Source organism: Streptomyces sp. NPDC005728, assembly GCF_040630895.1.
Lineage (GTDB): Bacteria > Actinomycetota > Actinomycetes > Streptomycetales > Streptomycetaceae > Streptomyces.
The window spans coordinates 1-56,735 of record NZ_JBEXYL010000036.1 but is presented as its reverse complement, the minus strand read 5'-3'; the positions used below and the strand labels follow the sequence as shown (position 1 = coordinate 56,735).

At 71.8% G+C, this 56,735-nt stretch carries 51 protein-coding genes (1 of these 51 running past the window's edge); 21 read left to right on the top strand and 30 right to left on the bottom strand.

Features of this window, described 5'->3' with window-relative positions; genetic code table 11:
• A protein-coding gene (locus ABZ471_RS24175; RefSeq protein WP_359068875.1) for a SpoIIE family protein phosphatase crosses the window boundary here: on the top strand, window positions 1-735 show its final stretch. Its footprint begins 1,605 nt before the window's first position; only the last 735 of its 2,340 coding nucleotides appear in the window; its start codon lies beyond the left edge, outside the window; it ends in the stop codon at window positions 733-735.
• Here the strand turns inward: ABZ471_RS24175 and ABZ471_RS24170 are convergent, their stop codons facing one another.
• The 3 genes from ABZ471_RS24170 to ABZ471_RS24160 form a co-directional block, all read right to left on the bottom strand.
• On the bottom strand, window positions 736-1,170 hold the full coding sequence (locus ABZ471_RS24170) for a cupin domain-containing protein (protein WP_359068874.1): 435 nt from the start codon (window positions 1,168-1,170) through the stop codon (window positions 736-738).
• Between the two features lie 116 nt (window positions 1,171-1,286).
• Window positions 1,287-1,898 (bottom strand): DNA polymerase ligase N-terminal domain-containing protein, encoded by a 612-nt coding sequence (locus tag ABZ471_RS24165; protein ID WP_359068873.1) that lies wholly within the window; start codon window positions 1,896-1,898, stop codon window positions 1,287-1,289.
• Between the two features lie 59 nt (window positions 1,899-1,957).
• A complete protein-coding gene (locus ABZ471_RS24160; protein ID WP_359068872.1) occupies window positions 1,958-2,821 on the bottom strand; it encodes an oxidoreductase in 864 nt (287 codons plus the stop codon).
• Between the two features lie 157 nt (window positions 2,822-2,978).
• Here ABZ471_RS24160 and ABZ471_RS24155 point away from each other — a divergent pair, with 157 nt between their 5' ends.
• Window positions 2,979-3,857 carry a helix-turn-helix transcriptional regulator gene (locus ABZ471_RS24155; RefSeq protein WP_359068871.1) on the top strand — a complete coding sequence of 293 codons (879 nt, stop codon included), beginning with the start codon at window positions 2,979-2,981 and terminating at the stop codon, window positions 3,855-3,857.
• A gap of 102 nt (window positions 3,858-3,959) precedes the next feature.
• Window positions 3,960-5,024, top strand: a complete 1,065-nt coding sequence (locus tag ABZ471_RS24150) for a LacI family DNA-binding transcriptional regulator (protein ID WP_359068930.1) — start codon at window positions 3,960-3,962, stop codon at window positions 5,022-5,024.
• Here ABZ471_RS24150 and ABZ471_RS24145 read toward each other — a convergent pair.
• The 4 genes from ABZ471_RS24145 to ABZ471_RS24130 all read right to left on the bottom strand — a co-directional run bounded on the left by ABZ471_RS24145 (window position 4,987) and on the right by ABZ471_RS24130 (window position 9,717).
• Window positions 4,987-6,387, bottom strand: a complete 1,401-nt coding sequence (locus ABZ471_RS24145) for a glycoside hydrolase family 32 protein (protein WP_359068870.1) — start codon at window positions 6,385-6,387, stop codon at window positions 4,987-4,989. The two genes, ABZ471_RS24150 and ABZ471_RS24145, sit on opposite strands and share 38 nt — an antisense overlap.
• On the bottom strand, window positions 6,384-7,238 hold the full coding sequence (locus ABZ471_RS24140; RefSeq protein ID WP_359068869.1) for a carbohydrate ABC transporter permease: 855 nt from the start codon (window positions 7,236-7,238) through the stop codon (window positions 6,384-6,386). The genes ABZ471_RS24145 and ABZ471_RS24140 overlap by 4 nt, the downstream gene beginning before the upstream one ends.
• 14 nt (window positions 7,239-7,252) lie before the next feature.
• On the bottom strand, window positions 7,253-8,230 hold the full coding sequence (locus ABZ471_RS24135) for a sugar ABC transporter permease (protein ID WP_359068928.1): 978 nt from the start codon (window positions 8,228-8,230) through the stop codon (window positions 7,253-7,255).
• 77 nt (window positions 8,231-8,307) lie between these two features.
• Entirely contained in the window at window positions 8,308-9,717 is a 1,410-nt protein-coding gene (locus ABZ471_RS24130) for an extracellular solute-binding protein (protein ID WP_359068868.1), read from the bottom strand.
• 180 nt (window positions 9,718-9,897) lie between these two features.
• On the opposite strand from ABZ471_RS24130, the gene ABZ471_RS24125 reads away from it, so the two are divergent.
• Window positions 9,898-11,472, top strand: coding sequence for a glycoside hydrolase family 32 protein (locus ABZ471_RS24125; RefSeq protein ID WP_359068867.1), 1,575 nt, complete (start codon window positions 9,898-9,900; stop codon window positions 11,470-11,472).
• A 56-nt stretch (window positions 11,473-11,528) separates the two neighbouring features.
• The gene (locus ABZ471_RS24120; RefSeq protein ID WP_359068866.1) at window positions 11,529-12,503 is read left to right on the top strand and encodes a TauD/TfdA family dioxygenase; all 975 of its coding nucleotides are present in this window, start codon (window positions 11,529-11,531) and stop codon (window positions 12,501-12,503) included.
• A 1-nt stretch (window position 12,504) separates the two neighbouring features.
• Here ABZ471_RS24120 and ABZ471_RS24115 read toward each other — a convergent pair whose 3' ends face one another.
• Window positions 12,505-13,533 (bottom strand): LLM class flavin-dependent oxidoreductase, encoded by a 1,029-nt coding sequence (locus ABZ471_RS24115; RefSeq protein WP_359068865.1) that lies wholly within the window; start codon window positions 13,531-13,533, stop codon window positions 12,505-12,507.
• Between the two features lie 67 nt (window positions 13,534-13,600).
• Window positions 13,601-15,100, bottom strand: coding sequence for a metallophosphoesterase (locus ABZ471_RS24110; protein ID WP_359068864.1), 1,500 nt, complete (start codon window positions 15,098-15,100; stop codon window positions 13,601-13,603).
• 89 nt (window positions 15,101-15,189) lie between these two features.
• On the opposite strand from ABZ471_RS24110, the gene ABZ471_RS24105 reads away from it, so the two are divergent.
• Window positions 15,190-17,487, top strand: coding sequence for a zinc-dependent metalloprotease (locus tag ABZ471_RS24105; RefSeq protein ID WP_359068863.1), 2,298 nt, complete (start codon window positions 15,190-15,192; stop codon window positions 17,485-17,487).
• A 5-nt stretch (window positions 17,488-17,492) separates the two neighbouring features.
• Here ABZ471_RS24105 and ABZ471_RS24100 read toward each other — a convergent pair whose 3' ends face one another.
• A complete protein-coding gene (locus ABZ471_RS24100; protein ID WP_359068862.1) occupies window positions 17,493-17,885 on the bottom strand; it encodes a MerR family transcriptional regulator in 393 nt (130 codons plus the stop codon).
• A gap of 40 nt (window positions 17,886-17,925) precedes the next feature.
• Window positions 17,926-18,984 carry an NADP-dependent oxidoreductase gene (locus tag ABZ471_RS24095; RefSeq protein WP_359068861.1) on the bottom strand — a complete coding sequence of 353 codons (1,059 nt, stop codon included), beginning with the start codon at window positions 18,982-18,984 and terminating at the stop codon, window positions 17,926-17,928.
• 312 nt (window positions 18,985-19,296) lie between these two features.
• Between ABZ471_RS24095 and ABZ471_RS24090 the strand changes: the two genes are divergently transcribed.
• Window positions 19,297-21,690: a M4 family metallopeptidase gene (locus ABZ471_RS24090; protein ID WP_359068860.1), complete on the top strand. Its 2,394-nt coding sequence runs from the start codon at window positions 19,297-19,299 to the stop codon at window positions 21,688-21,690.
• Between the two features lie 59 nt (window positions 21,691-21,749).
• Here ABZ471_RS24090 and ABZ471_RS24085 read toward each other — a convergent pair whose 3' ends face one another.
• The 3 genes from ABZ471_RS24085 to ABZ471_RS24075 form a co-directional block, all read right to left on the bottom strand.
• Window positions 21,750-22,916, bottom strand: a complete 1,167-nt coding sequence (locus tag ABZ471_RS24085; protein ID WP_359068927.1) for a glycoside hydrolase family 64 protein — start codon at window positions 22,914-22,916, stop codon at window positions 21,750-21,752.
• 194 nt (window positions 22,917-23,110) lie between these two features.
• Entirely contained in the window at window positions 23,111-23,866 is a 756-nt protein-coding gene (locus ABZ471_RS24080; RefSeq protein WP_359068859.1) for a dienelactone hydrolase family protein, read from the bottom strand.
• Window positions 23,867-23,975: 109 nt separating this feature from the next.
• The gene (locus tag ABZ471_RS24075; protein ID WP_359068858.1) at window positions 23,976-24,596 is read right to left on the bottom strand and encodes an L-threonylcarbamoyladenylate synthase; all 621 of its coding nucleotides are present in this window, start codon (window positions 24,594-24,596) and stop codon (window positions 23,976-23,978) included.
• Window positions 24,597-24,909: 313 nt separating this feature from the next.
• Between ABZ471_RS24075 and ABZ471_RS24070 the strand changes: the two genes are divergently transcribed.
• The gene (locus ABZ471_RS24070) at window positions 24,910-26,448 is read left to right on the top strand and encodes a helix-turn-helix domain-containing protein (RefSeq protein ID WP_359068857.1); all 1,539 of its coding nucleotides are present in this window, start codon (window positions 24,910-24,912) and stop codon (window positions 26,446-26,448) included.
• A 117-nt stretch (window positions 26,449-26,565) separates the two neighbouring features.
• Here ABZ471_RS24070 and ABZ471_RS24065 read toward each other — a convergent pair whose 3' ends face one another.
• Window positions 26,566-27,798, bottom strand: coding sequence for a cytochrome P450 (locus tag ABZ471_RS24065; protein ID WP_359068856.1), 1,233 nt, complete (start codon window positions 27,796-27,798; stop codon window positions 26,566-26,568).
• Window positions 27,799-27,925: 127 nt separating this feature from the next.
• Window positions 27,926-29,176: a serine hydrolase domain-containing protein gene (locus ABZ471_RS24060; RefSeq protein WP_359068855.1), complete on the bottom strand. Its 1,251-nt coding sequence runs from the start codon at window positions 29,174-29,176 to the stop codon at window positions 27,926-27,928.
• A 235-nt stretch (window positions 29,177-29,411) separates the two neighbouring features.
• Between ABZ471_RS24060 and ABZ471_RS24055 the strand changes: the two genes are divergently transcribed.
• Complete coding sequence (locus tag ABZ471_RS24055; protein WP_359068854.1) at window positions 29,412-29,621, top strand: hypothetical protein; 210 nt, start codon at window positions 29,412-29,414, stop codon at window positions 29,619-29,621.
• Between the two features lie 4 nt (window positions 29,622-29,625).
• Here ABZ471_RS24055 and ABZ471_RS24050 read toward each other — a convergent pair whose 3' ends face one another.
• Entirely contained in the window at window positions 29,626-30,093 is a 468-nt protein-coding gene (locus tag ABZ471_RS24050) for a hypothetical protein (protein WP_359068853.1), read from the bottom strand.
• 342 nt (window positions 30,094-30,435) lie between these two features.
• On the opposite strand from ABZ471_RS24050, the gene ABZ471_RS24045 reads away from it, so the two are divergent.
• Both ABZ471_RS24045 and ABZ471_RS24040 read left to right on the top strand, forming a co-directional pair.
• Window positions 30,436-31,785, top strand: a complete 1,350-nt coding sequence (locus ABZ471_RS24045) for a transaminase (RefSeq protein WP_359068852.1) — start codon at window positions 30,436-30,438, stop codon at window positions 31,783-31,785.
• 38 nt (window positions 31,786-31,823) lie between these two features.
• Window positions 31,824-32,264 (top strand): Lrp/AsnC family transcriptional regulator, encoded by a 441-nt coding sequence (locus ABZ471_RS24040; RefSeq protein WP_359068851.1) that lies wholly within the window; start codon window positions 31,824-31,826, stop codon window positions 32,262-32,264.
• 33 nt (window positions 32,265-32,297) lie between these two features.
• On the opposite strand, the gene ABZ471_RS24035 is transcribed toward ABZ471_RS24040, so the two are convergent.
• Complete coding sequence (locus ABZ471_RS24035; RefSeq protein WP_359068850.1) at window positions 32,298-33,404, bottom strand: PP2C family protein-serine/threonine phosphatase; 1,107 nt, start codon at window positions 33,402-33,404, stop codon at window positions 32,298-32,300.
• 321 nt (window positions 33,405-33,725) lie between these two features.
• On the opposite strand from ABZ471_RS24035, the gene ABZ471_RS24030 reads away from it, so the two are divergent.
• Together ABZ471_RS24030 and ABZ471_RS24025 are read left to right on the top strand one after the other, a co-directional pair.
• Window positions 33,726-34,634, top strand: a complete 909-nt coding sequence (locus ABZ471_RS24030) for a GNAT family N-acetyltransferase (RefSeq protein WP_359068849.1) — start codon at window positions 33,726-33,728, stop codon at window positions 34,632-34,634.
• A 44-nt stretch (window positions 34,635-34,678) separates the two neighbouring features.
• Complete coding sequence (locus ABZ471_RS24025) at window positions 34,679-35,026, top strand: hypothetical protein (protein WP_359068848.1); 348 nt, start codon at window positions 34,679-34,681, stop codon at window positions 35,024-35,026.
• Between the two features lie 47 nt (window positions 35,027-35,073).
• Here ABZ471_RS24025 and ABZ471_RS24020 read toward each other — a convergent pair whose 3' ends face one another.
• From ABZ471_RS24020 to ABZ471_RS24005, 4 genes are all read right to left on the bottom strand, one after another.
• Window positions 35,074-35,964, bottom strand: coding sequence for a Gfo/Idh/MocA family oxidoreductase (locus ABZ471_RS24020; RefSeq protein WP_359068847.1), 891 nt, complete (start codon window positions 35,962-35,964; stop codon window positions 35,074-35,076).
• Between the two features lie 35 nt (window positions 35,965-35,999).
• Window positions 36,000-36,983 carry an ATP-grasp ribosomal peptide maturase gene (gene tgmB / locus ABZ471_RS24015; RefSeq protein ID WP_359068846.1) on the bottom strand — a complete coding sequence of 328 codons (984 nt, stop codon included), beginning with the start codon at window positions 36,981-36,983 and terminating at the stop codon, window positions 36,000-36,002.
• A gap of 17 nt (window positions 36,984-37,000) precedes the next feature.
• Entirely contained in the window at window positions 37,001-37,192 is a 192-nt protein-coding gene (gene tgmA, locus ABZ471_RS24010) for a putative ATP-grasp-modified RiPP (protein WP_359068845.1), read from the bottom strand.
• A gap of 150 nt (window positions 37,193-37,342) precedes the next feature.
• Window positions 37,343-38,179, bottom strand: coding sequence for a fructosamine kinase family protein (locus ABZ471_RS24005; RefSeq protein WP_359068925.1), 837 nt, complete (start codon window positions 38,177-38,179; stop codon window positions 37,343-37,345).
• A gap of 218 nt (window positions 38,180-38,397) precedes the next feature.
• On the opposite strand from ABZ471_RS24005, the gene ABZ471_RS24000 reads away from it, so the two are divergent.
• Both ABZ471_RS24000 and ABZ471_RS23995 read left to right on the top strand, forming a co-directional pair.
• Window positions 38,398-39,108: a tRNA-dependent cyclodipeptide synthase gene (locus tag ABZ471_RS24000; protein ID WP_359068844.1), complete on the top strand. Its 711-nt coding sequence runs from the start codon at window positions 38,398-38,400 to the stop codon at window positions 39,106-39,108.
• Window positions 39,105-40,313: a cytochrome P450 gene (locus ABZ471_RS23995; protein WP_359068843.1), complete on the top strand. Its 1,209-nt coding sequence runs from the start codon at window positions 39,105-39,107 to the stop codon at window positions 40,311-40,313. The genes ABZ471_RS24000 and ABZ471_RS23995 overlap by 4 nt, the downstream gene beginning before the upstream one ends.
• 76 nt (window positions 40,314-40,389) lie before the next feature.
• On the opposite strand, the gene ABZ471_RS23990 is transcribed toward ABZ471_RS23995, so the two are convergent.
• Both ABZ471_RS23990 and ABZ471_RS23985 read right to left on the bottom strand, forming a co-directional pair.
• Window positions 40,390-41,265, bottom strand: coding sequence for a hypothetical protein (locus ABZ471_RS23990; protein ID WP_359068842.1), 876 nt, complete (start codon window positions 41,263-41,265; stop codon window positions 40,390-40,392).
• 139 nt (window positions 41,266-41,404) lie between these two features.
• A complete protein-coding gene (locus tag ABZ471_RS23985; RefSeq protein WP_359068841.1) occupies window positions 41,405-42,403 on the bottom strand; it encodes a hypothetical protein in 999 nt (332 codons plus the stop codon).
• Window positions 42,404-42,671: 268 nt separating this feature from the next.
• Between ABZ471_RS23985 and ABZ471_RS23980 the strand changes: the two genes are divergently transcribed.
• From ABZ471_RS23980 to ABZ471_RS23970, 3 genes are all read left to right on the top strand, one after another.
• Window positions 42,672-44,075 carry a glycoside hydrolase family 43 protein gene (locus ABZ471_RS23980; protein ID WP_359068840.1) on the top strand — a complete coding sequence of 468 codons (1,404 nt, stop codon included), beginning with the start codon at window positions 42,672-42,674 and terminating at the stop codon, window positions 44,073-44,075.
• Between the two features lie 346 nt (window positions 44,076-44,421).
• Window positions 44,422-45,072: a hypothetical protein gene (locus ABZ471_RS23975; RefSeq protein WP_359068839.1), complete on the top strand. Its 651-nt coding sequence runs from the start codon at window positions 44,422-44,424 to the stop codon at window positions 45,070-45,072.
• 122 nt (window positions 45,073-45,194) lie between these two features.
• On the top strand, window positions 45,195-45,866 hold the full coding sequence (locus ABZ471_RS23970) for a class F sortase (protein ID WP_359068838.1): 672 nt from the start codon (window positions 45,195-45,197) through the stop codon (window positions 45,864-45,866).
• A gap of 21 nt (window positions 45,867-45,887) precedes the next feature.
• On the opposite strand, the gene ABZ471_RS23965 is transcribed toward ABZ471_RS23970, so the two are convergent.
• From ABZ471_RS23965 to ABZ471_RS23940, 6 genes are all read right to left on the bottom strand, one after another.
• On the bottom strand, window positions 45,888-47,075 hold the full coding sequence (locus ABZ471_RS23965) for a GDSL-type esterase/lipase family protein (protein ID WP_359068837.1): 1,188 nt from the start codon (window positions 47,073-47,075) through the stop codon (window positions 45,888-45,890).
• A gap of 128 nt (window positions 47,076-47,203) precedes the next feature.
• Window positions 47,204-47,773 carry a WHG domain-containing protein gene (locus tag ABZ471_RS23960; protein ID WP_359068836.1) on the bottom strand — a complete coding sequence of 190 codons (570 nt, stop codon included), beginning with the start codon at window positions 47,771-47,773 and terminating at the stop codon, window positions 47,204-47,206.
• A 98-nt stretch (window positions 47,774-47,871) separates the two neighbouring features.
• Window positions 47,872-48,879, bottom strand: coding sequence for a LacI family DNA-binding transcriptional regulator (locus tag ABZ471_RS23955; protein ID WP_359068835.1), 1,008 nt, complete (start codon window positions 48,877-48,879; stop codon window positions 47,872-47,874).
• 2 nt (window positions 48,880-48,881) lie between these two features.
• The gene (locus ABZ471_RS23950; protein ID WP_359068834.1) at window positions 48,882-50,174 is read right to left on the bottom strand and encodes a glycoside hydrolase family 27 protein; all 1,293 of its coding nucleotides are present in this window, start codon (window positions 50,172-50,174) and stop codon (window positions 48,882-48,884) included.
• A 12-nt stretch (window positions 50,175-50,186) separates the two neighbouring features.
• On the bottom strand, window positions 50,187-51,716 hold the full coding sequence (locus ABZ471_RS23945) for an alpha-L-arabinofuranosidase C-terminal domain-containing protein (protein WP_359068833.1): 1,530 nt from the start codon (window positions 51,714-51,716) through the stop codon (window positions 50,187-50,189).
• A 194-nt stretch (window positions 51,717-51,910) separates the two neighbouring features.
• A complete protein-coding gene (locus ABZ471_RS23940; protein ID WP_359068832.1) occupies window positions 51,911-52,261 on the bottom strand; it encodes a helix-turn-helix domain-containing protein in 351 nt (116 codons plus the stop codon).
• Window positions 52,262-52,333: 72 nt separating this feature from the next.
• Between ABZ471_RS23940 and ABZ471_RS23935 the strand changes: the two genes are divergently transcribed.
• The 3 genes from ABZ471_RS23935 (at window position 52,334) to ABZ471_RS23925 (ending at window position 56,591) form a co-directional block, all read left to right on the top strand.
• Window positions 52,334-53,221 carry an NAD(P)-binding domain-containing protein gene (locus ABZ471_RS23935; protein WP_359068831.1) on the top strand — a complete coding sequence of 296 codons (888 nt, stop codon included), beginning with the start codon at window positions 52,334-52,336 and terminating at the stop codon, window positions 53,219-53,221.
• A 326-nt stretch (window positions 53,222-53,547) separates the two neighbouring features.
• Window positions 53,548-54,501, top strand: coding sequence for a LysR family transcriptional regulator (locus tag ABZ471_RS23930; RefSeq protein ID WP_359068830.1), 954 nt, complete (start codon window positions 53,548-53,550; stop codon window positions 54,499-54,501).
• Between the two features lie 152 nt (window positions 54,502-54,653).
• A complete protein-coding gene (locus ABZ471_RS23925; protein ID WP_359068829.1) occupies window positions 54,654-56,591 on the top strand; it encodes a collagenase in 1,938 nt (645 codons plus the stop codon).
• Window positions 56,592-56,735: the final 144 nt, after the last annotated feature.

Genomic DNA, 56,735 nt, shown 5'->3' with positions numbered 1-56,735 from the left:
GTCTCCCGCCGCCTGTCCCTGGCGGCCGCCGGCCACCCGCCGCCGGCCGTCGTCCTGCCCGGCGGCACCCCCGAGTTCGTCCCCATGACCGCCGGACCGCCCCTCGGAGTCGGCGGGCTGCCCTTCGAGGCGACGGAACTCGACCTGCCCGAAGGCTCGGTCGTCGCCCTCTACACCGACGGACTGGTCGAGGACCGCGACCGGGACGTCGACCGCGCCACCGACGAACTGCGCCGCGCCCTCGGCGCGCCGGCCGGCTCCCTGGAGGCGCTCAGCGACAACGTCCTCAAGGCCGTCATGCCCGAACAGCCCACCGACGACGTCGCCCTCCTCATGGTCCGCACCCGCGCCCTCGGCGCCGAGCGCGTCGCCACCTGGGACGTACCGCCCGACCCGGCCGAAGTGGCCCACTTCCGGCAGGCGGCCACCGAGCGTCTGACCGCCTGGGGGTTGGAGGAGGCCGCGTTCGTCACCGAACTCGTCGTCAGCGAACTCGTCACCAACGCCATCCGCTACGGCGAACCGCCCATCCAGCTGCGCCTGATCCGCGACCGCGCGCTCATCTGCGAGGTCTCCGACGGCAGTTCCACCTCACCGCATCTGCGCCGGGCCCACGTCTACGACGAGGGCGGCCGCGGACTGCTGCTGGTGGCCCAGCTCACCCAGCGCTGGGGCAGCCGGCAGACGGGCAGCGGCAAGACCATCTGGGCGGAACAACCGTTGCCCGACGCCTGATCACTGGAACGGGCAGCCCGGGTTCGGCGCGTCCTCCGAGAACGGCGAGCCGTGCGGCAGCACGTACAGCACATCGAGGACGAGCGGTGTGTCGCCCAGGTTGCGGCCTACGTGGACGTGGTCGGTGCCGTACGGCTCCCGGATCGCCTCGCCCGTCCGGTACACGCCGTCCGAGCCGCAGGTGGAGTCGAAGTGGCTGAGGGTGCCCTGCTGCACGACGCCGTACACGGGACCGTCGTGGTAGTGCCAGCCGGTGCTCTGGCCGGGCGGGATCGTGATCTCCCGCAGCGTGTAGTCGGTGTCGCCGACGGTGGTCCGGGCGAGGATCCGGGCCGTCACGCCGGGCCCCGCCGGGGTCGCCCCGGCGGGGCCACAGGTCAGGATCGCGGCGGCGGTCACCACGGCGGTGACGGCGGTACGGAGTGCGGCGCGCATGCGGGAGCCTCCAGGGACGCGAGCGGGTACCGTCGCGAACATAGAGGCGGAGCGGGCGTGTTGGGGGCGGAATGCCGTGATCCGGATTCATGCGGGCCCGCGCTCGGGCACGGGCGTCACTGCCGGCCGTCGTCGGCGGCGACCTGGGCGAGGGTGCGTCCCGTGCGTACCGAGCGGGCCCGGCGGGGATCCGGGGTGCCGTGCCCCTCCGCCCGGGCGGGGCCCTTGCGGACCAGCAGCCAGGCCTCCTCCTCGTCCTGGCCGGCGCGGAAGCGGGTGAGGGCGAAGTCGCCGTGCAGCTTGGCTCCGTGCAGCCGGAAGGTCGCGTGCCCGCGCTCCAGGGACTCGGCGAAGCCCACCGGACGGCCCCGGCGGTCGTGGCTGAGCGGCTCGTACGTCCCGTGGTCCCAGACGATCACGGTGCCGCCGCCGTACTCGCCCTTCGGGATCACGCCCTCGAAGTCCTCGTACTCGAGCGGATGGTCCTCGGTGGGCACGGCCAGTCGCCTGTCCCCGGGATCCGTCGACGGACCCTTGGGGACGGACCAGGACTTCAGTACGTCGCCCACCTGGAGCCGGAAGTCGAAGTGCATCCGGCGGGCGTCATGGATCTGCACCACGAACCGGGGCCGCGCATCCGCCGTGGCCGCCGCCTTCCCCGACGGCTCACCGGTCCGCTCGGAGTCACGCCTGCCGCGGTAGGTCCGCAGCCGGTCCTCGGTCGCCACGTGCGGCTCCTTCCGTACGGCCGCCTGTCCAGACCCCCGAGTACCCCGGGACGGGCCGTTCAGCCTGCGATGCCGTCCAGCTCCGCGACCGCGTCCTCCGGCAGGACCAGAGAGGCCGCGGCGATGTTCTCGCGCAGGTGGTCCGGGGACGAGGTGCCCGGGATGAGCGCGATGTTCGGCGAGCGGCGCAGCAGCCAGGCCAGGGCGACCTGCTGCGGCGCGGCCTCCAGCCGCGCGGCGACCTTCGACAGCGTCTCGGACTGCAACGGCGTGAACCCGCCCAGCGGGAAGTACGGCACGAAGGCGATGTTCTCCGCGGCCGTGCGCTCGACCAGCGCGTCGTCCTGCCGGTTGGCCAGGTTGTACAGGTTCTGCACGGTGACCACGGGCGCGATCGCCTGCGCCTCCTCCAGCTGTGCGACCGACGCGGCGCTGAGCCCCAGATGCCGGACGAGCCCCTGCTGCCGCAGCTCCGCCAGAGCCCCGAACTGGTCGGCGATCGCGTCCTCGTTCGGGGTGTCCATGTCGCCGAGCCGCAGATTGACCACGTCCAGCGCCTCCACCCCCAGGTGCCGCAGGTTGTCGTGCACCTGCGCCTTCAGGTCCTCCGGGTGCCGGGACATGATCCAGCTGCCGTCGGTACCCCGCCGCGCGCCGACCTTGGTCACGATGTGCAGCTCGTCCCGGTAGGGGTGCAGGGCCTCCCGGATGATCTCGTTGACGACCACGGGGCCGTAGAAGTCGGCGGTGTCGATGTGCGTGATCCCCGCCTCCACCACCGCGCGGAGCACCGCCACCGCCCGCGCCCGGTCCTTCGGCGGACCGAAGACGTGCGGCCCGGCCAGCTGCATGGCGCCGTAGCCCGTGCGGGTCAGGGTCAGTCCGTCGGCCGGGGTGATGGTGCCGCCCAGCTGTGCAGTCATGTCGTACCTCTCGCCACATGCGGTGGCCGCCGGAACCTCCGGTGGCCGTGTCCTCGCTCTCCACGATGCGCCGTCCGCGCCCGCCGCGGCTAAGCCCCCGTGATCCTGGGAGTGACAGGACCAGTCACGGCCACGGGCACGGCCGTACGGTGGTGTCATGGACGGTACGAACGCGCTCGGCGAGTTCCTGCGCGCCCGCCGGGCACAGGTCCGGCCCGAGGACGTGGGGCTGCCCGGCTCGGGCCTGCGCCGGGTGCCGGGGCTGCGCCGCGAGGAGGTCGCGATGCTCTCCGGTATCAGCTCCGACTACTACCTGCGCCTGGAGCAGGGCCGTGACCGCAACCCGTCCGCCCAGGTCCTGCGCGCCATCGCCCAGGTGCTCGGGCTGGACGCCGACGCCACCTCCTACCTCCTCGGCCTGGCCCAGGACCGGCCCGCCGGCCCCCGGCCGGGCGCCTCCCGTACCCGGGCGGTGCCCGGCCGGGAACAGGTGGCGTCCAGCCTCCTGCAGCTCATCGACGGCTGGCCCCGCAACCCCGCCTACATCCAGAACCGGTACACCGACTGCCTCGCCGCCAACACCCTCGCGACGGCGCTCACCCCGAACTACGCGCCCGGCGTCAACCTCCTGCGGGCCGTCTTCCTCGACCTTGCCGAGCACGCCCTGCGCCGGGACTGGGACGACCTCACGGAGGAGGGCGTGGCCGCGCTGCGGGCCAACGCCGGGCCCGATACCGACGACCCGCGGCTGCGTGACCTGGTCGGCGAGCTGTCCCTGCGCAGCGAACGCTTCCGGATGCTCTGGGCCCGGCACGACGTACGGCCGCGGCGCGGCCGGATCAGCCACCTGACCCACCCGCAGGTCGGCGACCTGGACCTGCAGTCGAACAAACTCTCCGTGGACGGCACCGACGGACTCACCCTCGTCGTCTTCCACGCCGAGCCCGGCAGCCGCAACGCCGAACTCCTCGACATCCTCGGCAGCCTCGCCGCACCCCGGCCGGGCAGCCGCCCGGAACGCGTCGAGGAGCAGTAGCCCGGAGCCCGTCGAGGTCTCTGTGCCGTGTGCTCCGCCCGGCGTCACGGCTAGTGTGACCAGTGATCAACCGAACGGGTGGGGATGAGGGCAGCGGACGGCATGGACGGCGGCACGGACAGGAACACCGGGGTCGGCGGACGGCCCACGTCACGGGACGTCGCCCGGCTCGCCGGCGTGTCGCACACTGCGGTCTCCTTCGTGTTCAACGGCCGCGCAGAGGGCAACCTCTCACCCGCCACCCAGGAACGCATCCGGCAGGCCGCCACCCGGCTCGGCTACCGGCCCGACCCCGTCGCCCGCGGCCTGCGCCGCCGCCGTACGGCCGTGATCGGGCTGGTCACCGACGAGATCGCCTCGTCCCCGTTCGCCGGCCGGCTGCTGCGCGGCGCGATGGAGACCGCCTGGGACAGCGACCACCTCGTGCTGACCGTCGACTCCGGCGGCGACCCGGCCAAGGAGGACGCGGCGGTCGCCGAACTCCTCGACCGGCGCGTCGACGGCATCATCTACGCCGCGATGTCCCTGCGCCGGGTCCGCGTCCCCGAAGGCCTGCACCGCACCCACTCGGTGCTGGCCAACTGCCTGCCCGAGGACGACTCGCTGCCCTGCGTCATCCCCGCAGAGCGGGCCGGCGGGCGTACCGCGGCCCGGCTGCTGCTGAAGGCCGGCCACCACCGGGTCGCGCTGGTCGGCGGCCAGGACGACATCGCCTCCGTCGAGCGGCTGCGCGGCTTCCGGGACGCCCTGCGCGCCGAGGGGATCACCGTGCCCAAGGAGTGGGTCGTGCGCACCGGCGGCGAGATCACCAGCGGCCACGAGGGCGCGATCCGGCTGCTGGAGGGTGCTGAGCCGCACTGCCGGCCCACCGGGATCTTCTGCTACAACGACCGGGTCGCGGCGGGTGTCCTGCACGCCGCGACCCGGCTCGGCATCTCGGTCCCCGATGAGCTGTCGGTGGTCGGCTACGACGACCAGGAGCACATGGCCGCCTTCCTCACCCCGGCCCTCACCACGGTCGCGCTGCCGCACCGGGCGATGGGCGAGGCGGCGGCCCGGCTGCTGCTGGAGGCCATCGACACCGGTCGTACCCCGCCCCCCACCGCCCGCCGACTGGCCTGCCCCGTGGTCAGCCGCGCCTCGGTGGGACCTGCTCCCACGCCCTGACCTCGGCCTCTCCGTCGACCACCAGTTCGGCCACGTCGCCCGGGCGGCGATACACCCGCTCGGTCACCGTCGCCCGGTCCTCGACGAACAGTTCGAGGAGCGATCCGTCCACGAGAACACGGACCGTGAGGCGCGGGCCGGGCGGGACGTCCACCGTGATCGGAGCGGAGCCTTCCGTGCCCTCCCGGGGCCAGCCGCTGCGGTCCAGGACCACTGTGCCCGCCCCGGGGTCCAGCCGGACGGTGAGCGCGCGGTCCGCCGCCCGCAGCAGGGTGACGGTCGTGCCGCCGTGTGCGGTGACGGTCAGGTCGTACGACACCGGGAGCGGCGACCGGCGCGGCCCGGTCGCGAACGGCCGGTCCGCGCGCAGGAGTTCCAGCTCGGGAGCCGGGACGACGCGCAGCGATCCGTCCGGGTGGACCTCGACGACTCTGGGTGCGGTGAGCACACCCGCCCAACCGGCCGCCCGCACCGCCGAGTTGTCCCGCGCCTCCCACGACCAGCCCCACATCAGGGCGCGATCGGACTCCTGGAGGACCGCGGGGGCGTAGAAGTCCCGGCCGTGGTCGAGCAGTCCGCCGGTGCGCGCATCGAGCCACAACCCGCCGTCCTCACCCGCCTCCAGACGACCCGTCAGATATCCGGTGGTGCAGGGAGTCCCGTCCCACAGGGACACCACCAGGACATGATCGCCGCCGCGGGTCTCGTACAGTTGCGGGCACTCCCAGCCGACCGCCTTGTCGCCGAACGCGTCCGCGGTTACCGGGTCGCGGCCGTCCAGCAGCACCCCGGCGAAGCGCCAGTCGGTCAGTTCGTCGCAGTCGTAGAGCAGGACGGACGGGGTGCCGTCGGCGTGCCCCGCACCGACGAGGGCCCAGCGGCGGCCGGCGTGCCGGAAGACGAAGGGGTCACGAAACATCACCACGTCGTGTCCGGTGGGCGGCCCCGCCACCACGGGCCGAGGCAGAGGCCGCCAGCGCAGCAGCCGGTCGTCGCCCGGGTCCGCCGCCCGGGCCAGGCAGATCGTGCCGAGACCCGTGTGGGTGTGGTCCACGCCGGTGTAGACGGCGGTGGGCGTGCCCGCGTCGTCCACCACGCACCCCGACCAGCAGCCGGCCTCGTCCGGGCCGCCGGGTGTCGGGGTGAGGGCGATCGGGTGGTGCTCCCAGTGGACCAGGTCGGCGCTGGAGACGTGGCCCCAGTGGACGTTCGTGTGCACCGGCGCGGCCGGGTTGTGCTGGTAGAAGAGGTGGTACCGGCCGCGCCGACGGAAGGGGCCGTTGGGGTCGTTGATCCAGTTGGCGGGCGGGCGGACCCTGAAGCGCGGGGCGTGCGGGTCCGGGGCGGGAGCGGCGAGGCTCAACGGTTGACTCCTGCGGAGGTGATGCCCTCGCGGAGAGGGCGCTGGCCGGCGAGGAACACGGCGACGGCGGGGATCATCGAGAGGACGACACCGGCGAGGACCACCGAGATGGAGCCGGTGCCGAGATTGCCCTGGAGGGAGACCAGACCGAGCGGCAGCGTGTAGTTCTGTCCGGAGGTCTCCAGGATCAGCGGGCGGAAGAACTCGTTCCAGTGGTAGTTGAAGGCCAGTACGCCGACGATCGCCAGGCCCGGAGTGGCCAGAGGGGCGTACACGGACCGGAAGATCCGCCAGGGCCCCGCGCCGTCCAGCATCGCCGCCTCGCCGAGGTCCTTCGGCATGCCGAGGAAGTACTGGCGCATCAGGAACGTGCCGAACGCGGTCGGGAACGCCGGGACGATCAGACCGAGCAGCGTGTCCGTCAGACCCATCGACTTGAGCACGAGGAACACCGGAACGATCGTGACCTGGAGCGGGACCATCATGGTCGCCAGGACCAGACCGAACAGCGACTTCTTGAACCGGAAGTCGAGACGGGCGAACGCGTAACCCGCAAGGCCCGCGGTGATCATCTGGCCGACCGCGATCAAGGCGGTCACCAGAGTCGAGTTGAGCGCGAGAAGCCATACGTCGATCTGGTCGAACACCCCGTGATAGGCGGCCGTGCTCGGATGGGTCGGGATGATCCGTGGCGGCAGGTCGAAGGAGTCCGCCGGGGTGCGCAGCGAGGTGGAGACGGTCCAGATGACCGGGCCGAGGGTCAGCAGGGCGCAGACGGCCAGCCCGGAGATCCGCGCCCACGACCCGAGCGAGTGCCGGGCGCGGCCGAGGGACAGAGTTGCTTGGCTCAAGGGACTCACCCGGCTCACTGGTAGTGGACGAAACGCCGGCTGAGCCGGAACTGGACGGCGGTGACCGCCATGATCAGCACGAACAGCAGCACGCCCACCGCGGACGCCTCGCCGAAGCGCAACTGCTCGAAGGCCTTCTCGTAGATGACCATCACCACGGTGCGGGTGGAGTCACCGGGACCGCCGTCGGTGAGCACGTACGGCTGCTCGAAGACCTGGAGCGCGTTGATGATGCCGACCACCGAGGCCACCAGCAGGGTCGGCGACAGCAGCGGCAGCGTGATGGACAGGTGCTTGCGCAGACCGGTCGCGCCGTCGAGGGCGGCGGCCTCGTGGATCTCCTTCGGGATGTTGTTCAGCCCGCCCACGAACAGCAGGAACGAGAAACCGAACTGCTGCCACACGTACACCATGATCACCGTGGCCATCGCGCCGTGCTCGGACGTCAGCCAGGGCACGGGGGCGATCCCGAACAGCCCGATCAGCCAGTTGATCACGCCGAAGTCCTGGTTGAACAGGTACTTCATCACGACCGATATGGACGCGGCCGACAGCACCAACGGGAAGAAGAACGCCGAGCGGAACACCGAGCGCAGCCAGCCGGGCATCCGCCCGTTCAGAGTGAGTGCGAGCGCAAGGGCGATCAGGAGTTGCGCGGCGACCGCGAGGACCATGAAGACGAGCGTGTTGCGGAAGGACACCAACACGGTCGAATCGGTGAACACCTCTCGATAGTTGTCCGTTCCGGCGAAACCAGGCGAGTCGATCACGTTCCAGTGGAAGAGGCTCAGAACGACCGAGCCGATGATCGGTACGACTGTGAAGACCACGATGCCGACCACCGTGGGTGCCAGGAACAGCGCGGCCAGCAGCCGCGTCCCCCGCTCGCGTGCCGAGGGTCCTACCGTCACCGAGGGCGGGGTGGCGCGCCGTGGCCGTACCGCGGACGTCCGGGTGTTCGCCGTGTCCTCCGTGTCCTTCGTGTTCGTCATGCCCGTCGTGTTCTTCGTGCCTGCCGTGTTCGTCGTGCCTGTCGTGTCCGTCGTCTTGCTGGTGTCGGTCGTGTCGGTCATACGTCACGCTCCATGGCCTTCTCCAGATCGCCCTGCATCCGGCGCAGCGCCGGCCCGACCGAGCGCGGGCTCGCCAGGGCCGTCCCGGTGTGCTTGAGCAGCACCTGCGTGACCTCGGCGACCTGCGGCGGGGCCGGAATGGGCCCGGTGTCGGGGAACTCGTCGACGGTGTCGTAGAAGACCCGCCAGTGCGCCGGGCCGGTCTCCCGGTAGCGGTCCCCGGTCAGCATCGAGCGGCGGGCCGGGGTCGTCTGGTTCGTCGTGAACAGCCGGGTCAGGGTGTCCCTGCGGGCCGAGTACTTGATGAACTCCCAGGCCGCGTCCTGCTTCTTCGAGGTGCGCAGCAGCGCGTAGCCCGCCGCACCGAACTGGTGGCGCTGGGTGCGCCAACGGGGGAAGTACTGCACGTCGAAACCGTGGTCCCGCATGCCCGCCTGATGCAGACCGCCCGCCCAGAACCCACCGGCGGGCGTGACCCCGACCCGGCCGGTGGAGAACACCCCGATGAGGTTCTGGCCGTTGCCGCCCTCGGGGCGGGTGCACAGGCCCTCCCGGATCAGGCCGGCGAGGTAGTCGTAGGCCTCCGCAACACGGTCGGCGGTGGCCTGCGGGGTCGTCCAGCGGAATCCGCCGCCGCGCCCCTGCCGCTGTGCCGCCGGATAGAAGGAGTCCCACAGCCAGGAGCCGCCCGGCGCCTTGGACTCGGCCAGCAGGTTGGTGCCGTTCGCGAACAGCCAGGGCACCACGCCGCCCCACAGCCGGTTGGTCCAGAAGTACGGCGTGAAGTGGGAGTCGCTGGCCTTCTTCATACGGCGCAGCAGCGCGGTGAAGTCGTCGCGGGTCCAGTCGTCCGCCGGGAAGCCGGCGTCGGCCCGCTCCAGCACCTGCGTGTTGAGGTACATGTCGGCCGCGTTGAACTCGATGGGCAGCTGGTACAGGCTGCCCTCGTACATCATCGACTCCACCAGCGAGGGATGGACGTCGGCGAAGTACTCCCCGAGTTCTGCCGCGTCCCGCTTCACCCAGCGGTCCAGCGGTACACCGAGCCGCCGGGCGAACAACTGGACGCCCTCGGTGGCCACATAGACCAGGTCGGGCGCGGTGCCCGCCGCGATCTGCGTGAGGATCTTCGCGAAGAAGTCCGACCAGTCGACGGCCTGGACCGGGTCGACCCGGACCTTGATGTCGGGATGCAGCCTCCGGAAGCCCTCGACGAGGGCGCGGACCCCCTCGGGGGAGAACGCGGAACCCAGGGTCGCGACGACGAGCGAGCCGTCGTCACGGCCCGGGATGTCGGCCCCGGTGAGCCGGTCCCAGCTCGCGGCGGTACCGGCCAGCGCGGCGGTTCCCGCGCCGTAGGCCCCGTACCGCAGCAGTGCGCGGCGGGAGAGGTGCGAGTCGGTCATCAACGTGCCTAACTCGTGTTAGTAGAGGTGTGATGCCCCAGATGATGAGAACCGGGTCACATCACTGTCAAGGTGTGCGCATGCTTGACCTTTAACGAGTTAGGTCTACAGTCCTGGTTCCACGTGAGTCGCCGTCCTGAGACGCGGCGACGGCGTTCGTCACGAGAAGGACGTGGTGTGATGCGTGGGTTGACCAGGAGAGCGCTGATCGCCGGAGCCGGGTCGGGGGCGACCGTGGCGGTGCTGCCCGCGGCGCCCGCCGCGGCGAGAGCGAAGCCGGATGCGGGGGAGACGAAGCACCAGTCGGCCCGCGCCTGCGTCAGTTACCGCGCCGGCTACCACTTCACGGTCCCCGACCAGTGGAAGAACGACCCGCAGCGCCCGGTCTGGATCGACGGGGAGTACCACTACTACTACCTCTACAACGCCGACTACCTGACCGGCGGCGAGGTGGGCACCGCCTGGCGCCTGGCCACCAGCACCGACCTGGTCTCCTTCGCCGACCGGGGCATTGCCGTACCGAAGGACACCACCGTCAACGGCGACGTGTGGTCGGGCTCGGCCGTGGTGGACACGGGCAACACGGCGGGCTTCGGCGCGGGTGCCGTGATCGCGGTCGTCACGATGTCACCCGGCGGCGGCACCGACCACCAGGAGCAGTTCCTGTACTACTCCACCGACGGCGGCCGCACCTTCACCCACCACGGCACCGACCCGGTCCTGCCCAACCCGGGCGTGGCCGACTTCCGCGATCCCAAAGTGATCCGCGACGAGGATCGCGACCGCTGGGTGATGGCCCTGGCCGAGCGGAACAAGATCGGCTTCTATCACTCGGCGGACCTCAGGTCGTGGTCGTACGCGGGCGGTTTCGTCAAGGACGGCATCGGTGTCCTGGAGTGCCCCGACCTGTTCCGCCTCACTGCCGACGACGGCACCGGGAAGTGGGTGCTGGGCGCGAGCGCCGACGGCACCGGCTCCGGGCTGCCCCCCACCTACGCCTACTGGACCGGTTCCTTCGACGGCAGCGCGTTCACCGCCGACGCGGCCGATCCGCAGTGGCTCGACCACGGCTGGGACTGGTACGGGGCGGTCACCTTCGAGAAGCGGGATGCGGCGGGAGCCGTCGACCCCGGCGCGCGCTACGCCCTTGGCTGGCTGAACAACTGGGCCTACGCCCAGACCACCCCGACCATCGACGCCGACGGCTTCAACGGCACCGACTCCGTCGTCCGCGAGGTCACGCTCGAGAAGGACACCTCGGGCGGCTACTACCTCGCCTCCCAGCCGGTCGCCGCGCTCGACTCGTACGTCTCCCGCACGCTGGATCTCGGCGACCTCCCCGTCGACGGCATCCGCACCCTCGACCACAGGGGTGTCTCCTACGAGCTGACGACGGAGATCACCTGGTCCCGACTCACCGGCGCCGGAGTCCAGGTGCGCCGGTCGCCGGACGGCGGGCGGCACATCGACGCCGGCGTCTACGGCGACTACGCCTTCCTCAACCGGCGCGGCACCGGCAACCCCGACACCAGTGGCAACCGGCAGGAGAGCCGCACCCCCTTCGACCCGTCGGCCGGCCGGGTGAGGCTGCGCATCCTGGTGGACCGCACCTCCGTCGAGATGTTCGTGGACGACGGCCGGTACGTGCACTCCTCGGAGGTCTTCCCGTACCTCGTGGACGACCGGCTGGCACTGTTCACGATCGACGGCCCCGCCGTCTTCGGGAATACGGTCATACGGGAGTTCGCGGTCTGAGGGCCAGGGGTGTCACGATCTTCGTGGAGCCGGTTCGGACGACCATCGGAGCGCACATGACGACGCACAGGGCCACGGCGGAGCAGACGGAGCGGATCAAGGGTGTCGAGGTGAGCCCGGTGGCCGGGCACATCGGCGCCGAGATCACCGGCGTCGACCTCGCCGGCCCGCTCGACGACGCCGTGGTCGCCCTGATCAGGGAGGCGGTGCTGCGCTGGAAGGTGGTGTTCTTCCGCGGTCAGGAGCTCGACCACGCCGGGCATGTCGCCTTCGCCCGCCGTTTCGGTGAGCCGGTGGTCCTCGGCCGCCGCGGCAGTGCCTCACCGGCCGGCTTCCCCGAGGTGGAGACCACCGCCGACCGGCTGGAGCTGGGCGGACGCTTCGGCATGGAGCACGAGGAGTGGCTGCAGCGCCGCCGGCACACCCTGCTGCGCGGCTGGCACTGCGACCACGGCGCCCGCATCGACCCGCCGGCCGCGACCATCCTGCGCGCCGACACCGTACCGCCGTACGGCGGGGACACCACCTGGGCCAACCTGGCCGCCGCCTACGCCGGGCTGTCCGCGCCGGTGCGGGCGTTCGTGGACGGGTTGCGCGCCGAGCACCGGCTCGGTGTCGGCTACCAGCCGCGGCCCGGCGACGACGCCTACCTCCGCCATCTGCTGGACCATCAGGTCGCCTCGGTGCACCCGTTGGTGCGCGTGCACCCGGAGACGGGCGAGCGGGTGCTGTTCGTCAACGGCTACTACCTGGAACAGATCACCGACCTGTCCCGTCCCGAGAGCGCGGCGGTTCTGGAGATGCTGCTGGAGCAGGCGGTCCGCCCCGAGTACACGGTCCGTTTCCGCTGGGAGCCCGGCAGCGTCGCCTTCTGGGACAACCGGGCCACCATCCACCTGGCCCCCGGCGACAACGCCCACCTGGGATTTCCGCGGATCATGCACCGGGTGATGCTCACCGGGGACGTACCGGTGGGGGTGGACGGCAGGCCGTCCGAGCCCGTCATCGGCACGGAGGCCGGGCGCTGGTGAGTCAGGCCGCCGGCCGCCACCCCAGGGCCGGGCCCAGCTTCGTCGCCAGGTCGGTCAGGATCTGCACGTAGTCCTCGTGCTCGAAGCTGAACGGCAGCGCGAACGCCACCTCGTCGACCTCACGGAACGCGGCGTGCGCCCGCAGCCGCCCGGCGAGTTCCTCGGACGTGCCGACCAGGTCCGGGGCGAAGAGGAGCCGCGCCGGGCCCTGCGGTGCGGTCGTCCGGGGGAGGCGCTTCGCCGCGTACTCCTCGTACTTGGCCCGCTGCTCGGGGCTCGAGGAGTCGGTGGGTATCACCACCAGGCCCTGGGAGACGCGGGCCGCTTCCCCGTCGGGGTGGTGGGCGCGGAACGCGCGGATCTGGGACCGCTGGATCTCGGCGAAGTCCACCGGCCCGTCCGGATCCTCGGCCTTGACCACGCTGCTGGTCAGGAGGTTCATGCCGTGTTCGCCCGCCCAGCGCGCCGAGCCGAGACTGCCGCCGCCGTACCACAGCCGACGCCCGAGCCCGGGGGAGTGCGGCTGGACCACGTCGGAGAACACTTCGAAGCCCTCCACCCCGCTGAAATCGGTGGCCGGCTTGCCGCGCACGAAGTCCAGCAGCCGCCGCACCCGCTCGTAGCCGAAGTCCTCGGTGTCCGCGGTGTCCGGGTACAGGGCCTCCTTGACCTGCTCGTAGTGCATCGGCGGGCCCACGCTGACGCCCGGGTTCAGGCGGCCGCCGGACAGGATGTCCACGGTCGCCAGGTCCTCGGCGAGGCGCAGCGGGTTCTCCCAGCCCAGCGGGATCACCGCGGTGCCCAGCTCGATACGGCGGGTGCGCTGCGAGGCCGCCGCCAGCACCGCGACCGGGGACGAAATGCCGTACTGGAGGTGGCGGTGGCGGACCCAGGCGCTGTCGAAGCCCAGCCGCTCACCCAGCTCGATGATCTCCAGGGTGGACTCGTGACCCCGGCCCGGATCGGCCGCGTCGAACAGCCCGATGGTGAGGAAGCCCAGCTTGCGCAGCGGGCGGGGAGTGGACGGCACGGGCTCCTCCAGCGGTCGTACGTCAGCTCTGCCCCGATTCTCGCAGGAGAGTGTGACAACCGTGTGATCACTTCAGCGGGATGGTGACCTCGTCCTCGAGCGGCGGTGCCAGTTCCTGGGCGCGGTTGCCGGTCGCCGCGTGGCAGCGCAGCCGTACCGCCTCCGGGGTGACGTCCAGGCGCAGGAAGCACTTGAAGAACGGTGGGCTGTAGGTGGCCGAACCGGGCGAGAACAGCTGGGTGTACAGCTTGCGCACGGGCAGCCGGAACCGGGAGGTCCGGTCGGGGCGCCCGCCGGTTCCCAGCAGGCTCGCGACCAGACGGGTGCGCCGGGTCACCCGGGCCTCGGGGCCGGGCGCGCGGCCCGGCTCGATGCCGAGCCGTTCGGCGACGACGGCCGTCGCCTCGGACTCGCTGAGGGTGAAGAAGCGGCGCAGGCGTAGCCGGCGGCCGTACAGGCGGCTGTAGAAGGCCAGCGAGTCGCCGCGCAGCGGATAGCAGCGGAAGTCCCGCTCGGTGACGTTCGCGACCGACACCCGCGGGATGGTGTGCGTGGCGTGCATGAAGGCCCCGCCGCCTGCGACCACGTACTGGATGGTGCGGCCGTCCACGTCGACCGGGTAGCGCTGGTAGTTGTGGATGTCGCCTCCGATCGCGGCCACGTAGTGGTGCTCCGGGTCGCGGACGATGTCGTCGACCGTGCCGCCGCCCTCGATGGCGCAGGGGTGGTGCTCGCCGTCCACGTACAGCGGCGAGCCGGTGATCAGGATCTTCCGCTGCGGCCCCCGGGAGACCTCCCGCAGCCACGCGCCCTGTTCGGCGTCGATCGTGCCCAGCAGTCCGGTGTCGATGCCGACGATGCGCACCGGTCCGGCGTCGATCGCCCAGTACGGTCCCGGCTGCACGCCCTGTTGCTCCGGCGCCGACCGCAACTTCCGTGCGTCGGCGAGGCGTTGTCCGTCCGCCGCGCGCGGCCGGTGCCACAACAGACTCCGCCACCAGGCCCGGGTGAGCGGGCGGGGTGCGGGCTCGGGGGCCGGGGGCGGGGCGTCGGCACAGAAGACGCGCATGAACGCACCGAGATCCTCGTACCAGTCGTGGTTGCCCGGTATCGCGTATATCGGCGCCCGGTAGTCCTGGTACGGCCGGAAGAACTTGGAGTCGTAGTCGTCCGCGCTGCCGACCGGATAGATCACATCGCTCGCGATCACCGCGAAGTCCGTGTCCTGACCCACTTTCAGCAAGCCGGGCACCACGGCGTACTGGCAGTCGTCGCCCTCGCCGGTGTCCCCGATGACGAGGAAGGAGAACCGATCCGGCACGTCCCGCCGGATCACCTTGTCCGCGGGTGCGCCCGCCTCGGCCTGCCGGGCCACCAGGCGGCTGCGGGTACGGCCCGTCGGGTCGCCGAACCACGACGCCAGTACCCCGTTGCGGGCGGCCCACAGGGTACGCGGGCTCAGCCACGACAGTTTCTCGACGTGCGCGGGCATGAGCTGCTGGTAGGCGCCGCGTTCGGACGGGCCCCAGCCGGCGCCCTGTGCGGTATCGCGTGAGGAGTCAGACACGCGGTGCACGGTAACAACGTGCCGGTCACGTTCCGCAGGGCGGGGCCTGACACGATGCCTCCCGGACCCGCACCGACCGAGAGGCGCGCATGACCGGCGACGACACCTCCGCCCACGACTTCCTCGACCTCGTACCGGTCCGCGAAAGCGGCCCGGAGCGGCTCCTGTTGGGCATCCGCCGCTTCGACGAGCCGTTCCTGCTCACCGTCTCCCTCTCCCAGGGCGTCGGCTCCAGCGAGCTGTGGCTGGACCGGGGCCGGGCGGGCAAGGCCCGGTTGGCGGAGTTCCGCCGGGCGGGCGGCCGGGTGCTGCTCGTCGTCCGCAACAAGCACTTTCTGACCAGCGGCGGGGCGGCCGCCGTGCGGGCGGGTCAGGAGTCCTTCGCCGTGTCCGTGGTGTGGAGCGGGCCGGTGCTGCGGGAGGAGGGGGGTGCGGTCGTCGTGGACGCCAGCGGGCTCGCCCTGTACGACCACGACCGGGTCGCCGAGCACCTGGAGGACGAGGGGCAGGGCGAGTACGCCCTCGACGCCGCCACGAGTCTGCCCCTCGTCGCCGACAGCCGCACCGGACCGGACGCCACCCGTCTGTCCGCACTCCTCACTTTCCGGGGGCCCGGCAGGGGCGCGGCGCTCAGGGCGGTCACCGCCGACCCGAGCGCGGTGACCGTCGTCCAGCAGTTGATCCTCCTGCGCCTGCCCGAGTCCCCGCTGCCCGCACGGCGTTACCATCCGGCCTCCGGCGGCTACGGCATCGGGTACGCCGACCACGGCCTGGCCGGCCGCGCGGACACCCAGGTCAAGGTCCAGCCCCGGTTCCGTGCCGAGCCCGGGGGCGCGCCCGTCGTCTTCCGCGTCGACCCCGCCGTCCCCGAGCCGTTCCGCACGGCGGTCGTCGAGGGCGGCAACTGGTGGCGGGAGGCCTTCGCCCGGATCGGGCTGCCCGACGCCTACCGGGTCGAGGTCGCCGGCGACGACTTCGACCCGCACGACCCGGCTGTCAACGGTGTGGTGTGGGTGCACCGTTCGGGCCGCGGCTGGTCCCTGGGGCAGGGTACGACCGACCCGCGCACCGGCGAGATCCTGCAGGGCCGGGTACGGCTCGGCTCGCAGCGCCTCGACCAGGTCCGGGCGCTCGCCGAGGCGCTGCTCGCGCCCTACGGCCGCCCCGACGAGGCCGAACGCCTCGCTGTCGTCGAGGAGTTGGTGCTCGCCCGGCTCCGGCTGCTCGCCGCGCACGAGATCGGCCATGCCCTGGGGTTCATGCACAACTTCGCCAGCACCCGGCATCCGGCACCGTCCGTGATGGACTACCCGCACGCCCGGGTCACCGTGACCGGCACCGGCGACCTGGATCTCTCGGACGCCTACCCGACCGGCCTCGGCCCCTGGGACCACTTCCTCGTCGCCCACGCCTACGGTCACTTCGTCGACGAGGAGCGCGAGTTGGCCGCCCTGCGGCGCGAGGCAGTGGATGCGGGACTGGTGTACGTCAGCGACGAGGACGCCGTCGGCACCTGCGCCGCCCACCCCGACGGAGTCCCGTGGGTGACCGGGGGAGACGCGCTCCAGGCTCTGGAGGCGGTGCTGCGGGTACGCCGGATCGCGCTGCGGGGCTTCTCGCGCGGGGTGGTGCCGCCCGGCCGGCAGACGGGCGAACTGGAGGAACGGGCGGTGCTGCTGCACCTGCTGCACCGCCACGAGGTCACCGCCGTCGCCCGCCTCGTCGGCGGAGTCCGCTACGGCTACGCGCAGGCCGGGGACGACGTCCCGGGCGGCGAGCCGGTGGCTGCGGCCACCCAGCACACGGCCCTGACCCGCCTGACCGCGCTGCTCCGGACCGACGAACTAGGCCTGCCCGCTGCCGTGTTGGACGTCCTCGCCCCGCCCGCGATCCGGTACGACCGCACCGACCAGTACTTCGACACCCGCACCGGACGGCTCCCCGACCCCTTCGAGGCCGTACGGACCGCTGCCACGCTGGTCACGGCCGAACTCCTCGACCCCGCCCGGCTCGGCCGCGTCGCCTGGCAGCACGCCGTCGACCCGGGCATGCCGGGCGTCAGGGACGTGATCGACGCCCTGCTGGCCACCACATGGCAGAGCGGCGAGCAGCGCGGGGACGGGCAGGTGCCGGGCTGGGAGAGCGTGCGGCACGCAGCCGACTGGACCGTCCTGAACCACCTGCTCACCGTTCTCGACACCCCCGGCCTGCACGCCCCGGTCAGGGCCACCCTCCGGGCCGCCCTGTACGAACTGGCCAACGCCCTGACGGTGCAGAGCGGCGAACAGCGGGCCGAAGCAGCCGAGTTGATCCGTTCCTACCTGGCCGACCCGCGCACCGTACGGCTCGACCCGCTGCCCCGGGTGCCGCCCGGCGCGCCGAACTGAGACCGTCAGGCGGCGCCCTGCTCCGGGGCCTCGGTGGGCGCCGCCAGCCACGGCATCCGACGGACGAGGACCTCCCGCATCCTGGTGAGGGCGGTGATCCTCTCCTCCAGCTCGGCCACCCGGCGCGCACCCACGCCATAGGCGTCCGCGCACGCCGGCGAGTAGGCGAAGACCTCCGGCAGATCGGTGTCCAGGTAGCGCACGAACGACTTCACGTCCTCGACGGTGAACCCGGAGGCCAGCAGGTCGCGGACGTTGCGGACCCGGGTCTCCGCGGCCGGACCGTAGACGCGGTACCCCGCCGAGGTCCGGGCGGACTCCAGCAGCCCCTGCTCCTCGTAGTAGCGCAGGGCGCGGGTCGTCGTGCCCGTCCGTGCCGCCAGTTCACCGATCAGCATCGTCGATCCCCCTCCGAACTCCCGGTCAGGCTACCGTCGTTCATCCGGCAGCACCGGCGAGGCGGACGACGGTCTTCCCGGTGTATCGACCGCCGACCAGGTCCAGGAGCGCCCGGGGCGCGCTCGGCAGTCCGTCGACCACCGTCTCGTCGTAGACGAGGGATCCCTCGCGCAGCCAGCCGCGGAACTGCGCACCGAACTCCGGGGCCAGGTCGAGGTGATCGAACAGGGTGAAGCCGCGGATGGTCAGGCGCTTGCCGAGCACGCTCAGCAGATCGCCGGGACCGTCGTCGGGACGGCCGGCGCGCTGCCGGTTGAGCGCTCCGCACACCGCGATGCGGCCGTGCACGTTCATGACCTCGATCGCGGCCCGCAACTGCTCACCGCCCACGTTGTCGAAGTAGACGTCGATGCCGTCCGGCGCCGCAGCGTGCAACCGGTCCACAACGGGGCCGTCGTGGTAGTCGAAGGCGGCGTCGAACCCGAGGACGCCGGTCAGATGGGCCACCTTCTCCGGCGACCCGGCGCTGCCGATCACCCGCGCCGCCCCCTTCAGCCGCGCGATCTGCCCGGCGAGGCCCCCGGTGGCCCCTGCCGCGCTGGAGACGAACACGGTGTCCCCGGGCTGGAGCCCGGCCGCCTCCATGAGCCCGACGTAGGCGACCAGACCGAATCCCAGGTGCATGGACGGGCTCGGGTAGGCCCTCTCGTCCACGCGGCGGAACGTCTCCGCGCCGGCCACCGCGTACTCCCGCCAGCCCAGCCGGTGCGTCACCAGGTCGCCCTCGGCCAACGTGGGGTCCGCCGAGGCGACCACCTCGCCCACGGCGTCGCCGTACATCACCTCGCCCACCTCGTAGCGGGGCATCGGCAGGTGGGAACCGCCCGACATCAACAGGAGCATGCCGGGGTCGAGCGACATGAAAAGGTTGCGCACGAGCACCTGGCCCGGCGCGGGGGCGGCCACGGCCGTGGTGACGGTCCGGAAGTGGGCGGGCGTGGGGAACCCATCGGGCCGTGCGGCGAGTCGGGTCTCCAGACCCGTGCGGGGGAGGACGGGGAAGGCAGGCGTCAATGCGCTCGTCGTGAAGGAGTTCATGCGGGGGACGCTAGACATTGACCCCTACGTGAAGGTCAACTCCCCGCGTCAGCCGGCACGTCGAGCGCCGGGCCTTCGAAGAGGCGGTGGGGAACATCCGGATCTGCCCCGTCCGCACAGGGAAAACCCTCGATTGCCCCCGACGTGGCTGACATGCGCGGGTCAAAGCTGAAATCCTCCCCCCACGCACGGATCCTCCATGGTGTGTTCACGGATCACGGTCCCCGCACAGCTCAGCTCGTCCCGGACAGCACACCGGCTGCCCGGTCTGTCACCGGCCGCGACCCGGCGGCCGCAGCAGGAGGAGTACGAGTGAGACGTCTTCCCCACAGACGGGCCACGGTCGGAGCCGCACTGGTCTCCACCGCCGCCTTCCTCGCCGTCGGCATTCAGTCGGTCCCGGCGACCGCCAAGCCCGCAGGCCCGCACCCCAGCCCCCTCCGCACCGGAGGCCTGGAGGCCAAGCTCACCCCCGCACAGCACTCCGCGCTGGTCAAGAGCGCCCGGCAGAAGACCGCCACGACCGCCCGCACCATCGGGCTCGGCGCGCAGGAGAAGCTGGTCGTCAAGGATGTCGTCAAGGACAACGACGGCACCCTGCACACCCGTTACGAGCGCACCTACGCCGGCCTCCCCGTGCTCGGCGGCGACCTGGTCGTGCACACCCCGCCCGCCTCCCTGGCCGCGGGCACGGTGAGCACGACCTTCAACAACAAGCAGCGGATCAAGGTCACTTCGACCACCGCGACCTACACCAAGTCCGCCGCCGAGACCAAGGCCCTCAAGGCCGCCAAGGCCCTTGACGCGAAGAAGCCCGTCACCGACAGCGCCCGCAAGGTGATCTGGGCCGGCAACGGCACCCCGAAGCTCGCCTGGGAGACGGTGGTCGGCGGCCTCCAGGACGACGGCACGCCCAGCCAGCTCCACGTCATCACCGACGCCACCACCGGCAAGGAGCTGTACCGCTACCAGGCGATCAAGACGGGCACCGGCAACACCCAGTACAGCGGCACGGTCAGCCTCAGCACCACGCTGTCCGGTTCGACGTACCAGCTGTACGACACCACGCGCGGTGGCCACAAGACGTACAACCTCAACCGGAGCACTTCCGGCACCGGCACCCTGTTCACCGACTCGGACGACGTCTGGGGCGACGGGACGGGATCCAACACCCAGACCGCCGGCGCCGACGCGGCCTACGGCGCGCAGGAGACCTGGGACTTCTACAAGAACACCTTCGGCCGCAGCGGCATCAAGAACGACGGTGTCGCCGCCTACAGCCGGGTCCACTACAGCAGCGGCTACGTCAACGCCTTCTGGGACGACGACTGCTTCTGCATGACCTACGGCGACGGCTCGGGCAACACCCACGCCCTGACCTCGCTGGACGTCGCAGGTCACGAGATGAGCCACGGTGTCACCTCCAACACCGCCGGACTCGAATACAGCGGTGAGTCGGGCGGGCTGAACGAGGCCACCTCCGACATCTTCGGCACGGGCGTGGAGTTCTACGCCAACAACTCCAACGACGTCGGCGACTACCTCATCGGCGAGAAGATCGACATCAACGGCGACGGCTCGCCGCTGCGGTACATGGACAAGCCGAGCAAGGACGGCGGATCCGCCGACAGCTGGTACTCCGGCGTCGGCAACCTGGACGTGCACTACTCCTCGGGCCCCGCGAACCACATGTTCTACCTGCTCTCCGAGGGCAGCGGCACCAAGGTCATCAACGGTGTCACCTACAACAGCACCACCTCGGACGGCGTCGCGGTCACCGGCATCGGCCGGGCCGCCGCCCTGCAGATCTGGTACAAGGCGCTGACGTCGTACATGACGTCGAGCACCAACTACGCCGGCGCCCGCACCGCGGCCCTCAACGCGGCGGCCGCGCTGTACGGCACCAACTCCACCCAGTACGCCGGGGTGGGCAACGCGTTCGCGGGCATCAACGTCGGAGGCCACATCAATCCGCCCAGCAGCGGAGTGACGGTCACCAACCCGGGCAGCCAGACCGCCACCGTCGGCACCGCGGTCAGCCTGCAGATCCAGGCGAGCAGCACCAACAGCGGTGCGCTCACCTACAGCGCCTCCGGTCTGCCCGCCGGCCTGTCGATCAACGGCTCGACCGGTCTGATCTCCGGCACGCCCACCACCGCGGGCAGCTCCAGCACCACGGTCACGGTGACCGACTCCACCGGCGCCACCGGCACCGCGACCTTCAGCTGGACGGTCAACCCCACCGGGGGCGGCTGCTCGGCGACCCAGCTGCTGAGCAACCCGGGCTTCGAGTCGGGCAGCACCGGCTGGACGGCGACCAGCGGAGTCATCGGCACCGACAGCGGTGAGGCGGCCCACAGCGGCTCCTACAAGGCCTGGCTCGACGGCTACGGCTCCTCGCACACCGACACCCTGTCCCAGTCGGTGACGATCCCCGCGGGCTGCAAGGCGACCCTGACCTTCTACCTGCACATCGACACCGACGAGACCACCAGCAGCACCCAGTACGACAAGCTGACGGTGACCGCCGGTTCGAAGACCCTGGCGACGTACTCGAACCTCAACAAGGCCTCCGGCTACAGCCAGAAGTCCTTCGACCTGTCCTCGCTGGCGGGCTCGACGGTCACGCTGAAGTTCAACGGAGTCGAGGACTCCTCGCTGCAGACCAGCTTCGTCGTGGACGACACCGCCCTGACGACCGGCTGAGTTCCCTCACGTCACGGTCCCGCACGCCGGAAGCCGTCCGGGTGCGGGACCGCGGCATGTCAGCTCAGCGGATCCAGTGTCAGGTACGCCTGCTGCGGGCCGCCGTCGTGGACCAGCGACTCCTGGTTGCCGACGTCGTCGAAGGCGAACGCGTACGCCTTCCCGTCGGCCATCTGCGCGTGGATCTTGCGCGCGTAGTGGTTGGTCACCGCGTCCTGGTAGAAGTTCGCCGCCGAGGAGTCCGGCTGGTTGGGGTTGACCAGCAGTGTCGAGCGGTTGAAACCGGCGCACAGGGTGCGCGAGATGGGCCCGCGGACGGTGTCGTTGGGGGCGTCGAGCAGCTTGTGACAGCCGAAGATGCTGGACGCGTCCGGCTTCTGGAAGCTGGTGACGACCGCGCCGGCGGAGTTGGTGAAGTTCATGACGTTCCCCGAGACCCGCCCGAAGTACCTGGTGTTCGGCTGGTCGGCGAACGGCGTGACCGTCAGGGTCGAGGTCGCGTACTTCTGCCAGACCCGGTTGACGTAGTCGTCCATCACGTTCGCCGGCAGGGCCCCGGTCTCCACGCCGTACAGCGGGGAGAGGGCGCGCAGCACGGTGCCGTCGGGCCGTGTCTGGATCAGGTTGCCCCAGCCGCCCGGCTGTCCGCGCAGCGCGTTGAAGAAGCCGGTGTAGCCACCGGACTTCAGGTGCCCGGTGCTGCTCACACTGCCGTCGGCCCGCTGCACGCCGACCGCGTACGGCGCCGAGAACATGTCCACCTGGGTGCTGTTGAGCCACAGCCCGGAGTCGTTCAGCGTGTACTCCGACCAGTTGAACAGGATGTTCCGGTTGGGGTCGGAGGGGTTCTGCACGGCCGGCTGCACCAGGCCGCCGGTGGTCAGCCTGAAGTCGAGCTTCTGGCCGTAGGAGAAGTAGATCCGGCCGGAGAACTTCGGTATCCGGATCGTCGCCGACTGGCCGGGGGCCGGTCCGGCGATCGCCGCGTCCGGCGCGGGAGTCGGCGGGTTGCCGCCCGCCGGCCAGGCGTGGAAGGCGCCGTTCGCGTCGGCCCAGCCCTGCCGTCCCGAGGACAGCTGGGTGCCGAGGTCGTAGACGTACACCGGGCCGGAGCGGCCCGAGTTGTTGGTGATCTTCAGCGGGACGGTGTCCGGGACGGCGGCATCGGCGCGGTCCGGGGCGGCCAGCGCGAGCAGGCCGCCGACCAGGGCCGCCGTGGCCGCCAGGGGCAGCGCGGGGCGCGTGAAGCGGGTGAGCACTCTCCACCTCCGTGTGGGGGTCGGGGTCGTACGGGCATTGGTCCGTACCTGTTTGAGAGCGCTCTCAGCGTTGCGGTCGGGCGGGTGCATGTCAATGAAGCGGACCGGATCCGGATGACGCCCACCCTGCGGCGGACGTCCGGACCGCGCGTCCGTGGGCGTCAGAAGGCGCGCTTGAGCAGGTCGAACAGCGCGGCCCAGTGGCGCTCGTCGGCGTCCCGGCCGTAGGCGGGGGTGTCCGCCTGCGTGTAGCCGTGGTGTGCGCCCGGGTAGACCTCGCAGGTGTGCCGGACCCCGGCGGCCGTCAGCGCCTCTTCCAGGTGCCGCATCTGCTCCTCGGGCAGCGACGGGTCCTGGTCCGCGTGCCCGAAGTACAGCTCGGCGGTGATGTGCCCGGCGCCCCGGTGCGGACTGTCGGGAGCGTCGGTGGCGAGCCGTCCGCCGTGGAAGCCGGCCGCGGCCACCACCCGGTCCGCGTGGGTGGCCGCCGTCCGCAGGGCCAGCCGGGCGCCCATGCAGTAGCCGGCCAGCGCCACCGGGCCGTCGCCGGCCAGGGGGCTGTCGGCGAGCAGGCCCAGGTAGGCGTCCGCGTCACGCCGCGTCTGCTCCGGGGTGAGAGAGGCCACGACGGGACCGAGCCGCTCCCAGATGGTCGGGTCGGCCGAGGGGTCGATGAACTCCGGCAGGTCCAGGACCGGAGCGCGGCCGAGCCGGTAGAACACGTTCGGCACCAGGACCGTGTAGCCGGCGCCGGCGAGCCGGTCGGCCATCGCCCGCAGCTGCGGGCGCAGCCCGTAGGCGTCCTGGTAGAGGAGGACCCCGGGATGCGGCTGCCCGTCAGCGGGGTGGGCGAGGTAGGCGTCGGCGACGCCGTCCTCGGTCGGGATGTCGACGGCTGTTCCCTGAACGGCGGTCATGCTGCGGAGCCTCCTGAGGAATCGGCGGCGGGACACGTGCGCCCTCGGTGCCGCGTACACGCTTCATGCTGCCATGCAAGATCCACACGGAGGCACCCCAGTGCCGCCCTCACTCGAACCGTGAGGTGTCCCCGGCGCCCCGCCGCACGATCTCCGCCTCGCCGCTGGAGAAGTCCACGACCGTGGTCGGCTCGGTGCCGCACTCCCCGGAGTCCACCACCGCGTCCACCGTGTGGTCGAGCCGGTCCTTGATCTCCCAGCCCTGGGTCAGGGGCTCCTCCTCGTCCGGCAGCAGCAGCGTGCTGGACAGCAGCGGTTCACCCAGTTCGGCCAGCAGGGCCTGGGTGACCACATGGTCCGGGATGCGCACGCCCACGGTCTTCTTCTTGGGGTGCTGCAGCATGCGCGGCACTTCGCGGGTGGCCGGGAGGATGAAGGTGTAGCTGCCGGGAGTGGACGCCTTCACGGCCCGGAACACGTCGTTGTCGACGCGGACGAACTGGCCGAGCTGCGCGAAGTCCCGGCACATCAGCGTGAAGTGGTGCCGGTCGTCCAGATGGCGGATCGATCGGATCCGGTCGATGCCGTCCCGGCTGCCCAGGCGGCAGCCCAGTGCGTAACAGGAGTCGGTCGGGTATGCGATGAGCGCCCCCGACCGCACCGCGTCGGCGATCTGGCCGATGCTGCGCGGCTGCGGGTTCTCGGAGTGCACGTCGAAGTACTTCGCCACCCGCCGAGCTTATGCCGTCCCCGGACACTCCGCGCGCAGACCGGGCGTGCCCGCCGCCGTGCCGTGGCAGGACCCGGCCGGCCGGCGCACCGACGAACCGTCGCCCTGCGTTCCGGACACGGGGGTGTCCACGGCGTGTGCCGGGGCACCGGCCCGGTGTCCTCCTGCCGCTCGTGCCCTCGCCGGTCGTGCACTCTCCTCCGGTCCGCCGGCGAAGACGCGCCCACCGCCGACAGGGACGGACCTGGGCCCGCCTGGGGTAACGTCCACGTACGAAAACCGAGGTCAACCCGACGACGAGGAGACGGACGACGTGGCCGGCGGAGCCGACGAGGGTCCCCACGCCCAGCAGCCGCACGACACCGACACCGCCTGGGCGGAGCAGCTGCTCGACCATCTGCGGCCCGCGGGCCGTGCACCGCGCCGGGTCGTCACCTGGCTCGGGAAGGCAGTCGGGGCGACGGTCTCCCTCCAGGACGCGCACGGCTTCCTCCTCGCCGGTGAACGGCTGCCGCTCGACGGCGGCGTGCTCGCCGACGTGGTCGCCGGCCGGCTCTCCTCGGCCGCTGTGGAAGACGGCGCACGCCATGTCCGCATGGTCGGGATACGCCACCCGGAACAGGGCCCGGCGGCCGGAGCGGTGCTGGCCGTGGCCCGCCCGGAGCCCTTCGACCGGCGCGCCGCCGAGATCGTGAACCGGACCGCGTGCGTGCTCGAACTGCTCCTGAGGGAAAAGGCGCTGACGGACGCCGGGCGCCGGCTGCGGCGGGCCACCGCCGACCTGCGGCTGGCCATTCTGCAGCTGCTGATGGTGGAGGACACCGTCTCCGCCCGCCGGGTCGCGGCCGGCCTGTGGCCGGGCCTGCTCGAGGCGGACACCGCCCGCGTGTACGTCGTGGAGGTCGTCCCCGCCGAGCGTGACGAACTCGCCGACGCGTGCGCGGACGTCACCGAAGGCCAGGCACTCGTCGTGCGCTGCCCCGCGATGGACGGACACGTGATCGTCGTCGGTCCCGGACCGGCCGCGGGAGAGCGACTGCGCTCCCTTCTCGACGGCCGGCCGGACGCCTTCCTCGGCGGCAGCCTGCGCCAGCGCCTCGCCCGCACCGCCACCGCCTACGGTCAGGCCATCAGCGCCCTCGCCGTCGCCCGCTACCGCCCGGACCAGACGGCCGTCTACGCCGAACGCACCCACCCCGAACGGCTCATGGACCCCGCCGCCCTGCGCGCCTGGTCGGCCGGCGTGCTCCGCCCCCTCGACACGCTGCCTCACCACATCCGAGCCGAACTGCTCGCCACCACCCGGCTGGGCCTGGAGTTCACCGCCGTCAACGCGGCCAAGGTGCTCGGCGTCAGCCGCAACACCGTGCGCGCCCGCATGGATCGCGTCGAGTCGCTGATCGGCAGCGACTTCTCCGACCTCCGCACCCGCGCCGCCGCCCACCTCGCGCTCAACACCGAGGCGGTGCAGGGCCCGTACGACGCCGACGGCACGGCCCACCAGCCGGCCCCCGTCCGGCTCGGCGACCTGCTCGCCTCGGCCGCGCTGCGGTCCTGGGCCGAGGAACTGCTCGGCCGCCTGGACGCGGACGGCCGCGACGTGCGCGGCACCCTGCGCGCCTGGATCGCCGCCGACGCGAACGCCGAACGCACGGCCCGCGACCTCGGCGTGCACGCCCAGACCGTGCGCGACCACGTCCGGACCGCCGAACCGGTCCTGGAACGCCAGCTGCTGGCCATGGGCAGCGATCTGTACGAGGTCGTCCTCGCTCATCTGGCCACCGGCGCCCTCGCCGCTCCCGCCCTCGGCGGGGCGAACCAGGGCCAACCGGACCCACCTGTGCACAAGTGAGTCCTCGCCGCGCCCCAAGGGGCACCGGCGCGATACCCACCGCCGTGCCTCGCACGTAAGTTCAGCAGGTGCGGGGCACGACCGGCACGGGGGACCGGTCGGTGCCCCGTACGTCTCTCAGGCACCCAGCCGGACCGGCACCTCCTGCCAGCCGTGGGCGATGAACGACGGCACGTGCCGCAGCTCGTCGGGGCCGACCGCCAGCCGCAGGCCCGGGAAACGGGCGAACAGCGCGGGCAGTGCCGTCAGCGCCTCCATGCGGGCCAGCGGGGCGCCGATGCAGCGGTGTACTCCGATCCCGAACGCCAGATGGTCGTCGGTGCCGCGCGCCGCGTCGAACCCTGCCGCGTACGGCCCGTAGCGCGCCGGGTCCAGGCCGGCGGCCGCGTACGTCGTGATGATCGCGTCCCCGGCCGGGATCGTCACCTCCCCGACCTTCAGGTCCGCCACCGCGAACCTGAGCGGCAGCGCGGCGATCGACGGATGCACCCGCAGCGTCTCCTCCACCACGGCCTCCCAGCCGACCTCCCCGGAGCGCACGGCCGCCAGCTGCGCCGGGTGTGTCAGCAGGGCCACGACCGCGTTGCCGATGAGATTCACGGTGGTCTCGAACCCGGCACCGACCACCAGGAGCAGCGTGTGCAGCAGCTCCTCGTCGGAGAGCCGGTCGCCCTCCTCGTCCCGGACCCGGATCAGCTCCGTGGTGAGATCGTCGCCCGGTTCCTTGCGCCGGTACGCGAGCAGCGACCCGAGCACCGTGCCGATCCGCTCCTGCACGGACGCCGCGTGCTCCGGGCTCGGGTCGGAGGTGTCGAAGATGTCGGTGATGAGCCGTGCCGCGTCCGCGCGGAACTCGTCGGGCACACCGAGCAGTTCGCAGATCAGGCGCATCGGCAGCGGATGGGCGAACCCGGCCCGCAGGTCGACCGCGCGGCCGTCGGCCCCCTCGGCCGCCAGCGTGTCCAGCAGGTCGGCGGTGATGGCAGCCACGCGCGGGCGCAGCGCCTCGGTGCGCCGGTGCGTGAAGCTCGGCGCCACCAGCTTGCGCAGCCTGGTGTGGTCGGGACCGTAGGTGGACAGCATGTTGACCACGCCGACCCAGGTCACGATCCAGCTCCAGGCGGGATGCTCACCGGTCTGCGGCCACAGCCGCCAGTGCCGGCGCGCGTCCTTGCTCACCAGCGGATCGAGGATCAGGTCCTTGAGGACGTCGTACCCCGTGGGCGCCCAGGCGGGAATGCCGCCGGGCAGTTCCACGGGAACGACCGGGCCGAGGGCGCGCAGCCGGGCGCTCTCGGCACCGATGTCGGTGCCGAACGGGTCGAGCGGGATGCGGTCGGTGACGGTCACGACGGCTCTCCTGGCTGTTCGGCTCTCGCGAGGCAGTCACCGTCCAGTAGACACCGTCGCCGACCGGGAGCGAACGGCGCATCCACGACGCGTGGCCGGAAACCGACGTGGCGCCCGGACCGGGACCTCACCTGGCCGCGGGTTCGGCCGGCAGGTTGAAGACGTGGTCCGGAGAGATGATCTGCGTGATCTCCTGGCCGAACAGGGTGCTCGGTTCCTCGTCGTCGTGGTTGATGTCGGTGTTGAGCAGCACCACCATGGTCGCCTGCGCCGACGGGAGGTAGACGGTCAGGGACTCGTAGCCCGGCAGGGAGCCGTTGTGGCCGATCCAGCCCTGCACGTCGAAGATGCCCAGCCCGTACCCGGCGCCCGGGATCGGCGTCGCCGGTGTGATGAGCCGCTGCTTCTGCATGGCCGGACCGATCATCCGCCGGCCGTCCGGGAATTGGCCGGTCGCCACCGTGCGTGCCCACACCCGCAGATCGTCCTGCTTCGAGATCATCGCGCCGGCCGCCCACCCCCAGGACGGGTTCCAGTCGGCCGTGTCCCCGACCTTGCCGTCGGCCGTCTGGTCCGTGTAGCCCTGCGCGTGCGGTGCCGGGAACTCCGCGCCGGTCGGGAACAGTGTGCTCTGCATGCCGGCGGGGGCGAGGATGTGCTGGTGGATGTAGTCACCGAGCTGCTGTCCGCTCTCCTTCTCGACGACCAGGCCGAGCAGGATGAGGTTGGTGTTGCAGTAGGAGAACTTCTGTCCCGGCTGGAAGAGCACCGGATGCTTGAAGGAGTAGTCGAGCAACTGCTGGGGTGTGAAGCTGCGTTGCGGGTCGGACGTGAGCGCCTTGTAGAAGTCGTCGTCCTCGGAGTAGTTGAACAGCCCGCTGCGCATGCCGGCGAGCTGCCGCAGCGTGATCGTGTCCCCGTTCGGCACACCGTCGACGTACTTGCCGATCGGATCGTCCAGGCCGACCTTGCCCTGGTCCGCCAGCTGCAGCAGCGCCGTCACGGTGAAGGTCTTGGTCTCGCTGCCGATCCGCATGTACAGGTTCGGTGTCATCCGCAGGCCGTTGCCCTTGTCGGCGATACCGAACGAGCTGACGTAACTGCCCCGGTCGGGCGTCCAGATGCCGACCGTCACGCCGGGGACGTTCGCCTCGCGCATCACGTTCTGCACCGCGGTGTCGAGTTGGCGGGCCACGTCCGGGGTGAGGGCGCGGACGTCCGGTGCCGAGGGGGAGGGGCTGGGTGATCCGGCGGCGAACACGGCGGGCGCGGAGGCCGGCGCCGCTCCTGCCGGAGTACCGGCGAGCGGCACCATCAGCGTCCCTGTCGCGACGGCGACGACGGCCCCCCTGCGCAGGCGTGCGGACGAGTGCGGCATGGGCTGACTCCAAGCACGTGAGTGCCGAAACGTGCGGTGGGCGGGACGTCGGAGCCCTGTTTCCCCAATATAGGAGCGCTCACTGCGCTGCGCCTGTCGACCAAGGGCGCCCCGCGGCCCGCCGCGGGATGCTTGTCGGACGGGCGGAACGCCCCGTTCGAGGGGTCTGCTCACCCGACCCGGTGAGTGGGCGGGCCGGAGCGTACCGGTGGCGTGCCTCGGGCGTTGCCCCGGCATGAACGTCACCGAGCGCGCGAACGGGACGGACCGCAGGGAGCGGACCCAGGGCAGAGCCCTGGCGGACCGGACCCGTGAGCCGATCTACGCCCAACTCGTCGCGGAGTGGCGGGACCAGGGACGTACCGTGCCCGCCGAACCGGAAGTGCTCTGGCTCACCCTCGCCGGCCTGACGCTGTGCACCCGGGCCCGGCCCGAACGCTCCTGATCCGCTACCGCCCGCACAGCGGCGCGAGGACCGCGAGCGTGCCGTTGGCCTCCCGCAGCGCCGCCTCCAGGGTGCCTGGCGTGTGCAGCGTGCCGGTGCCGTCCGGAGGGATCAGCCACTCCAGGAAACGCGCCGACCGGTACGGCGGCGGTACGGCGACCCAGGACCTCTTGGTCGCGTACCGCAGCCCGGCGCCGACCCAGCCGCCGTAGGGGTCCGGCGGCAGGAAGAACCCGACCCGCCCCGCGGCGGTGTCCACCAGGGTCGGCCCCGGCACGGGCAGGGAGGGCCGCCACAGCAGGTCCAGGGTGAGCAGGCCGAGCCGGTCGGGAACGCTCAGGACGTCCCAGAAGCGGCCCGCCTCCAGCAGCGCGATGCCCTCGCCGTGGTCCCACTCCCATTTGCACGCGCGCGGATCGGCCGCCGCCGCGGCGAGCCACTCCACGCCCCGCATCCACATCGTGTTCGTCATGCACTGCTCCGGGTGATCGTCGCTCGTCCGACATGGGCGCAGGGAACGGCCGTGACCGGACGCTCGGTGCGCCTGCACGCCAATCCGGCATATGCATGCTCGTAGATATTTCTACCTGGCGGAAGGGGTGGCGCGGCCTGGCGATTGAGATGGCACGTTCGAACTCCGAGCGCCGGTTCGTCATGCAGGGGAGGGGGATGCGTCACTCCCGGCGGCACCGTGCGCTCAGCTCACGCTTGATTCAAGTGCGGCCACAATCGATTCAAGCTTCATGTCTTGATGGCGGTGCGTTTTCCGTCGTACGGTCAGGCTGTTCCGTCACCGTATCCCGCGAGGTACTCCATGGACCGCACGCGCCTGCACGCCCTCCTGGCCCGCGAGAGTGCCGAGGCCGAACGCCGTAACCCGCGTTCCAGGGCGGCCTACGCGCGGGCCGACCACCTCTTCGGCCGGGTGCCGATGACCTGGATGAACAAGACCGCCGGGGCCTTTCCCCGGTACCTGGCCGAGGCGCGCGGCGCCCGGGTCACCGACGTGGACGGACACGAGTACATCGACTTCTGCCTCGGGGACACGGGCGCGATGGCCGGTCACTCGCCCGCCGCCGTGACGGAGGCCGTGCACCGCCGGTACGCCGAGCTGGGCGGGGCCACCGCCATGCTGCCCACCGAGGACGCCGAGTGGGTCGGTGCGGAGCTGACCCGCCGCTTCGGTCCGGCCCGCTGGAGCCTCTCGCTGACCGCGACCGACGCCAACCGCTGGGCGATCCGGCTCGCCCGGGCGGTCACGGGGCGACCGAAGATCCTGGTGAACAGCTACTGCTACCACGGCAGCGTCGACGAGTCGCTGATCGTCGTCGGCCCGGACGGCCGGGGCACCGCCCGCCCCGGCAACGTCGGGGCCCCCTGCGACGTCACCCTGACCAGCAGGGTCGCCGAGTTCAACGACCTCGCCGGGCTGGAGCGCGAGCTGGCCCACGGGGACGTCGCCGCCGTCCTCATGGAGCCCGCGCTCACCAACATCGGCATCGTCCTGCCCGAACCCGGCTACCTCGCCGGCGTACGGGAGCTGACCAGGCGGTACGGCACCCTGCTGATCAACGACGAGACGCACACCTTCTCCGCGGGCCCCGGCGGCTGCACGGCCGCCTGGGAACTCGACCCCGACCTGCTCACCATCGGCAAGGCGATCGGCGGAGGCATCCCGGCCGGCGCCTACGGCCTCTCCGCGGATCTCGCCGAGCGGCTGCTGGGCCGCGCCGACCTGGACCTCGTCGACATGGGCGGCGTCGGCGGCACCCTGGCCGGCAACGCGCTGTCCGTCGCCGCGACCCGGGCCACCCTGGAACACGTGCTCACCGACGAAGCCTTCGCCCGGATGACGAAGCTCTCCGCGCGCTTCGAGGAAGGCGTCCGGGCCGGTATCGAGGCCCACCACCTGCCCTGGTCCGTCAGCCGGCTCGGCGCCCGCACCGAGTACCGCTTCACCTCGCCGGCGCCCCGCACCGGCACCGAGTCCGCGGCCGCCGCCGACGAGGAGCTGGAGGACTTCCTGCACCTCTACCTCGCCAACCGGGGCATCCTGCTGACCCCGTTCCACAACATGGCGCTCATGTGTCCCGACACCACGGAGCAGGACGTGGACACGCACACCGAGGTATTCGCCGCGGCCCTGGCCGAACTGACCGGCTGAGCCGGGACCTTCCCCCCAAGCGACACGCAAGGAGAGTCGTGGACGAGATCGACCGGGCCATTCTGCGGGAGCTGCAGACCGACGGCCGAATCGCCTACTCCGACCTCGGCCCGAAGGTCGGCCTGTCCGCCTCGGCGGCCCGCCAGCGCCTGCAACGTCTGCTGGACTCCCGGGCCGTCCAGGTCGTCGGCGTCACCGATCCGATGGCCATGGGCGGGCAAGCCATGGCCCTGCTCGGCATCGGCGTGGACGGCGACCCGCGCACCGTCGCCGACGCCCTCGCCGAACGCCCCGAGGTGGTCTACTCGGTGCTCACCTCCGGCGGGTTCGACCTGTTCGCCGAGGTGGTCGCACCGGGCCCCAAGGACCTGCTGGACTTCGTCAACGATGTGGTGCGGCCCATCGAGGGCGTGCGCGAGATCCGGTCCTTCCCGTACTTCGGGATCCACACCCATCGCTTCCTGTGGGACGTGGGCTGACCTGCGCGGCTCCAGGGGCACGGGACGCCGGGGTCAGGTGACCGGCGGCTCGGGCGCCAGGACCAGCAGCGTGGCGTCGTCGCGGACGTCGTAGCGGCGTTGCCCCAGATCGGCCCAGACGGCGCCCGCCAGCTCGCCGTACCCGGTGTCCGCGAGGTGGGTCAGCCGCTCGGGCAGCGGGTAGAAGGCGCCGGAGGCGTTCCGGGCCTCCCAGACGCCGTCCGAGGCCAGCAGCAGGCGGTCACCCGCTCCGAGCGGCACGGTGACCTCCTTGGGGGGATCGGCGCCGATCGGCCCGAGGCCCAGGGGAGCGGCCTCCGCGACGGTGACCTCCCGGGCCTGCCCGTCGTGCAGCAGCACCGGTGCCGGATGCCCGCAGGCGACCACCCGTACCGCCCGCGCGTCGGCCGTGAACTCCAGCAGCACCGCGGTCGCGAACAGTTCCGCATGCCGCACACCGGCCGAGTCCACCGCCAGCCTGCGTTCCATCAGGGCCGCGACCGACTCCAGGTCCGGCTGGTCCAGCACCGCCTCCCGGAAGGCGCCCAGCAGCGACACCACCGTGGCGACGGCCGACAGCCCGTGCCCCTGTACGTCCCCCATCACCGCCCGGACGCCGTGGGGCCCCGCCCGCACGTCGAAGAAGTCCCCGCCCACCAGCGTTCCGTCCTGGGCGGCCCGGTAGAAGCCCGCGCACCGCAGGTGTCCGACCCGGTCCGGCAGCGGCGGCATCACGGCCCGCTGTACGGCCTCCCCGATCGCCCGCTCCATGACCAGCTGGGCGTCCCGGTGACTGCGTACAAAGGAGACGAACACACTCAGCAGGGAGACGAACGCGATGGTGAGCAGGTCGGTGTTGCCGGGACGGTTCAGATGCGTGGCGGGGATGTTCACCGAGGCGACGACCAGCGCGCCGAGGACGGCGGTCGCCAGCGGTCCGTACGACAGGACGGCGAGCGGCGGTATCGCGCCCAGCAGGAAGCCGAGATCGCTCGCGTGGGGGGTGACGAGCCCGGCCGCGGTCACGAGCACCAGCAGCAGCACAGGCAGCACCCGCACCCATCGCGGCGGTGGCGCGCCCCGCAGCCAGCCGCGCTCCTCCCGGTTCCGACGCGACGACCAGCCGCGCACCGACCTCACATCCCCACGCTACGCCGTCGCCCGGAGGGGGGCTTTCCGTCGGACGACGGTGCATGCACCCCGGCAGACGGGAAGATCCCAGGCCCCCGGTGGCTGCGCCGCAGGAACGGGCTCCGGGAGTCGCGCTGCAAAAAAAAGGGGTCGACGCGCACCGGGTCCGCTGCCTAGCGTGTGCGGCACGCCCGAGACATACGGAAGGAGGCGAGCGTCATGTCGTCCACAGTCATCCAACGCTCCCGCCTTCCGTTTCCCCGGGCGTAGCACGTCTGACCATCCCGGGAGCGCGCCCCGCTGCACACAGCACGCATCCCGGAGGATTCCATGACCGCTGTGGTCATCCGCACGCTCGACGAGAGCAGTGCTCACCTTTTCGACGCCCTGCCCGACCCGCTGGGCTTTCGTGAGAAGCACCGCAGGACCTTCTACCGCCCCGACTGGAAGCGGGTCGCCCTGCGCGACGGCCGGGTCGTGGCCCGCGCCGCCTGGTGGGCCAGGCCCGAGGACCCCGAGCCGCTCGTGATCAACTGGTTCGACGTGGCCGAGGGCGAGGAGGAGGCCGGAGCCGAACTCCTGCGGACGGCACCCTGGCACACCGCGGAACTCGAGCTCGATCTGCCCGCCGACTGGTCCGACGTGCCCGGCCTGCGGACCGCCGTCGCCGGCCGCACCGCAGCCGCACGCAAGGCCGGATACGAACCGCTGGTTGAACGGTTCCTCTACCGCTGGACCCCGGACCTCGGCCGGCCCGAGCGCCCCCGACGCCTCGCCTTCTCCGCCGAACCGGACGACACCGTGTTCTTCGACGCCCTGTGCCGCATCCACTCCGTCACCCTGGACGCGCACGCCCGCCGGGCCATCGAACAGGGCGGAGTGGACCGGGCCGCCCAGGAGGAACTCGACATCTTCCGCTGGTTTCCGTCGCCGCGAGAGTGGTGGCAGCTCGCCCGCACGCCCGAGGGCGAGACGGTCGGCATCCACATTCCGGCCCGCAACCCGGCCGGACCGTGCGTCGGCTTCATCGGCGTCCTGCCGGAACACCGCGGCCACGGCTATGCCTACGACCTGCTCGCCGAATGCACCCACTTCCTCGCCGAACACGGCGCCGAGTTCATCGCCGGCGCCACCGACCAGGGCAACTTCCCCATGGCCGCGCACTTCACCAGGGCCGGATACCCCGTCGTACGCAAGCGCCTCAACTTCTGGGCCGAACCCGTTGTCAGTGCCGGGTGACATGCTGACGGAGTGCTGACGGGCAGCGGAACGGGGGAGGGGCCATGGGGTTCGACGGCGGGGTGTGGCGGGTGCGCGCGGGGGAGGAGCCGGTCGGCGAGATCCTGATCGACGAGGCCGACTTTCCCTGGCTGTCCGGCAGGTTCACCGAGGGCTCCGGCTTCGCCGCTGTGCAGGATCTCTTCGCCCGGGAACTCGCTCTGACGGAGGCGGACGACGAGTCGAGCCGGGAGGACTGGGAGTCCGCGTACGCCGAGATACGGCACCGCGTCTCCCTGTCCTCGCCGGACGGCCCGGTCCCCGAGTTCCTGCTGCACATCGACGGGGACCGGGCCTGGTTCCGGTGGAGCGACGAGCCGTTCGAGGAGCCCGCGGCGACGGAGGGCCAGTAGGCCGGACCGACGGCGGCGGGCTGGTCGGCCGTGGCTGCGCAGGCGGGCTATTCGGACGGCTCCCCGGCCAGCCGGGTCTCCGCCGTCGCGAGGATCTCGGTGACCCGCAGGCCGAACGCGGCGTCGCAGGCGTGCGGGCGGCCCGTACGGGCGGCGGTCAGCAGGGCGTCCGCGGCGCGGGCGAGGGCGGGCACCGCCCCCTCCGAACTCCTCGGCAGCAGCGACACGCCGGCCTCGCCCCGCAGTTCGAGGTCGGCTCCGGCCGCCGCCGGCGGTGCCGTCAGGCTCAGTGTGAGCGTGCTCGACGCGCCGGTGGCGTGATCGAGAACCAGATGCACGGTGTCGGAGGGGCCGTGTGCCGCCGCCAGGACCTGCCGTACGTCGCCGAGCACCGGCAGCAGCACGGACAGGGCGTGCGGCCCCACGTCCCACAGCGCGCCCTTCTCCCGCCGCCAGGGGGAGGCCGCGAACGGACTGTCGCTCGTGAACACGGCCCCCAGCCACTGCGCCCGCGCCGTGAACCAGCCCGCCTCGGAGGCCTGTTCCTCGATCCAGGCCTCCGGCTCCTTCTGGAAGCGTGTGGTGAAGAACACAACCGAAGCCACCCCGGTCCGCTCCGCCGCCACGGCGACGGCCCGTGCCTCGGCGACCTCCAGTGCCAGGGGCTTGTCCAGCAGCAGATGGCAGCCCGCCCGAGCCGCCCGAACCGCCAACTCGGCCTGCACGGACGGCGGAAGCGCCACCGCCACCGCCTCCACGTCGGCCAGCAGCGCGTCCACGTCGTCGTACGCCCGCACGCCGTACTGCTCCGCCAGCGCGGAGGTCGCCTCCGGGCGGCGGCCCCAGACCCCGGCGAAGTCCAGGCCGGTGTGCCCGGCGAGGGCGGGGGCGTACGCCGCCTGGGCCCAGGGGCCCGTTCCCAGCAGTCCGATGCGCATGTCGCGTTCCTTTCTCCGAACCGGTGGCCGCAGCTTCACGACGCCTTGTCCCGGTCGCCGTCGACGTACGGCTGTGCCGCTTTCCCGTCCCCCGCCAGCCACCGGGCGATGGTCTCGGCGATCGGCTGGCCGGTGTCCATCTCGACGAAGCCGAACTGGCCGGACTGGTTGCACTCGAGGAACCACCAGATGCCGTCCGTGTCCTCCGCGAAGTCGAAGGCACCGTAGGCGAGTTCGGCCTCCCTCATGTAGCGGAGGACGGCCTCGGCCACGCGTGGGGGCACGTCCGCCGGGAGCCAGGGGGAGACCGACGGGGCGAAACGGACGTCCACGTCGTCGGGGTGGCCGTCCGGGTCGGCCGGCTTGCGTGCGGCCAGCAGACGGTCGCCGACGACCGTGAGCCGGATGTCGGCCCGCTTGGGGATCCGCCGCTGCAGCAGGGTCGGGCCGAAGGCTACGGCCGCGAAGTCGGTGTCCGGCGCGACCCGGCTGGTGGGCACCGCCCGCGGCGGCTCCTGCGGATGCGCGCCGGAGACGGGCTTGACCACCAGGTCCGGGAACCGCTCCGCGAACTCCCGGGCCGCCTGCGGAAACGTCGTGATCAGCGTGGCCGGCACGGCGAGTCCGCTGCGCTGTGCGAGCCGCAGCTGCCAGGGCTTGTGGCGGGCGCGGCGGGCCGCGTCCGGGTGGTTCATCCAGCGCGCGTCGGTACACCGCAGCATGCCGAACAGCGCCTGGGAGGACTCCTCCGTCAGCCAGGCGGAGGGCTGGGCGGCGCGTGCGGCCGCGTCCCCCGGCCTGCGCACCCACACGGAGCGCAGGCCGTTCACGCTCACCAGGCGCCCGCCGACGGACAGGTGCCCGCGGGAGGCGCCCTGCACGTACTCGCCGGACAGGGCCACCCCATTGGTGAGGTCGGCGGGATCGAGCCGGACCACGGGCACGCCGGTCTCGCGCAGCCGGAGGACCACCATGTCCGCCGTCACGTCCTCTTCACTGGTCAGGATGAGCACGGTCATCTTGCGCAGGCCCGCGTTCAGTCGTCGAAATGCGTCTTGGAGCCGGCCGTGGAGGTCGTTGTCCCCAGCGCTCTCAAGATTGCGTGGTCAGCGGCGGCGATCCGACCGTCCGGGAGGACGTTCAACTGCAGTCCGGAGTCGTACACGTACGGAGTGGTGACGTCCAACTGCACTGCGGGGCGCGCGTAGTTGAGCGTGAACGGTTGCATGATCTCTCCCTGATTCGGCTTTCACGTCCTTATACGAATCGAACGGGTGATTGGTTTCCTTACGCTCCGTAACCGGGGTCCGGAGGGAGGTCGTTCGAGGCGTCAGGTAGGAGGACGTCACCTCGGACGAGAGGAGTTGCGCGGTGCCGTTCATTCCGTGAAAGCCCCGCGCGCCGCGGCGAGGGCCTGTTCGGCGTACCCGCGGCCGAACAGCACCGCGTGCACCAGGAGCGGGAAGAGCTGGTGCAGCCCGACCCGCTGCCGCCAGCCGTCGGCCAGCGGTGCCGCCTCCTGGTATCCGGCCAGCACCCGGTCCAGCTGAGGGCAGCCGAACAGCTGGAGCATCGCCAGGTCGGTCTCCCGGTGTCCGCCGTGCGCGGCCGGGTCGATGAGCCGGACCTCCCCGTCGGCACCCCAGAGCACGTTGCCGTTCCACAGGTCGCCGTGCAGCCGGGACGGCGGCTCGGCCGGCCCGGCGAGGTCGGCCAGCTGCTCGCAGACCCGCTCGATCACGGCGGCCTCCCCGGGCCGCACGGTGCCGGCGTCGACCGCCCCACGCAGGTAGGGCAGTACACGGCGCTCGGCGTACCAGTGAGGCCAGTCGGCGCCCGGTGCGTTGGACATCGGTGCGAGGCCGATGTACGCCTCCTCGGGCCCGCCGGGCGGCGGTGCACCGAACGCCGGCGCTCCGGCCGCGTGCAGGGCCGCCAGGGCGTGGCCGAAACGCAGTGCCGCCGCGCCGTCGGGACGCCCGGTCGGCACCCGCTCGGTGACCATCCACCGCTCGTCGTGGCCGAGCACCGCGGGCACCCGCACCGCACGCGCCTCGCCCAGCCAGCGCAGCCCGGCCACCTCGGCGCGTACCGCGCCGGGGGCGTCGCCCCGCTTGACCATCACTGCCGTACCGTCCTCGAGTGTCACTTCGGCGGGCAACCCGGAGGCCGCCCGTGCTTCCGTGACCCGGCGCCCGGTGAGCCGGGACGCCACCTGCCCTGGTTCCTCGTCTCGGTTGACCACGGCCTCAGCGTACGACCCCCAAATGAGGTTCCTCTGAGGGAGTTTCGACCGTTGATACGACAGTTTTCAGCCAAACCCAGGCAGTTACTACCCGTGTTGACTCCGTACGGATAGCGTGAGCTCGCCGCGTCGCCACACCAGGGGCACAGGGCCCTCGCGGGACTAGCGCGCGGCGGAGGAATTCCTACGTGACCACAGCATCCGTGCTGATGGCCGACGTCTTCGAGGTTCAGCCCTACACCTCCCACTGCGAAGTCATCTTCGGCGAGGGCACACATGCCGTGATCGGTGTGTCCCCGGGCAACAGCTACTTTTCCGCCCGTCGCCTGCATGACCTCGCCCGCTGGGGGCTGGACCACTTCGACAGGGTCGATTTCGTCTACACCGACCTGTACGTGGCCGAGATGTATGAGGCATCCGGCTACGCGCCGGACGAGGCCCGCCGCAAGGCGGTGAAGAACCTGCGGGGGGTGCGGGCCAAGGTCCGCGACGCGGTGTCCGCGGCCGACCCGGACGGCTCCCGGCTCGACTGGCACCCGATGTCGGCCTTCCGCACCAACCCCGCCTACCAGGAGATCCACCGGCAGCTGCAGAACAGGCTGCACTCCGACGGCGACTTCCGAGCCGTCTGCAACGCCCTGGTGAGCCGCTTCCTTTCGGCCCGCGGGGAGGAGGCGAGCGAGCGCCAGCGCGATGTGTGCCTGGAGTACGTGTGCGCCGAGGCCCCGCTCTTCCTGGACACCCCCGCCATCCTCAAGGTGCCCTCCTCTCTCAACTGCTACCACCAACTGCTGCCGATGGCCGAGCTGTTGTACTCCCGCGGCGCCGGTCTGCGCGCCTCCCGAAACCAGGGCCACGCCATCGTGACGCCCGCAGCCCCCGAAGGAGCCGCGGCATGACCACCGCCCCCGACATCGACCATGACCTGCCCCTGATGGACTTCCCGTTCTCCTGGGACGGCACCCAGGTGCCCGCCGAGGTGGAGTCCCTGCGCGCCGCCACCCCCGTACGGCGCGTGCGGACCATCGCCGGCGACGAAGCGTGGCTGGTGTCCTCCTACGAGCTGTGCCAGCAGGTCCTGAAGGACGACCGCTTCTCCCTCAAGGACACCTCCGCGCCCGGCGTCCCCCGTCAGTACGCGCTCACGATCCCACCCGAGGTCGTGAACAACATGGGCAACATCACCGGGGCGGGACTGCGCCGGGCGGTGATGAAGGCGCTGAACCCCAAGGCGCCCGGCCTGCTGGACCGGCTGCGCGACGATGCCCACCGCCTGGTGGACCTGATGGAGGCCGAAGGGCCGACGGTGGATCTGCGCGGCGCGTTCTGCGAGCCGTACTCGGCCGGCATGCACTGCAGCATCCTCGGCATCCCGCAGACCGAGGCCCCGGCCTTCCTGCGCAGCCTCGACATCGCCTTCATGAACTCGCCGTGCCCGATCACCGGCGCGCAGATCAACTGGGACCGGGACATCGCCCGGATGGCCGCCCTGCTCGACGACCCGGCCACACACGGCCTGATGGGCGAGCTGGCCGCGCTGCGCGAGGACCCCGACTACGCCCACCTGAGCGACGAGATGCTGGCCACCGTCGGCGTCACCATGTTCGGGGCCGGTGTCATCTCCACCTCGGGCTTCCTCGCCATGGCCCTGGTCTACCTGCTCACCCACCCCACGGCCCGTGACGTCCTCAGGGACCGCCCCGACCTGATCGGCCCGGGCGTGGAGGAACTGCTGCGGGTGAACCTCTCCATCGGCGACGCCCTGCCGCGCCTGGCTCTGGAGGACGCCCGGCTCGGCGACGTCGAGGTCCGCAAGGGTGAACTCGTCCTGGTCCTGGTGGAGGGCGCGAACCTCGACCCGGAGAAGTTCCCCGACCCGCACCGCTTCGACGTCCACCGCGACAACACCGCGGACCACCTCTCCTTCGGCGGCGGCGCCCACTACTGCCCCGCCACCGCCCTCGGCCGTGCGCACGCCCGGATCGCCCTCGAGGTCCTGCTGGACCGCCTGCCGAACCTCGCGCTCGCCGTGCCGTCCGGGCAACTGGTGTGGCGCACCGGGTTCATGAAGCGGATACCCGAGCGGCTGCCGGTGACCTGGTAGCCCCGAGGCCCTCCGTAGGTCCCGTACGGCGTCCCCGGCCCGGCACCCCGGGCGGGGACGCCGACGTACGAAGCCGTCAACGTCCCGCGAACCGTCCCCGGGTCAGTCCCACCGGATTGCCGGGCGGCAGCAGCCCCGCGTCCTCGACGGTCCGGGCCAACGGCTCCAGCAGCTCGGCGAGGCGTGCGGTGCGCTGCGCACCGAGCGCGGTCCACGGGCGCTCGGCCGCCCAGTCGGTCCGGTTCTCGACGAACGAGCGCCCGGCCACGCCCGCGCGGGTCAGCGATCCGTCCTCGGCGAGGAAGCCGCGCTCGCACAGGGCGGCCTCGGCTGCCTGCCAGTCCGCCGGCGCCCACTTGCGGGTCTCGCGCAGGAACGGTCCGTCGGACTCCCCGGCGGCCGCCTTGAGTACCATCGCCTCGACCGGCCCGAGCTCGAGGCCCACCAGGACCGCGACATGCCCGTCGCCCCGGTGCTCGCGCAGGGTCGTCAGTGCCTGCCACAGACGCACCGTCGGCCGCTCGGGGCGCTCCAGCGCCTGGTTCGCCGCGGCCAGCACCCGTCCCGGCGTGTCCGCCGCGGCCGCCGCCTCCCACGCGAGATCGGCCGCCTCCGCAAGCTCCGCCGACCGCGCCACGTCCGGCCCGAACAGCCGGGTCATCGCCGCGTCCATGGCCTCCCACCGGGCCGCCAACACCTGCGCCGGATCCGCGTATCCCCAGGCGTCGGGCAGGGCGCGGGCCACCCGGGCGGGGTGGAAGACGTAGAAGCTGCTCGTCACGACGGACGGAGACACCGCGCCCAGCGGGGCCGCCCGCAGTGCGAAGTACCCCATCCAGAACCCGCGCATCCCCAGCTCGTCCGCCGCCTGCCGCGCCTCGGGCGCGAAGTAGACGAGGTCGTGCACCGGCTCGTAGCGCTCCCACATCCACCGCGCCGTCCCGCCCGCCACTGTGTTCCTCCCACCGCTCGGCCTGTCGTGCCGTCGGCACCAGCCTGCGCTATGACCGCTGTCATAACAAGGGGTACGGCTCAATGCCGGGGCACGGCTCAATGCCCCGGCCAGGTGGGGGCACGACCCCGATCTGCCGTCACGGGTGCCCGGTCCGGACGCGTCCGACGGCACTGCCGAGCAGTTCGGTGAACCACACCCCGCGATCGGGGCCGGCAGCGATGCGGAACGGCACCTTGTCCGCGCCCCGCGCCACCGGGAAGGCGGTGATCCTGCCCTGCGCGTCGATGCTCCCGATCCGGCCGCCCTGGTCGGCGTACCACACCCGCCCGTCCGGCCCGAGGGCGAGGCCGCTGGGGTCGCTGTCCGGATCGGGCAGCGGGAACGGGGTGACGTGTCCGGTGTGGTCGATCCGGTCGACCGAGTGCGAGCCCGACGCGGTGAACCACATCCCACCGGGGCCGGCCACGATGTCGTCCGGGGAGCCGGCGGTGCCGGCCAGCGGATACTCGGTGATCCGGCCGGTGCGGCCGATCCGCCCGATCCTGCGGCCGGCCTGCTCGGTGAACCACAGGGCGCCGTCCCCGCCGGCGGCGATGGAGTAGGGGGACGCACTCGGGGTGGGGACCGGGTACTCGGTGACGCGGCCGGAGGTGGTGATCCGGCCGATCTTGTTGCCGTTCTCCTCCGTGAACCACAGAGCGCCGTCCGGTCCGGGCGCGATCCCGGCCGGGAAGCTGTCCTCCGTCGGCACCGGGAACTCCGTGAGCCGTCCGGAGGTGGTGATCCGGCCGATCCTGTTCGCGTTCCCCTCCGTGAACCACAGCGCACGGTCGGAGCCCACCGTGAGGGCGAGGGGGAAGCTGTCCGGGCTCGAGGTGGGGAAGTCGGTGATCTCGCCCGCGACGGTGATCCGCCCGATCCGGCCGGCTCCGGACGCCGCGAACCACAGCGCCCGGTCCGGTCCGGCGGTGATGCCGGCGGGGAGGCTGTCGGCCTTGGCGATGATCGGATACTCCGTCAAATCGCTGATGTCGGCCCGCGCCGGGGCGGCGACGGCGGCGACCCCGATCAGGGCCCCGAGCGACGTCGCGAGCAGCCGACGGCTGCCGGGTCTGAGCATGGCCGTGCCGGACATGGGCGGCTCCTTCCCGGCGGGGCGAGGGGCAGGACCGCCGCCGCAGGGTGATGGATCGTCGGATTCACGCTAGGGATGCCCCCGGAGTCGTACGGCCGAATCGACCCGGACGGAGGACGGAGGGAGGAGGATCGGCCGGGCTTGAGACCGGTTCTCACCGCCCCCGTCGCTGTCACAGGCATTGACGTGCCTCTCACGCACCTCTACTTTCTGATCGGCTTACCGAACTGCGTTCGAAATATCGATTTTCCGTGTTCTGGGAGACCACATGAGCGCAACCCCCCACCGCCAAGGCCTGCCCTCACGCCGGCTGTTCCTCGGCATGGCCGCCGCCGTGCCGCTGGCCGCCGCGGCCGACCTGACCCTGGGCGCCCGCCCCGCCCGTGCCGCGGACTCCGCCTACGTCATGGGGTACTTCACCGAGTCACCGAACGGCACCGGCACCGACTACGGCCTGCACCTCGCCGTCAGTACGGACGGGCTGTGCTGGATGCCGCTGAACCAGAACAACCCCGTGGTCACCCCCACGGAAGGCGCCGGCGGCCTGCGCGACCCGTACATCCTGCGCAAGCAGGACGGCACCTTCGTCGTCCTCGCCACCGACCTCAAGGGCACCGACTGGAGCTACGTCAGCCAGTACATCCACGTCTGGGACTCCGCCGACCTGCGCACCTTCACCCGGTACCGCCGCCTGAAGCTGCACGACATGAACACCCACAGCTGGGCCCCGGAGGCCTTCTGGGACGCGGCACGGGGCCAGTACGGCATCATCTACTCGTCCGTGAACTCCAGCGGACACAACGTGATCATGGTGAACCACACCACCGACTTCCAGGCCGTCTCCGCCCCGCAGGTCTTCTTCGACCCCGGCTACGACGTCATCGACGGGGACCTCGCCGTAGGCGTGAACGGCGTCAACTACCTCTACTTCAAGAGCAGTTCGGCCCAGACGCTCGTCGGAGCGAAGTCCACCTCGCTCGACCCCGGCAGCTTCACCGTCTTCAGCACGCCGGCCGCCCACGGCGGCACCGAGGCCCCCATCCTCGTCAGGTCCCAGACCTCCGGCACCTGGTGGCTGTGGGGAGACACCTACACCCCCAACGGCGTCTTCTACGCGTGGCAGAGCACCGACCTCGCGGCCGGCACCTGGACCGCCCTCGACCAGCGCACCTACACGCAGCCGGTCAACTCCAAGCACGGCACCATCCAGCCCATCAGCACCACCGAGTACACCGACCTCGTGGCCAAGTGGGGCGCGCCCGCATGGAACCGGCTCAAGTCCTACAACCACCCGGACCGCTACGTCCGCCACGCCGACTACGTGGGCCGGATCGACGCCTACCCCTTCGACCCGTACACCGACTCCCAGTGGAAGCTCGTACCGGGCCTGGCCGACGGAGCCGGTGTCTCCTTCCAGTCGGTGAACTACCCGACCCGGTACCTGCGGCACTACGCCTACCAACTGCGCCTCGACACGAACGACGGCACCTCGGCGTTCGCCCAGGACGCCACCTTCTACCGGACCGCAGGCCTCGCCGACGCCGGCTGGACGTCGTTCCGCTCGTACAACTACCCCACCCGGTACATCAGGCACTCCGACTACGTCCTGCGCATCGACCCGATCTCCACGGCCACGGACGAGGCGGACGCCACGTTCTTCGTGGGCTACTGACGCGGGGCGCCGGATCCGGGGCCGGGAGGGGGCGGCCCTGACCATCGACCTGCGCGTCGGGCGGGCGCGGGTACGGGGACTGCCCGGCGGACAGCCAGGCCGGGTGCCCGCGGGGCGGGCGGCGCTCGACCCGGTGCCGGCCGGCCGCCGTGCCACCGGGTGACGTGGACTGATCCGAACGGGGTGCATCTCGGCGTGTCGCTGGGACAGACGGGTGGAGCGTTGACCCGGCTGGGCGGCCCGGATGGTGCGCGGCAACCGCCTGCCTGACGGTGGTTCATGTCGAGGCCGGGTCGATTCAGCCGATGCCGTATCCGCTGCCCGGCCACGGCGGAAGGACTTCGATATGCGTTCTGCCCGCATGCTCCTCGCCACGGCGGCCGCCGCTGCCGCCCTGTCTTTCGCCACACCCGGCGCCGCGTTCGCCGTACCGGCAGCGGACGACGGCGGACGTGACAACTCCTCCTCCAGCAGAGACCGCGACAGCGATTCCGGTCGTGACAGCGGCTCGGGTCGTGACAGCGATTCCGGCCGTGACAGCGGCTCCGACCAGGACAAGGGCTCCGGCCGCGATCGCGACAAGGGGTCTGACAGCGATCAGGACAACGACTACAGCACGGACCGCGACAACGGCGGCAGCCACGACTCGCCGCGCGGCGGAATGCACACGGGCGGCGGTGCCCTCGCCGCGGTGCGGGGCGACGACGACTTGAGCTCCGACAGCGACGACAGCAGGTTCGACCCCGAGAGCTACAAGGACAAGGACGAGGACGGCGGGAAGGACGACGGCGGCGGCGGTGGGAAGGACGACGGCGGCGGTGGGAAGGACGACTGGGGCAGCGGCGACGACCGCGACAAGCCGCGCGGCGGGATGCACACCGGAGGCGGCGCCCTCGCCGAACCCGGTGTCACCGCGGGCGGGCTGGCCGTGCTCGCGTTCGGCGCCACCGGCATGTACGCCCTGCGCCGCAGGAAGGCCGCCGAGCCGGCGTCCTGACCGGCTTCCCCGTGCCTGGGGGTGCGGCCGCCACCGGCGCACCCCGTGCCGGCGGCCCGCCCCCGAGCTCCGAGCCGCAGGCCCGATCCCCGTGCTGCCGTGCCTGAGTGAGGTGATGTCCGATGGCAGCAGATCCCCCCACCCCGCCCCCCGTCGAACCGGCGGCGGACGAGCAGAACGCCGGCCGCGGCGGGCGGCTGATCCTGTGGGGCGTGGCGATCGTCGTCATCGCTGTCACCGTGTTCGGCGGCCACCACGAAGCGAACGACACCCCGGGCGCATCCCGTGTCTCCGGTGCGACCGGTCCGGCGCGCACCGGCACTCAGGACGCCGGAGAACCGCTGCCGCACTCCGTGCCGCTCCGGCTGCTCATCCCGAAGATCTCCGTGGACGCGCCGTTCGCCGCCCTCTCCATCGGCACCTCGGGCCAGCTCCGGCCCCCGCCGGCGGACAACGTCAATCTCGTCGGCTGGTACGCCGGGGGTGCCTCGCCCGGCGAGGCCGGCACCTCGATCATCGCCGGGCACGTCGACACGGTGACGTCACCGGCCGTCTTCGCCCACCTCGACCAGCTGGTGCGCGGCGACCGCTTCTCCGTCGACCGGGCCGACGGGCGGACGGCGGACTTCGTCGTGGACGACACGGAGACGTTCGCCAAGGACGACTTCCCCAGCAAGAAGGTGTACGCCGACACGGCGCGCCCCGAGGTCCGGCTCATCACCTGCGCGGGCGACTACGACCACTCGGTGGGGGACTACATGGACAACCTGGTGGTCTTCGCCCACCTCGTGTGAGCCCGCGCCGACCGGTGCGGGTCACACGGCGCGGTCCGCGAAGGGGCCGCCCGGGGCGAAGGCCAGCGCGGCGAAACGCTCGCCGATCCGGCGGTGGGTGGCGGCGTCCGGGTGGAGGTCGTCGGGCAGCGGCAGTTCGGCTGCGTCGTCCGCCCCGTAGAGGTCACGGCCGTCGAGGTGGTACAGCTGCGGGTCCTCGGCCGCCCGCTGCCGCACGATCCGGTCCAGTTCCTCCCGGACGACCTCCAGGGTGAGCTTCCCGTACGCCCGTTCCGCCGGATCGCCGGCGGCCCGGAACCGCACCTGCCCGGAACGCAGGGCGCTGAGGTCCGGTGCGGTCGGGCCCGGCGTGTCCTCGTGGATGGGGCACAGAATCGGCGAGACCACGAGCAGCGGGGTGTCGGGGTGGCCCTCGCGGATGGTGTCGAGGAATCCGTGGACGGCGGGGCCGAAGGCGCGCAGCCGCATCAGGTCGGCGTTGACCACGTTGATGCCGAGCTTGACGCTGATCAGGTCGGCGGGCGTGTCGCGCAGCGTGCGCGCGGTGAAGGGGTCGAGGAGGGCACTGCCGCCCAGACCGAGGTTCATCAGCTCCACCCCGCCGAGCGAGGCGGCGAGCGCGGGCCAGGTGGTGGTGGGACTGGCGGCGTCGGTGCCCTGACTGATGGAACTGCCGTGGTGCAGCCACGCCCGGCGGCCCCGGTTCGGCACCGGCTCCACGGGCGCGTCGGTGCGCAGGGCGACCAGTTCGGTGGTCTCGTTGTGGGGCAGCCAGATCTCGACGTCCTTCACCGCGGCGGGCAGGCCGGTGAAGCGCACGGTGCCGACCGGGCCGGGCCGCTGTTCGGCGGTGCCGGTGGTCATGTCGATGGTCAGCGTGTTGCCGCCGGTGACGGAGGCGCTTCCGGCGGGACGACCGTCGACGAGCAGGTCGTACCGGCCGTCCGGGCGCGGCGGGGCGCCGGCGTAGACCCGCTTGGTGGGCAGTGTGTCGAGTTCGACGGCGGTGGCGCGGGTGCGCAGGACGAGTCGTACGCCGGAGGGCTGGGACTCCGCCATGTGGAGCTGCGGGTCGGTGCACTGGGCGCGGGCCCGCGCGGGCAGCCGGTGCGGCAGCAGCCCGTGTTCCGTGCGCTCCAGGTCGAGGGCGCCGCGCACGAGGTCGGTGGTGAGCGGGGTGGTGATCCAGTCGGACGAGGTGAAGTCCATCGGTGCGAGCCTGTCGAGAGGAGAAGATCAATAGGGGCAGAGGGGCAGAGGGGCAGAGGGGCAGAGGGGCAGAGGGGCAGAGGGGCAGAGGGGCAGAGGGGCAGAGGGGCAGAGGGGCAGAGGGGGAGTCAGGGCGTCTGCCAGGTGCGCAGGAGTGTGTCGAGGGCGTCGAGGATCCGGGTCCACGACTCCTGCGAGTCGGGGGCACTGTGGCTGAACCCGCCGGCCGCCTCCAGGCTGACGTACCCGTGGAAGACGCTGCCGAGCAGCCGGACCGCATGGGTCTGGTCGGGTTCGGCCAGGTCGTAGCCCCGCAGGATCGCCCGGGTCATCTGTGAGTGCCGGCCGCCGGCGCTCGCGGCGGCCGCCGCCGGGTCCAGCCGGAACTGTGCCGCCGCGTAGCGGCCGGGGTGCTCCCGGGCGTAGTCGCGGTAGACGCTCGCGAAGGCCCGGAGGGCGTCCTTGCCGGCCCGGCCGGCCAGCGCGTCGGCGGCGCGGTCGGCCAGTTCTTCCAGTGCGAGCAGGGCGATGCCCGTCTTGAGGTCCTGGGAGTTCTTCAGGTGCGAGTACAGGCTGGCGACCTTGACGTCGAACCGCCGGGCCAGCGCGGAGACCGTCACCTGGTCGAAGCCGACCTCGTCGGCCAGCTCCGCCCCGGCACGGACCAGACGCTCCTTGGTCAGTCCCGCACGCACCATAAGCTCTCTCCCGTCTTCCAGGAGTGATTATGCATTTACCTAAAGTGTTTAGGCAAATGACAAGCACGCGTAGCTGGATCCGAACAGGGAAGGGAGTGTCAGCCGCCCGTCGACTCGCGGATCACCAGGGAGAAGCGGCTGACGAACTCCACCTGGTCCACGGGCGGCCCCGTCTGCCCGATCCGTGCGACCAGGAGCGCGAGCGCCCGCTCGGCCATCAGGTCGTGGTCCGGATCCACGGTGGACAGGGAGGGGACGAGGAACGCGCTCTCGTCGACGTTGTCGAAGCCGATCACCTTGACCTGCCCGGGCACCCGCACCCCGGCATCGGCCAGTCCGCGCAGCGCCCCCATCGCCACGGTGTCCGTCACACAGAACACGCCGTCGAAGTCCGGCCCGCCCTCCGCCATCGCCCGGGCCCGCCGGGCGGCGGCGTCCATGGTGAGCGACGGCACGCACTGCACCAGGTCCGGATCCAGAGGCAGGCCGGCGGCTTCCAGCGCCTGCCGGTAGCCGGCGTGGCGCAGGCTCGACACGTCGACGTCGTCGCGCAGTTCCCCGCACAGGACGGCGATGCGCCGGCAGCCGCGCTCGACCAGGTGCCGGGTGGCGGCCGCCGCGGCCTCGACGTTGGGCATGGCGACGTGGTCCACGGGGCCGCCGAAGATCCGCTCGCCCAGGATGACCACGGGGTGGTCGACCTTGAGGGAGTCGACGTCGCCGGGGCCCATGCCGACGGTGGCGAGGATGAGCCCGTCGTAGAGCCGGTTGCGGGACAGGGACAGCGCCGCCAGCTCGCTCTCCCGCCGGGCGCCGGTCTGCTCGATGCTCACCCGCAGGCCGTGCCGGGCCGCCGCGGTGATGAGGGCGGCAGCCAGCCGACCGTAGTACGGGCGGTTCACCTCGGGGACCGCGAGGCCGATGGTTCCGGTCCGGCCCTTGCGCAGATTGCGGGCGGCCACGTTGACGCGGTAGTCGAGCCGGGCCATCGCCTCCAGGACGCGCTGCCGGGTGGCCGGGCGGACGTTGGGGCGGTCGTTGATGACGTTGGAGACCGTCATCGCCGACACCCCGGCCGCCCTCGCCACGTCCTGGATCGTCGCCACGCTCACTCCCGCCCGGTGTCCTCGGCAAGACGATAGAGGGCGGCTCCGTGGGCGGGCAGACCGACGGCCAGGTGGCGGCCGTCGTGCGGGGTGTCGGCGCGGCTCCACACCTCCCGGACGCGGTCGCCGGGGCGGGCGCCCACCGACCCGAGCGGCACCTGGAACCGACGGGGTCCGTCGGCGAGGGAGAACACGGCCGCGTAGCGGGTGGATCCGTCGGTGTCGTCGGCGGTCCACAGGACGAGGTCCCCCTCCCGGAGCACCTCGCGGTTGCCGGTGCTGTGCCACGGCACGGCCAGCGCCTCGTCGTTGGTGAGGAGTTCGACGGTCTCCGGCGGGCTGGTGGGCAGGTCGCCGCCCATCATCAGCGGCGAGCGGGAGATCAGCCACAGGGTGAGCAGGCTGATCTGTTCCGGGCGGGTGAGACGGCTCAGCCGGTCCGCGCCGCGTTCGGCGCGGATGCCGATACGGCCGAGGGGCAGCATGTCGGCGTCCGCCCAGCCGCCCCGGCCCTGCCGGGGAGCCCAGCGGGCCATCCGGGCGAACTGGGCCTCGACGTCCTCCCACCGGTCCCACAGGTCGTCGCAGACCCGCCACATCGTGGCGTTCTCCCGCAGGTGGTCCAGGCGGGCGAGGGAGACGTCGGTGCCGGGGGAGAGACTCAGCTCGATCGGCCGGCCGCTGCGCTCGATGGCCCGGGCATAGGCGGCGATCTCCCGCTCGTGGTACGGGAACAGCATGTCGTCGGCCTTGACGAAGTCCACGCCCCAGCGGGCGAACTGGGCGACCTGCGAGTCGTAGTACGCCTGCGCGCCCGGATGGTCGTGGTTCAGGCCGTAGTTGTCGGAGTTCCAGGGGCAGACGGAGCCGGTGTCGGCGATCTCGTCGGCGGTGAACTCGGTGCCGGCGACGGGCAGCCGGGCGGCGACCGCGCGGCGCGGGATGCCGCGCATGATGTGCAGGCCGAAGCGCAGGCCGAGGTGGCGCACCCGCTGGGCGAGCGGGCCGAAACCGGCCCCGCCGGCGGCGGACGGGAAGCGGTTCGGGGCCGGGAGCTGGCGGCCATGGGCGTCCAGGACCAGGGGCGCGTCCGGGTTGTAGCCGTGGGCGCGGGCCGTGGGCTCGTACCACTGGATGTCCACCACGACGGTGTCCCAGCCGTGCGCGAGCAGGTGGTCCCGCAGGAACTCGGCGTTGGCGATCACCTCGTGCTCGGTGACCGTGGTGCCGTAGCAGTCCCAGCTGTTCCAGCCCATCGGGGGGCGCAGGTGCCGGGCCGGGATCGATCGGTCCATGGTCTCCTCCTCTCAGCCCGCGTGGGTGACGGGTGCCCGGACCGTGACGAACGAGTGCGGCGGGAGCGTGAGGGACAGGCCCCGGCCGGTGACGCCGATGCCGTCGAAGGCGTGCGGTGCCACGGTCGTGGGTGCCTGCGGGGTGTTGTGCGCCTGGAGCCTGTCGGCCGTCAGAATGCGCGCGTACGGCGCCCCGATCCCGCCGCCGCGCAGGTCCAGGCTCACCTCGGCGGGCTCCTCGGCGTCCAGGTTGCTCAGCGAGACGAGCAGGGACCCGTCTCTGACGCTGGCGGAGGCGGAGACCGTCTCCAGCTCGGCGTCGTCCCCGACCCGGCGCCGGGCGGACTCCGCACGCAGGTGGACCGGGAGCGAAGTGGCGTCCTGGTGGCCCTTGTTCATCTCGAACACGTGGTACGTAGGGGTCAGCACCAGCGCGTCCCCGTCGGTGAGGAGCATGGCCTGCAGGACGTTGACGGTCTGCGCGATGTTGGCCATGTACAGGCGCGCCGCGTGCCGGTGGAAGACGTCGAAGTGGGTGCTCGCGACCAGCGCGTCCCGCATCGTGTTCTGCTGGAACAGGAATCCGGGGTTCGTGCCGGGTTCCACGTCCCACCAGGTGCCCCACTCGTCCAGCACTAGACCGACCGTGCGCCGGGGGTCGTAGACGTCCATGACGGTGGAGTGGCCGGTGAGGATCCGGTCCACGTGCCGCGCGGACAGCATCGTGCGGTGGTGGTCGTCGGTGTCGAAGCATGTGGCGCTGCCCTTCGCCTCCCAGGGGCCGGCCAGGGTGTAGTGGTGGACGGAGATGCCCTGGAAGTAGGTGCGCGGGGTGGCCTCACAGCCGAAGCAGCTGATCTGCTGCATCAGCGTCTCGGTCCACTTGTAGTCGTCGTCGGAGGCGCCCGAGGCGATGCGGTACAGCTTGTTGTCGCCGTGGTCGCGGCAGTAGGTGGCGTACTGGCGGGCCAGGTCGGCGGAGTACTCGGCCCGCATGTTGCCGCCGCAGCCCCAGGTCTCGTTGCCGATGCCCCAGAACCTGACCCGCCACGGCTCCTCGCGGCCGTTGGCCTTCCTGAGCCGCACCATGGGGCTGTCGCCGTCGCGGGTCAGGTACTCGACCCACTCGCTCATCTCGCGGACGGTGCCGCTGCCGACGTTGCCGCTGATGTACGGCTCCGCGCCCAGCAGTTCGCACAGGGACATGAACTCGTGGGTGCCGAAGTGGTTGTTCTCCTCGACGTTGCCCCAGTGTGTGTTGACCATCCGGGGCCGCTGCCCGCGCGGGCCGATGCCGTCCTGCCAGTGGTACTCGTCGGCGAAACAGCCGCCGGGCCAGCGGAGGTTGGGGATGTTCAGGGCGCGCAGCGCCTCGACGACGTCGAGCCGGATGCCGCCCTCGTTCGGGATCGGGGAGTCCTCGCCGACCCAGAAGCCGCCGTACACACACCGCCCCAGATGCTCGGCGAAGTGGCCGTAGAGGTGACGACTGATCGTCGGTCCCCCGATGTCGAGGTTGATGATCGCGGTGGCAGCGGGCACGGGGTACTCCGATCCGAGATCGTTTGTATCGTTAAAAGTTCGCATCGAGATGCGATCGCGTCAAGAGAGTGGCGGACAGCCGCGCACACCCACTTTTTTGTGGGTACTTGGCAGCCCCGCCCGCCCGGGAGAGCCTGTTGTCCGAGGCCAGGGGCTGTCGGAAGCGGAGAGCGAGGGGTGGTGATGACGGTGTGTCAGGAGGCTGGCTGTGCTTCGGTCAGCCTTTCCAGGCGGCGGTGGCCCCAGTCGGACAGAGGGCCCAGGGCCTCGGACAGGCCGCGGCCGAACTCGGTGAGCGAGTACTCCGTCTTGGGCGGCAGCACGTCGTACACCTCCCGGTGCACCAGCCCGTCCGCCTCCATCTCGCGCAGCGCCTGAGTCAGCACCTTCTCGCTCAGGCCCGGAAGCCGGCGGCGCAGTTCGCCGGGACGGTGCGGGCGGGACTCCAGCAGCCACAGCAGGTGCGTCTTCCACTTGCCGTCGATCACGGCGATCGCGGCGGTCACCCCGCACACGTTCGGATCCTGGGCGCGGCTGCGCGTCATCTCGTCCTCCCCGGTCCTCTGTCTGGCCGTTTCGGCTTCTTTCCTTTCCTTTACTTATACGGGAGTTGAGTCATGTCTATTCCGTCCGGACGATCCACCGTCACCGTGCTCGGTCTCGGTCCGATGGGCCGCTCGCTCGCGGGCGCCTTCCTGAAGGCGGGGCTGCGGACCACGGTCTGGAACCGTACGCCGGGCCGGGACCACGAGCTGATCGGACAGGGCGCGGCAGGTGCCGCCTCGGCCGAGGAGGCCGTCGCCGCGAGCGACCTGATCGTCGTCTGCCTGGTGAACTACGACGCGACGGACGCCGTCCTGCGCCAGGACGCGGTCACCCGGGCACTGAAGGGCCGTAGCGTCGTCAACCTCACCGCCGACACCCCGGACCGGGCCCGGAACACGGCGGACTGGGCGGCCGCCCACGGCATCCGATACCTGGACGGCGCGATCATGACGCCCGCCCCCGGCATCGGCACACCCGACGCCGTGTTCCTGCACAGCGGCCCGCAGGAACTCTTCCAGGAACACCTGCCCCGGCTGGAGGCTCTGGGCGGCACGCACACCCACCTCGGAGAGGAGATCGGGCGCGCCGCCACCTTCGACATCGCGCTGCTCGACATCTTCTGGACCGCGATGGCGGGCTACGCGCACGCCGTGGCGATCGCCCGGGCCGAGGGCGTCACCGCCCGCGAGCTGGCACCGTTCGCCCAGGGCATCGGCGCGATCCTCCCTCCCCTCTTCGCCGAGTTCGCCGAGGACGCCGACAGCGGCACCTATTCCGGGGCGATCAACCCCATCACCTCGGCCGTCTCGACCATGGCCCACGTCGTCGCCGTCTCCGAGGCGCACGGGATCGACGCGGGCGTGATGCGCGCCACCGAGGGGATGGCCCGCCGGGTGATCGGCCTCGGCCACGGCACGGACGGGTTCATCCGGGTGGCGGAGGTGCTCGGCCGGAACTGACGCCGGGTACCGCGGAGGACGGACCGCGAGCGGCGGCCCGCCGGGAACCGGATCCGCCCGACCGCCTGTACCGGCCGGCCGACTCCGCGTAGCGGAAGGCCGACTCCCTGAGCCGGCAGGGCGACGCCCTGTACAGGTCGACTCCCTGTGCCGGCCGGCGGACGGAACGTAACGGACGCGGACCTGCGACTTGTGCGCACGACGGTCCGGTGGAACGCTTCCGTCCGCCGGTCGCGACCACGGCCGGCGACGGCGGTGAGCACCGGTTTCCCGGGAGACGGACGATCTCCCGGAGCCGGTCGCGGGACGGAACGGGGAGTGGACCGATGGAGCTGGAGCTTCGGCACCTGCGTGTGCTGTGCGCGATCGCCGACGCGGGCAGTGTGGGCCGCGCCGCCGCGCACCTCGGGTACTCGCAACCCGCCGTCAGCACCCAGCTCCGACGCATCGAGCGCCACCTGGGCGAGCCGCTCTTCGAACGGAGTGCGAGCGGGGTGCGGCCGACCCGCTACGGCGCCGAGGTCGTCGCCCAGGCCCGGGACGTCCTGGCCCGCGCCGACGCGATCGGCCACCGCCCGGCCCCGGCCCGGCCGCGCCGCACCCTGCGCGTGGCCGCGACCAACTCGCCCATGCTCTCGGGCACGGTGTCCCGCTTCCGCGCCCGGCTCCCGGAACTGTCCCTCTCCGTGACCAGCGTGTACGCCTCCTCGCGCATCGTCGAGCTGCTGGAGGAGGGCGCGGTGGACGCGGCCATCGCCGCCGACTACCCGGCCATGGAGCTACAGCACTCGACCGCCGTGAAACACCGGGGGATCGTCACCGAGCCGACGTTCGTCGCCCTGCCCTCGCGCCACCGCCTGCGCCAGGTCGCCCAGGTGCAGCTGGCCGACCTGGCCGAGGACGACTGGTTCGTGACCCCGGACGACGGCGCGGGCTGGCCCGGGGTGTTCTACGACGCCTGCGCGGCGGACGGGTTCACCCCGGTCGCCGTACACGAGTTCCTCGGTGACCAGACGCAGTTGCAGAGCATGATCGCCGACGGCCTCGGCGTGTCCCTGGTGCAGCCGACGCTGCGCCCGATCCCGCACGTCACCATCAAGCCGCTGGCCGGCTCGCCGCTGTGGTGCCGTTATGTGCTGGCCTGGCGGCCGGACACCGTCACCGACGACGTGGTGGAGGCGCTGGTCCAGTCGGCCCTCGGCGCCTACCGCGATCTGGTCGCCCAGGCACCTCACTTGAGGACATGGGCGTCGCGCACCTGGAGCATCGCCGGGGCATAGCGGACCGCTGCGGTCCCGGTGTGCCGCGATGTTATGAGTCCGCAGTGCCATGTGCTATGTCACACGCCATTGTTGGGTGCATGGCGCGCTGAGACAGTGCCTCACACGCCTCAACACCCCACCGAGGCGCATCCTTTCGTGGAGGAATCCCGATGCGCTATCGCTTCACGCTGCCCAGACGCCTGGCCGGTGCCGCCGCCGTCTGCGTCACCGTGGCGGGCCTGCTCTCGACACCGGCGCTGGCAGCACCCCAGCCGCACGCCGGAACGGCCGCCCGCACACCCGCCAGGCACAACGCCGCGCCCCCGCCCACCGGCCCGGCCACCGGTGCCACCGACCGCCCCGCGACCCGGACGAAGCGGCTCAGCCCCGCCCAACTCCCTCCCCAGGCACCGCCGTCGACCCGCAGCATGGAAACCGCCCCGCGTACGGCGGCGAAGGCGGCCTCCTGCACCCCGGCCGACTTCGGCAGCCGCACCGGTTCGGCCCTCGTCTCGTTCGTGAAGGGCTCCTCCACGGACTGCGTCAACACCCTCTTCTCGGTGACCGGCGCGGACGCGCACGCCGTCTTCCGCCAGGCGCAGATGCTGACCGTCGCGGACGCCTTCACCCGCACCGCGGCGCAGTACCAGGGCGACAACTCCGCAGGCCTCCTGCAACTGGTCCTCTTCCTGCGCGCCGGCTACTACGTGCAGTTCAACCACCCCGGTGACGTGGGCACATACACCCCGCGTCTCACCACCGCCACCACCGGAGGCCTGGACACCTTCTTCGCCCGCCGCCACTCCCGGGACGTGACGGCGGCCAACGGCGACATCCTCGGCGAGACCGTCATCCTCACCGACAGCGCCGACCAACAGGGCCGCTACCTCGGCCTGTACCGACGGCTCCTGGACGCCTACGACAGCTCGTACGACGCGATCGACAGCATGGTCAGGGCCGTCAACGACGTCTACACGCCCCTGTGGCGCGGCAACTGGAACCCGGCCTACGTGAACGCGGTCGTCGCCGACCCCCGCATCGCCGACACGCTGCACGACTTCGCGCTGGACCACACGGACCTGCTCGGCACCGACCTGGCCTTCCTGGACTCCAACGCAGGGATGAACGTCGCCCGTTACGTCGAGCATCCAGAACTTCAGGCGACCGCACGGCCCCTGGCCAAGGATCTGCTGGACGAGTCGGAGACGACCGGTCCGACGGCCGGGCTCTGGGTGGCCGTGGCCACTCAGGCGAACTACTACGACGGCGCCGACTGCGCGTACTACGACGTCTGCGACCTGCCCGCCAAGCTGACCGAGGCCGCCCTGCCGATCACCCACCGGTGCGACGCGGCGCACACGATCCGGGCCCAGTCCCTGACCGTCGACGACCTCGCCGCCGCGTGCGCCAGCGTGCTCGGCCAGAGCGACTACTTCCGCGGCATCGTCAAGGCCGGCGGTCCGATACCCGGCCAGTACGCCTCGACCATCCAGCTGGTGGTCTTCGCCAGCCGCGCCGACTACCAGACCTACGCCGGTGCGATCTACGGCGTCAGCACCGACAACGGCGGCATCACACTCGGCGGAGACCCCTCCGACCCGAACAACCTGGCGACGTCGATCATGTACCAGAAGGACTACGACGACGGCTTCGTGGCCCGGATCTGGAACCTCAACCACGAGTACACGCACTTCCTCGACGCCCGTGACGACATGAAGGGCGACTTCACCCACCAGATCTCGGTGCCGGACGTGTGGTGGATCGAGGGCGTCGCCGAGTACGTCTCCTACAGCTACCGGCGCCTTGCCGACGACCAGGCGATCCAGGAGGCCGGCAAGCACACCTACCGGCTGAGCACCCTGTTCGAGAACACCTACGACAACAGCGACGTGACCCGCACCTACCCCTGGGGCTACCTCGCCGTGCGCTACATGACCGAGCGGCACCCCGACGACGTCCAGCGCATGCTCGCCCGCTTCCGCGTCGGTGACTACACCGGCGGATACGCCGTCTACCACGACGGCATCGGCACCCGCTACGACGCCGACTTCGACCAGTGGCTCACGGCGTGCGCCGCGGGCGCCTGCGCGAGGCCCGCCGCGGCCTGACCGCACGCACCCGAACAGAACGGCCGCCGACCGGAACCCCGGTCGGCGGCCGCCTTGTTGACCCAGGTGCCCCGCGGGCGGCCGCCGTGGACGGGTTCCGCGGGGCGGGGTGATTTGGGACGGCGGGGTGGGTCCTCCCCCCCC

Bases quoted from the DNA above. Each gene is read 5' to 3' on its own strand.
- ABZ471_RS24045 (WP_359068852.1), top strand. From the start codon at position 30,436: ATGGACCGCACGCGCCTGCACGCCCTCCTGGCCCGCGAGAGTGCCGAG.
- ABZ471_RS24080 (WP_359068859.1), bottom strand. From the start codon at position 23,866: ATGACCGCCGTTCAGGGAACAGCCGTCGACATCCCGACCGAGGACGGC.
- ABZ471_RS23980 (WP_359068840.1), top strand. From the start codon at position 42,672: ATGAGCGCAACCCCCCACCGCCAAGGCCTGCCCTCACGCCGGCTGTTC.
- ABZ471_RS23925 (WP_359068829.1), top strand. From the start codon at position 54,654: ATGCGCTATCGCTTCACGCTGCCCAGACGCCTGGCCGGTGCCGCCGCC.
- ABZ471_RS23935 (WP_359068831.1), top strand. From the start codon at position 52,334: ATGTCTATTCCGTCCGGACGATCCACCGTCACCGTGCTCGGTCTCGGT.
- ABZ471_RS23985 (WP_359068841.1), bottom strand. From the start codon at position 42,403: ATGTCCGGCACGGCCATGCTCAGACCCGGCAGCCGTCGGCTGCTCGCG.
- ABZ471_RS23940 (WP_359068832.1), bottom strand. From the start codon at position 52,261: ATGACGCGCAGCCGCGCCCAGGATCCGAACGTGTGCGGGGTGACCGCC.
- ABZ471_RS24060 (WP_359068855.1), bottom strand. From the start codon at position 29,176: ATGCCGCACTCGTCCGCACGCCTGCGCAGGGGGGCCGTCGTCGCCGTC.
- ABZ471_RS24130 (WP_359068868.1), bottom strand. From the start codon at position 9,717: ATGACCGACTCGCACCTCTCCCGCCGCGCACTGCTGCGGTACGGGGCC.
- ABZ471_RS24125 (WP_359068867.1), top strand. From the start codon at position 9,898: ATGCGTGGGTTGACCAGGAGAGCGCTGATCGCCGGAGCCGGGTCGGGG.
- ABZ471_RS23995 (WP_359068843.1), top strand. From the start codon at position 39,105: ATGACCACCGCCCCCGACATCGACCATGACCTGCCCCTGATGGACTTC.
- ABZ471_RS24170 (WP_359068874.1), bottom strand. From the start codon at position 1,170: ATGCGCGCCGCACTCCGTACCGCCGTCACCGCCGTGGTGACCGCCGCC.
- ABZ471_RS24055 (WP_359068854.1), top strand. From the start codon at position 29,412: ATGAACGTCACCGAGCGCGCGAACGGGACGGACCGCAGGGAGCGGACC.
- ABZ471_RS23965 (WP_359068837.1), bottom strand. From the start codon at position 47,075: ATGGACTTCACCTCGTCCGACTGGATCACCACCCCGCTCACCACCGAC.
- ABZ471_RS24120 (WP_359068866.1), top strand. From the start codon at position 11,529: ATGACGACGCACAGGGCCACGGCGGAGCAGACGGAGCGGATCAAGGGT.
- ABZ471_RS24020 (WP_359068847.1), bottom strand. From the start codon at position 35,964: ATGCGCATCGGACTGCTGGGAACGGGCCCCTGGGCCCAGGCGGCGTAC.
- ABZ471_RS23960 (WP_359068836.1), bottom strand. From the start codon at position 47,773: ATGGTGCGTGCGGGACTGACCAAGGAGCGTCTGGTCCGTGCCGGGGCG.
- ABZ471_RS24135 (WP_359068928.1), bottom strand. From the start codon at position 8,230: ATGACGAACACGAAGGACACGGAGGACACGGCGAACACCCGGACGTCC.
- tgmB (WP_359068846.1), bottom strand. From the start codon at position 36,983: ATGACCGTGCTCATCCTGACCAGTGAAGAGGACGTGACGGCGGACATG.
- ABZ471_RS24025 (WP_359068848.1), top strand. From the start codon at position 34,679: ATGGGGTTCGACGGCGGGGTGTGGCGGGTGCGCGCGGGGGAGGAGCCG.
- ABZ471_RS23975 (WP_359068839.1), top strand. From the start codon at position 44,422: ATGCGTTCTGCCCGCATGCTCCTCGCCACGGCGGCCGCCGCTGCCGCC.
- ABZ471_RS24150 (WP_359068930.1), top strand. From the start codon at position 3,960: ATGGACGGCGGCACGGACAGGAACACCGGGGTCGGCGGACGGCCCACG.
- ABZ471_RS24100 (WP_359068862.1), bottom strand. From the start codon at position 17,885: ATGCTGATCGGTGAACTGGCGGCACGGACGGGCACGACGACCCGCGCC.
- ABZ471_RS24030 (WP_359068849.1), top strand. From the start codon at position 33,726: ATGACCGCTGTGGTCATCCGCACGCTCGACGAGAGCAGTGCTCACCTT.
- ABZ471_RS23950 (WP_359068834.1), bottom strand. From the start codon at position 50,174: ATGGACCGATCGATCCCGGCCCGGCACCTGCGCCCCCCGATGGGCTGG.
- ABZ471_RS23930 (WP_359068830.1), top strand. From the start codon at position 53,548: ATGGAGCTGGAGCTTCGGCACCTGCGTGTGCTGTGCGCGATCGCCGAC.
- ABZ471_RS24050 (WP_359068853.1), bottom strand. From the start codon at position 30,093: ATGACGAACACGATGTGGATGCGGGGCGTGGAGTGGCTCGCCGCGGCG.
- ABZ471_RS24160 (WP_359068872.1), bottom strand. From the start codon at position 2,821: ATGACTGCACAGCTGGGCGGCACCATCACCCCGGCCGACGGACTGACC.
- ABZ471_RS24105 (WP_359068863.1), top strand. From the start codon at position 15,190: ATGACCGGCGACGACACCTCCGCCCACGACTTCCTCGACCTCGTACCG.
- ABZ471_RS23970 (WP_359068838.1), top strand. From the start codon at position 45,195: ATGGCAGCAGATCCCCCCACCCCGCCCCCCGTCGAACCGGCGGCGGAC.
- ABZ471_RS24155 (WP_359068871.1), top strand. From the start codon at position 2,979: ATGGACGGTACGAACGCGCTCGGCGAGTTCCTGCGCGCCCGCCGGGCA.
- ABZ471_RS24095 (WP_359068861.1), bottom strand. From the start codon at position 18,984: ATGAACTCCTTCACGACGAGCGCATTGACGCCTGCCTTCCCCGTCCTC.
- tgmA (WP_359068845.1), bottom strand. From the start codon at position 37,192: ATGCAACCGTTCACGCTCAACTACGCGCGCCCCGCAGTGCAGTTGGAC.